Source organism: Gardnerella sp. c23Ub_4 (genome assembly GCF_055804115.1).
Genome location: NZ_JANUYO010000002.1, coordinates 114,729 through 172,399, shown reverse-complemented (window position 1 = coordinate 172,399; position 57,671 = coordinate 114,729). Strand labels below are relative to the sequence as shown.

At 46.6% G+C, this 57,671-nt stretch carries 48 protein-coding genes and 1 tRNA gene (1 of these 49 only partly in view); 31 read left to right on the top strand and 18 right to left on the bottom strand.

Annotation, left to right across the window (positions count from 1 at the left end):
- The 4 genes from fni to NYP67_RS05320 all read left to right on the top strand — a co-directional run.
- Positions 1-403: the 3' end of a type 2 isopentenyl-diphosphate Delta-isomerase gene (gene fni, locus NYP67_RS05335; protein WP_415697457.1), read on the top strand. The gene continues 2,063 nt to the left of window position 1, outside the view; 403 of the gene's 2,466 nt are visible here — the last part of the coding sequence; the start codon falls outside the window, past its left edge; the stop codon is at positions 401-403.
- A 142-nt stretch (positions 404-545) separates the two neighbouring features.
- Positions 546-740: a 50S ribosomal protein L28 gene (rpmB, locus tag NYP67_RS05330; protein WP_004128912.1), complete on the top strand. Its 195-nt coding sequence runs from the start codon at positions 546-548 to the stop codon at positions 738-740.
- Positions 741-836: 96 nt separating this feature from the next.
- Positions 837-3,281: an ATP-dependent DNA helicase RecG gene (locus NYP67_RS05325; RefSeq protein ID WP_473411267.1), complete on the top strand. Its 2,445-nt coding sequence runs from the start codon at positions 837-839 to the stop codon at positions 3,279-3,281.
- Positions 3,282-3,389: 108 nt separating this feature from the next.
- Positions 3,390-4,538: a PfkB family carbohydrate kinase gene (locus NYP67_RS05320; RefSeq protein WP_020757721.1), complete on the top strand. Its 1,149-nt coding sequence runs from the start codon at positions 3,390-3,392 to the stop codon at positions 4,536-4,538.
- A gap of 86 nt (positions 4,539-4,624) precedes the next feature.
- Here the strand turns inward: NYP67_RS05320 and uriT are convergent, their stop codons facing one another.
- Positions 4,625-6,046 carry a uridine transporter UriT gene (gene uriT, locus NYP67_RS05315; RefSeq protein WP_004131836.1) on the bottom strand — a complete coding sequence of 474 codons (1,422 nt, stop codon included), beginning with the start codon at positions 6,044-6,046 and terminating at the stop codon, positions 4,625-4,627.
- A gap of 125 nt (positions 6,047-6,171) precedes the next feature.
- Complete coding sequence (gene uriH / locus NYP67_RS05310; protein WP_004131838.1) at positions 6,172-7,119, bottom strand: uridine-preferring nucleoside hydrolase UriH; 948 nt, start codon at positions 7,117-7,119, stop codon at positions 6,172-6,174.
- Positions 7,120-7,361: 242 nt separating this feature from the next.
- On the opposite strand from uriH, the gene rsmD reads away from it, so the two are divergent.
- Positions 7,362-7,943 carry a 16S rRNA (guanine(966)-N(2))-methyltransferase RsmD gene (gene rsmD / locus NYP67_RS05305; protein WP_102704729.1) on the top strand — a complete coding sequence of 194 codons (582 nt, stop codon included), beginning with the start codon at positions 7,362-7,364 and terminating at the stop codon, positions 7,941-7,943.
- A gap of 408 nt (positions 7,944-8,351) precedes the next feature.
- Here rsmD and trmD read toward each other — a convergent pair whose 3' ends face one another.
- From trmD to cysS, 7 genes are all read right to left on the bottom strand, one after another.
- A complete protein-coding gene (gene trmD, locus NYP67_RS05300) occupies positions 8,352-9,221 on the bottom strand; it encodes a tRNA (guanosine(37)-N1)-methyltransferase TrmD (protein ID WP_060785663.1) in 870 nt (289 codons plus the stop codon).
- A 31-nt stretch (positions 9,222-9,252) separates the two neighbouring features.
- On the bottom strand, positions 9,253-9,849 hold the full coding sequence (gene rimM / locus NYP67_RS05295; RefSeq protein ID WP_081090801.1) for a ribosome maturation factor RimM: 597 nt from the start codon (positions 9,847-9,849) through the stop codon (positions 9,253-9,255).
- The gene (locus NYP67_RS05290; protein ID WP_004131855.1) at positions 9,846-10,079 is read right to left on the bottom strand and encodes an RNA-binding protein; all 234 of its coding nucleotides are present in this window, start codon (positions 10,077-10,079) and stop codon (positions 9,846-9,848) included. Before NYP67_RS05290 ends, rimM begins: the two co-directional genes overlap by 4 nt.
- A gap of 2 nt (positions 10,080-10,081) precedes the next feature.
- Positions 10,082-10,543, bottom strand: coding sequence for a 30S ribosomal protein S16 (gene rpsP / locus NYP67_RS05285; RefSeq protein WP_004113466.1), 462 nt, complete (start codon positions 10,541-10,543; stop codon positions 10,082-10,084).
- Positions 10,544-11,064: 521 nt separating this feature from the next.
- Positions 11,065-12,126 (bottom strand): endonuclease/exonuclease/phosphatase family protein, encoded by a 1,062-nt coding sequence (locus NYP67_RS05280; protein ID WP_060785664.1) that lies wholly within the window; start codon positions 12,124-12,126, stop codon positions 11,065-11,067.
- Positions 12,127-12,148: 22 nt separating this feature from the next.
- Positions 12,149-13,852, bottom strand: coding sequence for a signal recognition particle protein (gene ffh, locus NYP67_RS05275; protein ID WP_060785665.1), 1,704 nt, complete (start codon positions 13,850-13,852; stop codon positions 12,149-12,151).
- Positions 13,853-13,957: 105 nt separating this feature from the next.
- On the bottom strand, positions 13,958-15,646 hold the full coding sequence (cysS, locus tag NYP67_RS05270; RefSeq protein ID WP_060785666.1) for a cysteine--tRNA ligase: 1,689 nt from the start codon (positions 15,644-15,646) through the stop codon (positions 13,958-13,960).
- Between the two features lie 366 nt (positions 15,647-16,012).
- On the opposite strand from cysS, the gene NYP67_RS05265 reads away from it, so the two are divergent.
- Entirely contained in the window at positions 16,013-17,422 is a 1,410-nt protein-coding gene (locus NYP67_RS05265; protein WP_060785667.1) for a nicotinate phosphoribosyltransferase, read from the top strand.
- Positions 17,423-17,471: 49 nt separating this feature from the next.
- Here NYP67_RS05265 and NYP67_RS05260 read toward each other — a convergent pair whose 3' ends face one another.
- Positions 17,472-17,819, bottom strand: coding sequence for a DUF3039 domain-containing protein (locus tag NYP67_RS05260; protein ID WP_472781557.1), 348 nt, complete (start codon positions 17,817-17,819; stop codon positions 17,472-17,474).
- 562 nt (positions 17,820-18,381) lie between these two features.
- Here NYP67_RS05260 and coaD point away from each other — a divergent pair.
- From coaD to NYP67_RS05230, 6 genes are all read left to right on the top strand, one after another.
- On the top strand, positions 18,382-18,936 hold the full coding sequence (coaD, locus tag NYP67_RS05255) for a pantetheine-phosphate adenylyltransferase (protein WP_020973209.1): 555 nt from the start codon (positions 18,382-18,384) through the stop codon (positions 18,934-18,936).
- 156 nt (positions 18,937-19,092) lie between these two features.
- Positions 19,093-20,124, top strand: coding sequence for a hypothetical protein (locus NYP67_RS05250; RefSeq protein ID WP_472781556.1), 1,032 nt, complete (start codon positions 19,093-19,095; stop codon positions 20,122-20,124).
- 1 nt (position 20,125) lies between these two features.
- The gene (locus NYP67_RS05245; protein WP_472781555.1) at positions 20,126-20,767 is read left to right on the top strand and encodes a YceD family protein; all 642 of its coding nucleotides are present in this window, start codon (positions 20,126-20,128) and stop codon (positions 20,765-20,767) included.
- A 346-nt stretch (positions 20,768-21,113) separates the two neighbouring features.
- Entirely contained in the window at positions 21,114-21,308 is a 195-nt protein-coding gene (gene rpmF, locus NYP67_RS05240) for a 50S ribosomal protein L32 (RefSeq protein ID WP_004113441.1), read from the top strand.
- Between the two features lie 202 nt (positions 21,309-21,510).
- Positions 21,511-22,407, top strand: coding sequence for a ribonuclease III (gene rnc, locus NYP67_RS05235; protein WP_004131876.1), 897 nt, complete (start codon positions 21,511-21,513; stop codon positions 22,405-22,407).
- 42 nt (positions 22,408-22,449) lie between these two features.
- Entirely contained in the window at positions 22,450-23,562 is a 1,113-nt protein-coding gene (locus NYP67_RS05230) for a tyrosine recombinase XerC (RefSeq protein ID WP_473411266.1), read from the top strand.
- Positions 23,563-23,598: 36 nt separating this feature from the next.
- Here NYP67_RS05230 and NYP67_RS05225 read toward each other — a convergent pair whose 3' ends face one another.
- Positions 23,599-23,862: a type II toxin-antitoxin system RelB/DinJ family antitoxin gene (locus NYP67_RS05225; RefSeq protein WP_004113434.1), complete on the bottom strand. Its 264-nt coding sequence runs from the start codon at positions 23,860-23,862 to the stop codon at positions 23,599-23,601.
- A 175-nt stretch (positions 23,863-24,037) separates the two neighbouring features.
- On the opposite strand from NYP67_RS05225, the gene sufB reads away from it, so the two are divergent.
- The 9 genes from sufB to NYP67_RS05180 all read left to right on the top strand — a co-directional run bounded on the left by sufB (position 24,038) and on the right by NYP67_RS05180 (position 34,756).
- A complete protein-coding gene (gene sufB / locus NYP67_RS05220; protein ID WP_115794154.1) occupies positions 24,038-25,627 on the top strand; it encodes a Fe-S cluster assembly protein SufB in 1,590 nt (529 codons plus the stop codon).
- Positions 25,627-26,943 carry a Fe-S cluster assembly protein SufD gene (gene sufD / locus NYP67_RS05215; protein WP_432759892.1) on the top strand — a complete coding sequence of 439 codons (1,317 nt, stop codon included), beginning with the start codon at positions 25,627-25,629 and terminating at the stop codon, positions 26,941-26,943. Before sufB ends, sufD begins: the two co-directional genes overlap by 1 nt.
- A gap of 11 nt (positions 26,944-26,954) precedes the next feature.
- Positions 26,955-27,731, top strand: a complete 777-nt coding sequence (gene sufC / locus NYP67_RS05210) for a Fe-S cluster assembly ATPase SufC (RefSeq protein ID WP_248901335.1) — start codon at positions 26,955-26,957, stop codon at positions 27,729-27,731.
- A gap of 366 nt (positions 27,732-28,097) precedes the next feature.
- Positions 28,098-30,023: a translational GTPase TypA gene (gene typA, locus NYP67_RS05205; protein ID WP_004574694.1), complete on the top strand. Its 1,926-nt coding sequence runs from the start codon at positions 28,098-28,100 to the stop codon at positions 30,021-30,023.
- A gap of 43 nt (positions 30,024-30,066) precedes the next feature.
- Entirely contained in the window at positions 30,067-30,501 is a 435-nt protein-coding gene (locus NYP67_RS05200; RefSeq protein ID WP_004131887.1) for a hypothetical protein, read from the top strand.
- Positions 30,502-30,635: 134 nt separating this feature from the next.
- Positions 30,636-31,700, top strand: coding sequence for a prephenate dehydratase (locus NYP67_RS05195; RefSeq protein ID WP_115794158.1), 1,065 nt, complete (start codon positions 30,636-30,638; stop codon positions 31,698-31,700).
- Entirely contained in the window at positions 31,694-32,746 is a 1,053-nt protein-coding gene (locus NYP67_RS05190) for a prephenate dehydrogenase (protein WP_473411265.1), read from the top strand. The genes NYP67_RS05195 and NYP67_RS05190 overlap by 7 nt, the downstream gene beginning before the upstream one ends.
- Positions 32,747-32,770: 24 nt before the next feature.
- Positions 32,771-33,853, top strand: a complete 1,083-nt coding sequence (locus NYP67_RS05185; RefSeq protein WP_473411264.1) for a site-specific tyrosine recombinase — start codon at positions 32,771-32,773, stop codon at positions 33,851-33,853.
- A gap of 63 nt (positions 33,854-33,916) precedes the next feature.
- Positions 33,917-34,756 carry a ParA family protein gene (locus NYP67_RS05180; protein WP_415680753.1) on the top strand — a complete coding sequence of 280 codons (840 nt, stop codon included), beginning with the start codon at positions 33,917-33,919 and terminating at the stop codon, positions 34,754-34,756.
- 250 nt (positions 34,757-35,006) lie between these two features.
- On the opposite strand, the gene NYP67_RS05175 is transcribed toward NYP67_RS05180, so the two are convergent.
- The 3 genes from NYP67_RS05175 to NYP67_RS05165 form a co-directional block, all read right to left on the bottom strand.
- A complete protein-coding gene (locus NYP67_RS05175; RefSeq protein WP_032842986.1) occupies positions 35,007-35,285 on the bottom strand; it encodes a DUF6725 family protein in 279 nt (92 codons plus the stop codon).
- 95 nt (positions 35,286-35,380) lie between these two features.
- Positions 35,381-35,644 carry a Txe/YoeB family addiction module toxin gene (locus tag NYP67_RS05170; protein WP_004121095.1) on the bottom strand — a complete coding sequence of 88 codons (264 nt, stop codon included), beginning with the start codon at positions 35,642-35,644 and terminating at the stop codon, positions 35,381-35,383.
- Between the two features lie 22 nt (positions 35,645-35,666).
- Complete coding sequence (locus NYP67_RS05165) at positions 35,667-35,942, bottom strand: type II toxin-antitoxin system RelB/DinJ family antitoxin (RefSeq protein WP_415695030.1); 276 nt, start codon at positions 35,940-35,942, stop codon at positions 35,667-35,669.
- A gap of 368 nt (positions 35,943-36,310) precedes the next feature.
- On the opposite strand from NYP67_RS05165, the gene NYP67_RS05160 reads away from it, so the two are divergent.
- The 10 genes from NYP67_RS05160 (at position 36,311) to NYP67_RS05115 (ending at position 51,893) form a co-directional block, all read left to right on the top strand.
- A complete protein-coding gene (locus NYP67_RS05160) occupies positions 36,311-37,333 on the top strand; it encodes an ORF6N domain-containing protein (RefSeq protein ID WP_415695032.1) in 1,023 nt (340 codons plus the stop codon).
- A gap of 836 nt (positions 37,334-38,169) precedes the next feature.
- On the top strand, positions 38,170-44,544 hold the full coding sequence (locus NYP67_RS05155) for a hypothetical protein (protein ID WP_473411263.1): 6,375 nt from the start codon (positions 38,170-38,172) through the stop codon (positions 44,542-44,544).
- A 255-nt stretch (positions 44,545-44,799) separates the two neighbouring features.
- Positions 44,800-46,551, top strand: coding sequence for a SpaH/EbpB family LPXTG-anchored major pilin (locus tag NYP67_RS05150; RefSeq protein WP_473411262.1), 1,752 nt, complete (start codon positions 44,800-44,802; stop codon positions 46,549-46,551).
- Positions 46,552-46,748: 197 nt separating this feature from the next.
- Positions 46,749-47,822 (top strand): class C sortase, encoded by a 1,074-nt coding sequence (locus NYP67_RS05145; RefSeq protein WP_473411261.1) that lies wholly within the window; start codon positions 46,749-46,751, stop codon positions 47,820-47,822.
- 227 nt (positions 47,823-48,049) lie between these two features.
- Positions 48,050-48,787 carry an Abi family protein gene (locus tag NYP67_RS05140; protein WP_415693841.1) on the top strand — a complete coding sequence of 246 codons (738 nt, stop codon included), beginning with the start codon at positions 48,050-48,052 and terminating at the stop codon, positions 48,785-48,787.
- A gap of 182 nt (positions 48,788-48,969) precedes the next feature.
- Positions 48,970-49,794, top strand: a complete 825-nt coding sequence (locus NYP67_RS05135; RefSeq protein ID WP_415691491.1) for a GTP pyrophosphokinase — start codon at positions 48,970-48,972, stop codon at positions 49,792-49,794.
- A 130-nt stretch (positions 49,795-49,924) separates the two neighbouring features.
- On the top strand, positions 49,925-50,686 hold the full coding sequence (locus tag NYP67_RS05130; protein ID WP_473411260.1) for a Bax inhibitor-1/YccA family protein: 762 nt from the start codon (positions 49,925-49,927) through the stop codon (positions 50,684-50,686).
- A gap of 87 nt (positions 50,687-50,773) precedes the next feature.
- A tRNA-Ser gene (locus tag NYP67_RS05125) sits at positions 50,774-50,858 on the top strand.
- 73 nt (positions 50,859-50,931) lie between these two features.
- Positions 50,932-51,444, top strand: a complete 513-nt coding sequence (locus NYP67_RS05120) for a Panacea domain-containing protein (RefSeq protein WP_004131913.1) — start codon at positions 50,932-50,934, stop codon at positions 51,442-51,444.
- Positions 51,441-51,893, top strand: a complete 453-nt coding sequence (locus tag NYP67_RS05115) for a Fic family protein (protein WP_004574676.1) — start codon at positions 51,441-51,443, stop codon at positions 51,891-51,893. The genes NYP67_RS05120 and NYP67_RS05115 overlap by 4 nt, the downstream gene beginning before the upstream one ends.
- A gap of 371 nt (positions 51,894-52,264) precedes the next feature.
- Here NYP67_RS05115 and NYP67_RS05110 read toward each other — a convergent pair whose 3' ends face one another.
- The 4 genes from NYP67_RS05110 to NYP67_RS05095 all read right to left on the bottom strand — a co-directional run bounded on the left by NYP67_RS05110 (position 52,265) and on the right by NYP67_RS05095 (position 57,446).
- Positions 52,265-53,644, bottom strand: a complete 1,380-nt coding sequence (locus NYP67_RS05110; RefSeq protein ID WP_473411259.1) for a hydroxymethylglutaryl-CoA synthase — start codon at positions 53,642-53,644, stop codon at positions 52,265-52,267.
- 122 nt (positions 53,645-53,766) lie between these two features.
- Positions 53,767-55,092, bottom strand: coding sequence for a hydroxymethylglutaryl-CoA reductase, degradative (locus NYP67_RS05105; protein ID WP_115761575.1), 1,326 nt, complete (start codon positions 55,090-55,092; stop codon positions 53,767-53,769).
- Between the two features lie 259 nt (positions 55,093-55,351).
- Positions 55,352-56,644 carry a thiolase family protein gene (locus NYP67_RS05100; RefSeq protein ID WP_101896506.1) on the bottom strand — a complete coding sequence of 431 codons (1,293 nt, stop codon included), beginning with the start codon at positions 56,642-56,644 and terminating at the stop codon, positions 55,352-55,354.
- Between the two features lie 217 nt (positions 56,645-56,861).
- Positions 56,862-57,446 (bottom strand): xanthine phosphoribosyltransferase, encoded by a 585-nt coding sequence (locus NYP67_RS05095; protein ID WP_032840027.1) that lies wholly within the window; start codon positions 57,444-57,446, stop codon positions 56,862-56,864.
- Positions 57,447-57,671: the final 225 nt, after the last annotated feature.

The following is a 57,671-nucleotide window of genomic DNA, read 5'->3' as shown; positions in this document are numbered from 1 at the left end:
GCGTGGGCGTGGGCGCGGCTACGAGTTCCTTGATTCTTGGGGGCTTACCACTGTTGAGTCGTTACTAGACATAGCGCAATGCGATAAGATTTTGCACGATTCTTGCGATTCTTGCGATGGTGCGGTTGCTGGCAGTTGTGCGCAAATGCAAGTGTTTGCAAGCGGAGGAGTGCGTACGCCGCTTGATGTTGTGCGCGCGCTGAAGCTTGGGGCGAGTGCAGTTGGAGTTGCTGGCGAGTTCTTGCATACGCTAACTTGCGGTGGACAGGATGCGCTTGTTGAGCAGATTGAGGATTGGAAGACGCAGATTCGCGCGATTATGGCGTTGCTTGGATGTAAGAATGTTGCGGATTTGCGCCAAAATTCGCGCATCTTGATTGATGGCAAGCCGTGCGCGCTGTAATGTCTGGCGTAGTGATATACTTGTGTAGTTGTGCGTTCAGGCATGCTTATTTGTTTATGCGATTTAGCGTCGGTTAGTCGCGTTTGGATTTGCATGGATGAGCGACGCAAGACTTGCAAGTCAAAGAAAATAGGAGTCCATTATGGCAGCTCGTTGCGCATTATGTGGCAAGGGACCGCAGACCGGTTTCAGTGTTTCACATTCGCACATTCGCAATAAGCGCACCTTCCGCCCGAACCTTCAGCCAGTTCGCACCACCATTGATGGCGAAAATGTTCGCCTTCGTGTGTGCGTAAAATGCATTAAGGCAGGCAAGGTTCAGCGTGTTGAAGCGTGAATCGCGTGTTAAATGTAAGGCCCTGAGCAGTGCTCGGGGCTTTTTCTATTTCCCTATTTTTCGCTTAAATCGTAGCGCAACGATTATAATCGAAGTATGGCAGCACGCATAACACTAAACACAGCAATATCGTCAATCGTAAGCAACAAGCGCCGCGTGTCTGCCTTAAAATCGCTAGGTGTAGTCACAGTAAAAGACGCGCTAACGTACTACCCGTTTAGAGTCACAAATCCGCTAAAACGCGCGCATTTAAGCCAAATTTTGCCAGGTCAAGAAGTGGCATTTTGCGCGATTATACAGTCCATAAACATAGTACAAATGAATGCGCGAAGAGGGTACCGCCTAGACGTAAACGTTTCGCAAGATGCCTCGCGCGCTCAAATCGTCTATTTTTCAAAAAGCAAGCAATACGCTCAATGGGTTAGCAGCCGCATGAGCGTTGGTCAAACCGTTGTTGTGGGCGGCACGAGCGGCGCGTTTAATGGCGTTTTGCAATTTACGCATCCGCAAGTTATAAGCGTTTTAGCGGCGCGTAGCGATGATGAAAAGTCGAGCAATGATGAGAAATCTAGCAACGATGAGAGATCCAGCGCGTCTGTCGATTTTGTTGCACAAAGTGTTGAAGAAGCGTTTGAAAAGTTATGCGCTCCTCGTCCGATTTACCACGCAAATTCGCGAATTTCTAACGACCATATTCACGAGACGATTTTAGGATTATTGCAACTTTTTAAGAGTTGCGATAGTGGCGATTTTGCGCCTGAATCCTTGCCTGAATCTTTGTCTGAATCCCTTCCTGAATCCCTGCCAGACATTCTTCCGCAATCCGTAATCGTAAGTAAAAATCTTATGCACCGTGCGGATGCGTTTGAATCAATCCACAATCCGCAAAACAAAGAGGACTTTGCGCGCGCAATCAACACAATGCGTTTTGAAGAAGCGTTTATATCTCAAATCGCTGTTTTGCAATCGCGCGAGAATTCGCGTCTAGGCTCTGCTTATAAATGCAACAATGGCGATTTAAGGCAGCAGTTTGAAGAAAGTTTGCCATTTGCGTTGACGGAAGGCCAAAAAAACGTTATTAGCGAGATTACGGAAGATATGCAAGGCGCGCAGGGCGAATCGCAAGCAACCGACGAATCGCCAGCAGCCGCAGAGTCCCCATTAAAACCAATGCGTCGCCTTTTGCAAGGAGAAGTCGGCTCTGGTAAAACGGTTGTTGCAATGAGCGCAATGCTTCAAGCTGTTGGTTCGGGCCATCAAGCGGTTCTTGTTGCGCCAACTCAAGTGCTGGCTCATCAACACGCCGAAAACTTGCGCAAAATGATTGCGCGCGCACACATAAACGTTGAAATTACGCTTGTAACAGGCGGAATGAAGCTGGCGGATCGAAGAAGCGCCCTGGCAAAAGTGGCAAGCGGCGAGCCTGCGATTATAGTGGCCACTCATGCCGCATTTTCCGCCAGTTTTAAGCCCACAAACCTTGCGCTGGCTATAATCGACGAGCAACACAGATTTGGCGTTGAGCAGCGCGACTCGCTTATACGCAAAATGAGCAATAATGCGGATGTTCATCTTCTTGTTATGACAGCTACGCCGATTCCACGATCTGCTGCGATGACTTGGTTTGGCGATTTAGACGCGTCTTACTTAACGGAGCTTCCAGGCGGCCGCAAGCCGATTCGCACGTTTGTTATAAACGAGTTGGATTTTGCAAAAATGGCAGCTATGTTTAGCCACATTCGCTCCAGGATTGACGCAGGGGAGCGCGCGTACGTTGTTTGTGCGCGAATAGATGATGACGATAATGGCGATGTTGATAATGGCGATAGTGGCGATTCGCATTATGGTGCGGCTGCTGGCGATTTTGGCGCATACGGATCTAATCCACTAAACGATTCGCAAGTTAACACGCAAGCGCAAACCGATATTCAAGTTCACACAGTATCGCAAATTTCAACTCGTCTTAAAAACCTCTCTCAATTTAGTGGCGTCAAATTTGCTGAGCTTACAGGCCGCACAAGTGACGACGAAAAGCGCAAAATTATGAGCGACTTTGAAAGCGGAAAAGTGCAAATCTTGGTTTCTACAACTGTAATCGAAGTTGGTGTAGACGTTGCAAAAGCAAGTTGCATAGTGATTTTTAACGCAGAGCGATTCGGGCTTGCGCAGCTTCATCAACTTAGGGGACGAGTGGGGCGCTCTGGTACGCAATCATGGGCTTTTCTGGTATCTGCAGCTCAAGACAACGAGTTGGCGGCAGCGCGTTTGCAAGTTGTAGAAGAATCGCTAGATGGCTTTGTAATCGCGCAAAAAGACTTGGAGCTTAGAAACGTTGGAGATGTTTTAGGAGACAGTCAGTCTGGCGGAAAATCAAGCTTAAAGCTGCTACGAGTTGTTAAAGACGCGCATATTATTGCAGACGCAAGGCAGTGCGCAACTTCGATTCTTGCAAGCGACCCGACTTTGCAAAATCACACTCAACTCGCTGGAGCTGTTTTAGACTTTACTCGCGGAAGCAGCACGGCAATTTTGAGCAATTAGAAGAAAATCGAGAAGAAAATCGCACAATTTTTTACAATTTACGTGCGAAAAAGACAATTTTTGAATATTCTAGAGATATAAGGTAAAAACGCGAGAGACGAGGCAAAGATGACTGAACGCGAACAACAAATATTGTCGTGGATTCAGCAGAATCCTATGATTAGTCAGCAAGAGCTTGCAGACTTAGCGGGCATTACAAGATCTGGTGTAGCTGCACACATTTCTAATCTGATTCGCAAAGGATACCTTAGAGGCAAAGGCTACATTGTTACGCCGCCAAGCTACGTGACTGTAATTGGCGGAATAAGCATGGACGTTTTGGGAATCGCGTGCGGAGATCTTATGGACTACACGTCGAACGCTGCAAAAGTGCGCTACGCGCTTGGCGGAGTTGGGCGAAATATCGCAGTTGCTTTAGAGAGGATGAACACGCGCGCAAGTCTGGTCTCTGTGTACGGAGGCGACCATAATGGCGAGTTGTTCAAAATCGACGCATCTGTAAACGGACTAGATATAGGCTACTCAAAGCAGCTGCCAGACGCAATGACAGCGTCTTACATGTACGTTGGAGACGCTTCGGGGCAAAGGCTTTTGGCACTAGACGATATGAGCATCTACGATTACATGACGCCAGACTTTTTGCGTGAAAGAATATCAATCATAGAAAACGCAGACATTGTTGCGCTCGACACAAACATTTCGCAAAAGTCATTTGAATGGGTGTGCGATAACTACCATAAGCCGATTATGGTGCGCGCAATAACGGATGCAAAAGCTACGAGAATACTTTCGCGCTTAAATTGCATTGATACTCTTGTTTTAGACACTGCAGAATCGCAAGCGCTTACTGGAATTTGCGCTGTAGACGAAAGGTCAGCTGTGCAATGCGCAAAGGCGCTGCTTAAGCGCGGAGTTAAGCGCGTGTTTGTTAATTCTGGGCGAGAAGGCGTTGCGTATGGAATACTTGGGGAAGGCATTGCGTTTTATCCTGTGCCTTTGCGGCGCGTTCAAAGAATGATTGTTTCTAGAGGAAATGGATCCGAAGGTGCTAAGGCTGTTGGCAATGACAACGGTTCTAGCGATACTGCGACTGCAGCTTTGATTTACGCGCGATACAACCACTTTGATAATTCCAAGACGGGGCGATTTGCGGTTGCTGCTGCTGCTCTTAATATGGAGTCTGTTGAAGCGGTGCACGAGGCGATGACGCCAGAGCTTGTTGAGGAGCGTATGCAAAGCATTCATGAGCGCGCTTGAATACTGCCTGGCAAATATAAAAAAGACCGCAGCTAAAAACTGCGGTCTTAGTTTATTCTGCTATTTTCTTGTGATTGATTAGTAAATCACTCGCAATCTTCTGGCTTAGGGATTAAGAACGAGCATGCAAACGCGAGCGCAAGTAGCACGATTCCAGCAATCATCGAAGCAACGTAGCCAGTGGTGGCTCCAGCGTTCTGCGCAAAATTGGTCATAACAGCGTAAAGAATCGCAAAGCTCAATCCTGCACCAAGGTTAAACGCTCCAGCATTCATACCAGGCAAATATCCAGGATTATCCTTAGGCGAAAGCACAATTCCAAGGCCATTAAGCATAATGTTTGCAACACCTGCGTAGCTAATTCCAAGCCACAAGGAAAGCACTACGAGTCCCCAAACAGAAGGCATCTCGGAAACATACATTCCAAATACAACGCCAAGAACGCTTACGAGGATTCCAGCGCGCAAAACGAGTCGGTAGCCAAACTTTGCAGCAAGCATGCCAGCAACAGGGCCAAACACAAAGCCAATGATTGCGTATGGCGTAAGAGTTGCAAAGCTCACAACACTTGCGCTCATTGCAGCACCAGACTTAGCATCTTGTGCAAGCTGTGGAACAACGCCATTCATGATTGCAAAAACGCCCGTCATTGTAAGAAGCGTGCAAGAAAGCAAGCCCCAAGTGCGGCGTTGGCTCATATATTTTGTAGAAACAAGCGGAGCGGAGTTTTTGCCCTCTACGTTCCAGAAGATTACAAAGAAAACGATTGCAAGAACTACAAGAACTGCAACAAGCGTCAAGTTGGCGCCAGCAAGCTTGCCGATTTCGTTAATCGCAAGATATGCAGCCAAGAACGCGATGCCAAGCGTTACAACGCCAACCCAATCCATCTTAGGAGTGTCTTGAGCGTGCGATTCTTCAGTCTGGAATATAACCAAAAGAACTGCAATTACGCCGATTACAGCCATAGTCCAAAATACGGATCTAAAGCCAAAGTTGCCTGCGAGCCAGCCGCCTGCAAGTGCGTCCACGCCTGCAATTCCGCCGTTTACAGACGTTAAAATTGCCATCAACTTTGCGTAGCGCTTTTCTTCGCTAACGCGCACGCGCAGCATAATCAAGCACATTGGCACAACAGGACCGCTTGCGCCTTGAAGGATTCGGCCAATCATAAGAACCGTAACATTTGGTGCAATGGCGCTAATAACGCATCCTAAAATGGTTGAAACCAGAATGCCTGTAAGTACTTTTTTGCGACCAACAATGTCTGCCAAGCGAGGTAGGAATAGCGAAAACAGCGCTGCCGCCGTAAAGAACACGGTTTGTGTTAGCGCGATTTGCGTATCCGTTGTTTTAAGCTCGTGCGTCATAGTGGCGAGTGCTGGGGAGAGCATGGATGCGTTTAGCTGGAACGCAAAAATGGCCACTAGAAGTGCGGTCATAAGTGCTACGATTGAGCGCCCGCCCTTGTCTAACATGTGTGGAGCTGGAGATGAAACCTCAGTCATAATAACTCCTATATATTTGTTTGGTTATTAGGGATCTTCTCTTGTTAGGGATTTTCTCTATTATCTTTTATTTATTTGTTTGATGTCTATTGTTTGACTTATTTGGTTTATTTGACTTATTTGGTTTATTTGATTCCATCGATTCGCTTTAGAGCGTCGATAATCAAATCCCAGAACTTGTTAAAGTCAAGCTTAGTGGCCACTTGCGTATGGCATTCGCTGGCTGATGGCTCTGGTCCGCGCAAATCTGCAACCGTCATTCCAAGTGTTAAATCGCCTTTAATTTCAACGTCTAGAGGGCATCTGCGAGTTTGTACAACACTGTGGTCAATCAAGTACGCAACCGTGCAAGGATCGTGCACAGGTGGGTCAATAAAATCTTGATTGTTTTGGTATGTTTTGCGGAAGAAGTCCATCAAACCGCTTGCAAACGCAGAAAGAGGTGTGCCGATTGCGTCGATTTTAGCTTGTACTTGCGGCGTGCAAAGTGCTTGGTGCGTTAAATCAAGACCAACCATTGTAATAGGCCAATCTTCATTAAACACAACGTGAGCGGCTTCAGGATCTACCTTAATGTTAAATTCTGCGACCGCGCTCCAATTGCCAACGTGGTAGCCGCCGCCCATAAGCACAACTTCCTTAACGCGGCTAACGATTCGCGGCTCCATTCGCGCAGCCATTGCAATGTTTGTAAGTGGGCCAGTTGGAACAAGTGTAATCGTGCCTGGCTCGCTGTTCATAATCGTGTTGATAATCCAGTTTACTGCGTGGCCTTCGTCTAATGGGCGAGTTGGCTTTGGAAGCGTTACTCCGTCTAGGCCAGTTTCGCCATGAATGGATGCAGCCACTTCTAGCGGGCGAATCATTGGACGATCGCATCCTGCGTGAACTGGAATGTTTGTTGCGTGAGCCATTTCTAGCGTTGCTCGCGCGTTGTATGTTACTTTTTCGAGGCTTTGATTACCGCCGACTGTTGTTACGCCAATCAAATCAATGTTTGGGTTGCCAAGCGCTAGAAGAATTGCCATCGCGTCGTCGTGGCCAGGGTCGCAATCTAAAATGATTGAAGTCATTGCTGCTCCTTAGTTGTTTAGTTATATGTCAGTTGTATTTGGGATTTAGATATTTTATGCTTAGGCTTTTTAGCAAACTTCATTGTTTAGCGTAGTTTTGGATAAATCGCCAGAAACCAGTGCTAAGCAACATTTGTTGATGTTAATAAACAAATGACCAATACAATTTTAACAAGGATAAAATTTGACACAAGTAAAAAAGATACATAAGTCAAAATAAATTAAAATGATATGCTTAAAATATGCACGTAATTGCAGGAAGATTTAAGGGCACGCCATTATGCGCCGCAAAGTCATGCACAAGACCAACAACAGACCGCACAAAAGAGGCGATTTTTTCTAGACTCGACTCGTGGGGAGTGTGCGGGGGAGCGCGCGTACTCGACTTATTCGCTGGAACCGCGGCTCTAGGTATTGAGGCGATTTCTAGAGGCGCAAACGAGCTTGTGTGCGTGGAGGCGAACGCGGCTGCAGCAGCGTTAATTGCAAAAACAATTAAAGTGCTAGAAAACCAAAGCGCGTGGAGCGAAGATTTAAGCGCGCGCGTAAATAAAAAGCGCGCGGAGCAGTTTGTGCAAGACTACAGTGGCGATGCTTTTGATTTGGTGTTTGTGGATCCGCCGTATGCGTTGGAGACGGCGCAAGTTGAGCTTTTGATTGAAAACATGGTTAAAAACGGCGTTGTAAGTGATGCGGCAGACACGTTGATTGTTTTGGAGCGTAGCGCACGCAGTGTTGCGCCTAAGATTTGTGCGGGGTGGGAGATTTTCGACACGCGAAACTATGGCGAAACTGCCGTTATGTTTATTCAAACCTCGCATTGATGGCTTTGTTTGCGTTTAGAGCGTGACCAAGTGAGGTAGAGATTCAAGATTTTTCTTGTAGTGCGTTTGTATTAAAAAACACCAAAATCAAGTACAATCGCACTACAGTTTTGTTTGTTTGTGTAGTGCGATTGTATGACGACACGCCGTAAACTCGGTACAATCGCACTACATGGCAGGTCCTGTCGTTCGCGCGTTACAGCGCGCTCACGTCTTCGCCTCCGTAGAAGCACACCGTGCTTCTACGCTAAGCGGCTCAGCGCGCCAAATTGCCTTCTCGCGCTACGCTCTAAGCTCGAAGGCAGGTTGGCGCGCCTGCGAGGATAGAAATACTCAAACCTCGCGCAACGTTAAGTGGGAAATTGCACAACAACAACCAATAGGGAGCCGTTCTATCGATAGCTAGATTTATAGGCGTTTTGGCGAATCGCCAGAAACCTCCCACCCAAGGCTAATCAGCGTTTTTCTATCTTGCTTACTAAGCGACTTGCAATCAAGTTTTTCAATCAAATCTGGTCTAATTTGACTTGTGCGCTCCAACGCATCATCTCTACGGAATCGATCCACTTTAGCGTGGTCGCCAGAAGTTAGAATCGCAGGCACACTAAGGCCGCGCCAAGTTGTTGGTCGCGTGTACTGGTGATGCTCAAGAATCGCGTCCGCGCCCGTGTACGACTCTTCCACAATCGACTCAGGGTTACCCATAAAGCCTGGAATCAAGCGCGTAATGGCCTCTACCATAACGCTAACAGCAACTTCGCCGCCGTTAAGAACGTAGTCGCCAATAGAGTACTCGCGCACATCTAAGCCGCGCGATTTGTAGTATTCTGGGATTCGCGCGTCGTAGCCTTCGTAGCGGCCGCATCCAAACACAAGTCGCTTTGCGTTTGCTAATTGCGTTGCGTCTTTTTGCGAAAACAGTGGTGCAGAAGGATTTGGGAAGATTAGAATTGTACCGTTATCAACGCTATTGTTTGCGATGCAGTTATTGTCGTCGCAGACATTGCAGACATCGCAGCCGTCGCCGCTGTTATCTGCGATATTATTGCCACTAAAAAGCAGCTCATCAAGGCACTCCGACCACACTTCGGGCTTCATCACCATTCCAGCGCCGCCCCCAACTGGCGTATCGTCAACAGATTGATGAACGTCGTGTGTCCATCTTCTAAGATTGTACGCGTTAATTTTAAGCAAGCCATTATCTTGCGCTTTACCGAGCAAACTCAGATCAAGCATGCGAAAATATTCAGGGAATACGGAGATTATGTCGATTTGCATTTTTATAAGCCTTAAGCTTAAATCCTGCGCATTAAAGCCCAGGGATTAAGCCGCCTGGAGGGTCTAAAGTTAAATATTCGTTTTTAAGATTTACTTCTGGAACAAGCGCTTGAACAAAAGGAACTAGCGCAATTTTATCATCGCCAACTGGCTCCAAAAGGCGGATTTTAAGCAGCGACTGCGCGCCGTCCACAACGTCTACGACTTTGCCGATTTCGCGAGGAGCAACACCAAGTGAATTATTCTTACAAATGCGCGCGCTAAGGCCTACTAAATCCTTAATATACCAGGCGTTTTCTTGCTCTAACTCTTCCGCGCTTTGAGCCTTAGTGTAAAGCTCCAAGCCGTTTAATGCCTCTGCATCATTACGATTTAGACTCTGTTCAAAAAGCAGAATCCAGCGGTTTTTGAAAGTGCGAGAAGCTTCAATTGTAAACTCGCGCTTGCCGTCTTGAGTGTAAAGCACATTGCCTGGTTCAAAGCGATTATAAGGCTCGTCTGTAAAGATTTGAACCGTAACTTCGCCTTTTAATCCTTGCGCTTTTCCAATACGACAAACCCTCAGTAGGGTGTTTGAACCTTGCTGAGGGTTGTCAAAAAGTTGGTTTTTAGCCACGTTCAATCTCACTTACGTACGTCCATAATGTCTACGCGCACATTGCGACGGCTTAGAGCCTGAACAACAATACGAATAGCATTAGCGGTACGACCGTTTCTTCCAATAACGCGACCGATGTCTTCTGGATTTACGCGCACGCGCAAAAGTTCGCCGCGAGCGTTTGAATGAGAACGCACGGATACGTCATCTGGAAAATCCACAATGTTCTTAATGAGATGTTCCACAGCTTGAGCCAGCATAATTACTCAGCCTTTTCCTCGGCTTCAGCATCTGCTGCTGGAGCTTCTTCGGCTTCGTTCTTAGCGGCTTCTGCAGCAGCCTGAGCCTTTGCAGCGGCTTCGGACTTAGCAGCCTTAAGCTTCTGAGCTTCGGCTTCTACAGCTTCAACGCGAGCCTGAGCGTCTGGGCCAGCTTCGCTAGTCTTCAAAGTGCCTTCTGCACCTTCAAGACCCTTGAACTTCTGCCAATCGCCAGTAATCTTTAGCAGCTTCAACACTGGTTCGGTTGGCTGTGCGCCAACGCCAAGCCAGTACTGTGCGCGATCAGACTTAATCTGAATCAAAGATGGCTGCTTGTTTGGATCGTAGATGCCGATCTCTTCGATGGACTTGCCGTTACGCTTGTTGCGCGAATCAGAAATCACAACGCGATAGAAGGCGTAGAACTTCTTGCCCAATCTCTTAAGACGAATCTTGGTTGCCAAAATGGCTCTCCTTATAACTAGAGTCGTAGAATTTCGCTCGGGTGTGGGGCACTCCTTGCGAGTTCCACTGTTCCTCGCGTGGTCGATAAGAGGGCTTCGATTCACGCGAATAACTTTTCTATTATGACTGATTGCGTGGACTAAGCATTTTGCCAAGAATGTTGGTCAAACTGGCGTGTTGAGCTACAAATTCGGGCTAAGACGTGGGCGTCTTTTCCTTGCTTGCTATTTGCGCGACTTCATATTTGGTGTGTAGGAGGGCTGGGTGTTTCTGCGTTCGCGCGGATTAGCCGCGCTCACGTCTTCGCCGCGCAGAAGCAGTGCTTCTGCTTTGAGCGGCTCAGCGAATCGAGGTGACTTCTCGCGCATTATGCAGCTCGAAGTCGTCGATTCGCCGCGAAAAATCTCGAATCTCTACCTTACTTAGTGGGGTATTGTATGCAAAGAGCATTGTTATTCGGGCGAATAAGCGGGGAGCTAGAGGGGAGCTAGAGGGGAGCTAGAGGGGAGCTAGAGGGGAGCTAGAGGGGGATTGAAACGCAAACGATTAGCGCAAAGTGGTCGCTGCCGTCCACGCGAATTGTGCTTTGCTCTGTGGCTTTAGCGCTGCAGCCTGTTGATTTTACTAGCACATGGTCAAGCGCAAGATTTGGCCATTTTTGCCACGTTGGCCAAGTCTTTAGTCGCTTGCCGATTTGCATTGATGCGTCTAAAAAGCCTGATTTTAGTAGCGTTCTAAAGCTTGGGTGGTCTGGGGTGGAGTTTAAGTCTCCTCCTATTATTGTGACTTTTTTGTATCCGCTTTTATTATGATTTTCGCCGATTTTTGCAAGCGCCATTATTCCGCTGCACCAAGCCGCGCATCCGCGCATAGGCGATTTTGGATGCGCTGAGGCGAATGTTATTAGAAGATTTTCCGCGCGCGAATCGCCAGAAACCGCCGTAACAATTGGCACGTTTGCTGCATCAATCTTAATCGACTTACCAAAAGATTTAACATTGCTTAGTCGCGTATAAATCGCGTTAAATCCGCCATTTTCGTGGTTGTTTGTATTTCCCAATTGAACATGCGCAAAATCGCGTTTAATCCCAAGTTTTTCAAGGTTTTTTACAAGTTTTTTGCTTACTTCTTGCAAAAGAATCGTATCGATTTTATGCGTTTTTGCTAGCTTTATTATTTGACTTGCGTTTGCGCGGCCATATCTGCAATTAAGCGTCATAACGCGGATTTCTAGTGATTTTTCCTGCGATCTTGTCTGCGATTTTTCCTGCGTTTGTTCCCGCAATCGTCTTGAAAAATAGGGCGAATACGATTTCAAAGAGATTACGAACAACACAATATATGCAACGCACAAAAATACGTAAGATTTATAAAATCCATTTTGCGAGCGCGTTGCAATTGCACTTACAATGCTGGCGATTAGCCCAAACCCTGCGCAAAACGGCGCAATCGGAAGCAGCGCAATAACATAGGGCAGTGGTTTTAGCCCGTCTGCTCCAGCTGGCAGCCACCTAAGCAACTGCCAAGCTAAAAGCAAAACAAGCGCAACAAGTAAAATCGCAAGTAAAATCGAGTAAATCATCTACTGATTATCTGTTATTAGCTTATCTGCCGAAAAGTCCTGCGAGTCCGCCGCCCAAATTAGGCGGCAAATCAGGCATTCCGCCAGCAAAATCACCTTCGCCACTCATAAGATTTTGAAGATTTTCTGGCAAATTATTAGGCAAATCCTGCTTCTTCTTCATAAAGGCAGACTCGCCAGCGTCATCGCCATTATTTGAATTATTTGCAGAAGAATTTCCAGACAAGCGGTCTCTAAGCGCGCGCTCCTCGGCCTCGCGGCGCATAGGATTGCCAGACTTTCCGCCCTTCTTCTTGCTCTTTTTGTCTTTACGCTTAGACTTTCCAGCGCCGCCGCCAAACCCAGGCATTCCGCCCATTCCTGGCATTCCTGCGCCGCCGCCATTGCTCATGCGCTTCATCATCTTAGCTGCCTGCTCAAAGCGTTGCAAAAGCGCGTTCACTGCGGAAACCGAAACGCCTGCGCCAGCTGCAATACGCGCGCGCCTAGAACCATCAATAATCTTTGTGTCTTTGCGCTCTTTAGGCGTCATCGAGCGAATAATCGCCTCTGTGCGGTCTATCTCGCGGTCGTCAAACTGCTCAAGCTCTTGCCTGTGCGCTGCCATTCCAGGCATCATGCCAAGAATCTTCTTCATAGAACCAAGCTTTTTAACCTGTTGAAGCTGATCCAAAAAGTCGTCTAGTCCAAAAGTTCCTTCAGATATTTTTGCAGCCGCTTTTCTAGACTCTTCCTCGTCAAACTGCTTTTGCGCATTCTCAATAAGCGTTAGAATATCGCCCATGTCGAGGATTCTGGAGGCCATTCTATCTGGGTGGAAAATCTCAAAATCCTTCAAACCTTCGCCAGTAGAAGCAAACAAAATCGGCTTGCCTGTAACGCTTGCAACAGATAGTGCAGCGCCGCCTCGCGCATCGCCATCTAACTTAGAAAGCACAACGCCTGTAAAGTCAACACCCTCGTTAAAAGCTTGAGCTGTGCGAACAGCGTCTTGACCAATCATGGCGTCTATAACAAACAGAATTTCTTGCGGATTAACAGCATCGCGAATTTCTCGCGCTTGATGCATAAGAGCATCGTCCACGCCAAGGCGACCAGCGGTATCAATAATAACCGTGTCGTACATTTTTGCGCGCGCGTAGTCAATGGAATCTCGCGCAACTTTAACAGGATCCCCAGTGGCTAAACCAGCCGAAACAACTTCGCTGCCGCCATCACTTTGCACACCTCGCTCTGGCGCAAAAATCGCCACGCCTGCGCGCTCGGCAACAACCTCAAGCTGCGTAACGGCGTTAGGGCGTTGCAAATCCGCCGCAACAAGCAAAGGTGTATGCCCAGAATCTTTAAGCCAGTAGCCCAATTTTCCTGCAAGCGTTGTTTTACCAGCGCCTTGCAAGCCAGCAAGCATGATTACGGTTGGGGGGTATTTTGCAAAATTCAGCGGACGCTCAACGCCTGCGCCCAAAACGTTTGTAAGCTCGTCGTTTACAATTCGCACAACCTGTTGAGCAGGATTTAGCGCGCTAGAAACCTCTTCGCCTAGTGCGCGCTCGCGGATTTTAGCGGTAAAAGATCGCACAACGTCTAGAGCCACGTCTGCGTCTAAAAGCGCGCGGCGGATTTCGCGAATCGTGCCGTCGATGTCGGAATCGGATAATTTGCCTTTTCTGCGCAAGTGCTTGAATGCGCCAGAAAGTCTTTCTGTTAACGAACTAAATGCTGCCATAATTGCTCTATTCTATCTGCTGTTGTTAACGTTGCGTGATTACTGCTATTTTGGTTGCGTTTATTAACGTTGCGTTTATTAACGTTGCGTTTTCTGTACTTACGCTTACTTCAAATGCCACGAAGATCCTTGAACCGCATCTTCAATCACAATTCCCGCGTTATTTAGCGCGTAGCGAATCGCATCCGCTGTCGCAAAATTCCTCATCTCTCTGGCATTCGCTCTAGCTTGAAGCAGCGAGTTGATTAAAGCGTTCAAAGCAGTGCGCTTCTTGCTGATACTGCCGCTGCCGCTGCTACTGACGCCCTTGCTGCCATTTGCGCCTTCTGCAGAAGATTTCGCATTAGAAGCCCAAGGTTCTGCATAAATGTCTAATCCGAGTGTGTCTAGCATGGCGCGCACTTGCAAAACCTCGTTATATAGCAGTTCTTGAATGATTTCGATTTGTGATTGCGCCTCATTTTGCGATATTTTATGCGCTTTCGCAGCGTTTTGCATTTGTGTATAGTAGTCAAGAAATGCATTTCCTTGTCGAATTGCTGTAAATATTGCTGCGTTTGCGCCGGAAACGTTAATATCGTCGTTCATTGCGCGCGTAAAGTCTTCCGGAAGCTTGTCCGCGTTTACGCTTACTACCGCTTCTCGTGTCGGCTGCGCTTTAATTACGCGTCCGGCTCGCTCAAGGAAGTTGCTTATGCGATTGTAAGCAGCTTTTGCTTCTACCAAAGCTTGATCCGACCACTCCAACATTGCGCGATACTGCACAGCTCCCAGCGCGTAACGCACAACCCAAGCCGAATTATTCGCCAAAACTGTTGGCACGGAAAGCCCATTTCCCAACGATTTGCTCATCTTCTCGCCTTTGGCTGTAACCCACGCGGAATGCATCCACACGTTTGCGCTTTCCCAGCCGGCGGCACGCGTTTGTGCCATCTCGTTTTCGTGATGCGGGAATCGCAAATCCAATCCGCCGCCGTGAATGTCAAAATCGTCGCCAAGATAACGGTGGCTCATAGCAGAGCACTCAATATGCCAACCTGGGCGCCCCTCGCCAAAAGGTGTTTTCCAGCGCGCGTCCGGCTGATCGAAATCGCAAGGAGCTTTCCAAAGCGCAAAATCCCTAGGATCGTGCTTGTCTGGGGAAGCGTCGGCCGGGTCGGTCGGGTTGTAAATATCGTTGCCGGCTGAGTCTACGCTTGGGCCTTTTGTATCCGCAATTGAGGACGCTTCGTCGCAACTGTTTACATCACGATTTTGATTTTGGTGCGTAAGCTCGCCGTAATGCTCCCAACTTGGCACGTCAAAATAAACGTTGCCAGTAGGATTTCCCGAATCGTCTTTAATAACGTAAGCGTGACCGCGCTCAATCAAACGCTCAATCAGCTCAACCATATCCGTAATATGACCGGTAGCTCGCGGCTCAACCGTCGGCGGCAAAACGCCTAAAGTGTTATAAGCTTCACTAAATTCGCGCTCGTAAAAGTAGGCGCGCTCCCACCAAGTTTGGCCGGCTTCACTAGCTTTTTTCATGATTTTGTCGTCAATATCTGTGACATTGCGCACAAAAGTAACGTTGTAGCCTAAACGTAGCAGCCAGCGGCGGATTACGTCGAAGGCGATTGCTGCGCGAATATGACCTATGTGCGGCGAGCTTTGCACAGTTGCTCCACACACGTACATTCCAACGTGGCCAGGAGTAACGGTTGTAAACTCGCTAGTGCTGTGAGTTGCCGTGTTGTATAAGCGCAATCGCGCGGCTGCTGCTGTAAGAGTTCTGTTCGTATTTTCAAGCATAATCTCAATTATAATAGCTCACGCTCACGTCTTCGCCGCACGTAAAGTCCAGTGGACTTTACGTTTAAGCGGCTCAGGCAGGTCGTCGCGCTTGCTTTTGTTTCCAAAATCGGCCGAAATGTAAACAAATGCGGGCAAAAAGAAACAAACGCAGGAAATCGCTCGCGCGCTACGCTTTGAGCACGCCGTAACTCGCGAGCGATTTGCAGAGAATGTTGCTCAAATCGGCGTGTTGAGCAACAAAATGCGTAGATAGGCATAGGACTATGATTGCAAGCAGATAGAAATCGCAAGCGCTGCTACGGAAAAATGGCCACTAACCGCCCGCCGAATGCACGCCACTAAAATCGCAAGAAAGGATTGAAAATGATTGATTCTTTTGATTTCGCAAAGTCTGAAGTAAAGTCTGACGTAAAATCCTACGCAAACTCTTCCGTACTCATGACCGATATGTACGAGTACACAATGCTAGACGCAGCGCTAAAAGACGGCACAGCAGACCGCAAATGCGTTTTTGAGATTTTTACGAGGCATCTTCCGCAAGGTCGCCGCTACGGAGTGGTAGCAGGCACAGGCAGAATTTTAGAGGAGCTAGCGCGATTCCACTTTAGTGACGAGGACTTGCGATTTTTGCAAGACCGAAAAATCGTAAGCAAAGACACCATTAAATGGCTAGAAAACTACCATTTTAGCGGCAAAATCCGCGGTTATAGGGAAGGCGAAATGTTTTTCCCAGATTCTCCGATTTTGCAAGTTGAAGGAACTTTTGGCGAGTGCACATTGCTAGAAACACTGCTGCTTTCCGTGCTTAACTACGATTGCGCAGTGGCAAGCGCCGCCGCACGCATGGTTTCCGCATCTGCTGGAAGGCCGTGCATGGACATGGGCGGCAGGCGCACAAACGAGTGGTCGGCGGTGGCTGCCTCGCGAGCGGCGGTAATCGGCGGTTTTAAGGGAACTGCAAACCTGCTTGCGGCAAAGCTTTACGGGCTTAAGGCGATTGGAACGGCTGCGCATTGCTTTACTCTTGTGCATGATTCGGAGCGCGCAGCCTTTGAGTCGCAGATTGCCGCGCTTGGCAAAGGCACAACGTTGCTTGTAGACACGTACAACGTGGAGGAGGCTGTTAAAACCGCCGTGCAAGTTGCTGGCGCGGATCTTGGCGGCGTGCGCATTGATTCGGGAGATTTGTGTGTTATGGCTCGTCGCGTGCGCGCGCAGCTCGATGCGTTGGGCGCTAAAAACACTAAAATCACGGTTACTAACGATTTGGATGAGTATGCGCTTGCGTCTTTGCAAAACGCGCCAGTCGATTCCTACGGCATTGGCACAATGCTTGTTACGGGTTCGGGCGCGCCTACTTGCGCAATGGTTTATAAGCTTACAGAGCGCGAGGGCGCGGATGGCGTTATGCAACCTGTTGCTAAGAAGTCTAAGAATAAGGCGACTGTTCCAGGGCGTAAACTTGCGTATCGTTCCTACGATTTTAGTGGCGGCGCGAATGGTGGTGCTGCTGGCAATGGCGTGGCTGACTGCGAACACGTAATTTCTGGTTCGGAGAGCGCACTCGCGACTTTTAAGCCGCAAGATTCTTGGGAAGATTTGCTAGTTGACTACGTGCAAAATGGCGAATTTAATACGGAGTTTATGGGGCATGACGCGATTATGCGAGCACAAGATTATTGTGCCAAAGCGCTTAGCAGACTTCCGATTTCTGCTCAAAGTCTTATGCGTGGCGACCCTGCGATTCCTACAGAAATCAGCGTTTTAGGCTAGTTTGAGTTAGCTTAGACTAGTTTCTAAATCAGCTTTAATTTGAGTTGCTCTAAAAGCCCAGATTGTTCATCTCTTCGTAGATTTTTTTGCACTCTGGGCAAACAGGGTAATCGTTTGCTTCACGTTTTGGAATCCACACTTTTCCGCACAGCGCCACAACAGGGCGGCCAGTCAAGCGCGATTCGATTACGCGATCTTTGGAAACGTAGTGTGCAAAGCGGTCTGCGTCGCCGCCATCGTCCATTTTTGCGGATTCGTCTACTTCTGGCTTTTCGAGCACGCTTGTGCTTGTGCTAGACCCAGAATCTGGGAGGCTTTGCGAATCGTCTTCCATAACAGCGTTCAAATCAGCAGCGTTTAAGCTATCGCCATATTTTGAATCATTTGAAAACGTCATTGCATCCCTTTCGTACAAATCCTTTTCACATAAATCATGTTTGCATAAATCGTGTTGCATAAATCGTGTTTTGTTGCTTGCGATTTATGTTTATACAAGCATAATTCATAATCGCAACAAATATTGCGCGAGCGGCATTCTCTGTTTGCTGTTGCGCGAGGTTTGAGTATTTCTCTCCTCGCAAGTGACGCGCACTTTTGCGTATAGCTTATGAACGTTAATATTCTAAGGTTTTAGGTTTTAGTACTGCGCTATTTATTGCTCGTAGAGAAATACATCAAACCTTCTGAATATCTAGAACAATTGCGTGGCTTTTATCGCCGAGATTCTCGATTTTTCTTGCTCTCTCGGCGAGTCACCATCTAGCGACGCTGAGGCTCGCTTCGATAGCTGCGAAAAATCTCGAATCTCTACTTCGCTTGGCATCACCGCGCGCGAACGATTCGACGCACTTTGTACCATATTTGACCTGAATCACGTACAAAATGCGGGAATGGGTCATGTTGTTCGCGCGGTCAAAGCGCGTGCCAGATTCGTGCCAGACACGTGGTAACCTAAATATATGACTATAGCTGTTTGCCCAGGCTCCTACGATCCCGTTACAGCCGGACACTTAGACGTGATACAACGTTGTACGCATCTTTTTAACGAAGTGCATGTTTTAGTGGCGGTTAATGCGGCCAAAACGCCCATGTTTTCCGAGTCGGAGCGCGTGGATATTATTCGCAAAGCGTTGGAAGACTTAAAAGACGATTCGCCAATCGGCAAGTTTGCGCCACCTTTGCGCGGTGCTGCTAAATCGCCAGCGTGTAAAATAGTTGTTTCTTCTACAGATGGTCTTATTACAGATTATTGCAAAAAAGTCGGAGCAACCGTAATCGTTAAGGGATTGCGCCAAAATGGCGACTACGAGGCGGAGCTTGGAATGGCGCTGGTTAATCGCAAGCTGGCTGGCATTGAAACCATGTTTTTGCCAGCGGATCCTATTTTGGAGCATGTTTCTAGCTCTGTTGTAAAAGATGTGGCTCGTCATGGTGGCGATGTTTCGGGAATGGTGCCAAATAATGTGATTCCACTTTTGCAAAGCGTTTTTTCTAAAACAAATGCAATATCGTAATCATAAAATTAGCGAAATATTATAATGGCAAGTTAAATATCACCGAAATAAGTACAATATTACTAAAATAAATACGTATTAAATAAATACGTACTAAAATACGTACAATAAGATTGTTAAGAGATAAGAGAGCAGCTACTTAGCGAAGGAGCGAAAATGAGCGAAAACGAAGACGACACAATGGAAAGCCAAGTATCGGCAAATCGCAGCCAAAAGTTGCCATTAAATCCAGTGATTGCAAACAACGACGATTCGCCTAGTGCTGCTTTTGAAGCTTACGATGCTGTGCCTGCGGCAAGTAAGGCTAATGATGATGCTAGTGACGCTGCTAGCGACTCAGCGGCTGCTGGCGACTCTGTGGTTGCTGGCGATGAGGCTGCCAATTCTGCGGTTGCTGGCGATGAGGCTGCCAATTCTGCGGTTGCTGGCGATGAGGCTGCCAATTCTGCGGTTGCTGGCGATAATGCGCAAAACTTGTTCCCAATGCCAGATTTGCGCGAGCGAGAAGACGGCGGCGCAATAGCGTTTGACGACGAAGAAGAAAACGTGTTTAAGGCAGCGGATCCGCAAACCGTTAGTGAGGAAGTGCGCACAAAGTCGCGTGAAGAGTTCACTACTGTGTACGACATAATCGACACGATGGAAACGGCGTTAAATAGCGCAAAGGGAGTGCTTTTTGCTGCTGGAATGGCAAAGGTGGATCGCGAAGAGTTTGGCGATTATTTGTCTAGGCTAAAAGACATGCTGCCTGTTCAGCTGGAGCGCGCTAGTGCGTTAATGCGAGAGGCAGAGAGGCGTTTGCGAACGGCTCAAGCTCAAGCAAATTCTGTTGTAAGTTCGGCTCAAAGTCAGGCTGCGCAAATGGTTGAGGAAGCTCAGGAGCGAGCCAGATTCTTGGCAGGTCAAGAAAATGTTGTTGCGATTGCAAAGAATCAAGCGCGCGAGATTGTAAACAATGCGCAAGCAAAGGCCGAAAAGCTTACTCGCGGTGCGGATCAGTACAGCGCCACGGTTATGGAAGGCTTAAAGCAGCAATTAGATAAGCTTGAGCAAGACGTTCAAGCAGGTCAGCGCGTTTTGGAAGAGCGTAGACGCGCAGCTGCACATGTGCAAAATCAGGCTGCGAGTAAGATAGATGAAGAATTTAACAGCGAAAGCAGTGAAAGAAGCGACGACGAAAGGAATTAAAATGACATCGCATCCCTCCCAGTCTTTGTGGGCGGTACCAGTTGCGCAAATGGCAGCGCGTGCAGGAAGTAGCATGCAATTGCATCGCGCGTTCCCAGCGCCAGAGGGCATTGGAGACAGCGTTATTGGCGTGCAGCCAGGGAGCGATGTTACAGTAGACGGCAATTTTGATTCCGTTGTGGACGGGCTTATGTTCCAGGGCACGATTACGGCGCGAGTACATGCAGAGTGCTCGCGATGCTTGATGCCGTTGCATAGGGATTGGCCTGTTGATGTGTGCGCGTTTTTTGCGCGCGTGGAAAGCGGCAAAGGCGGCAAGAGCGCAAATGGCGGCGCGCGTTCTAATAACTCTAATGATGATTTAGAAGATGCTGATATTTGGGACGAAGGCGACGATTCTGGAAATGTGTATCCGCTGGTTGGTGGCGGCGATTTTGCCGACATTGAGGCGCTGATTCGAGACACAATGGTTAGCGAGTTGCCACTTAAGCCTTTGTGCGAGCCAGATTGCAAGGGTCTCTGCACTCAGTGCGGAGAGAATCTGAATGAGCATCCAGAGCATCATCACGACGTTACGGATATTCGTTTTGCAGCGCTTGAAGGTCTTAAGGAAAAGCTTGAAAAATCGCAAAATCGCGACTGATTTGCGCTCCGACCTGCATGAATGCTTTGATCGCGTGCGCGACGACCTGCCTTTCCGCTTTTTGTACCAAATTTGGCGTAAATTACGTACAAACTCCGGAAAAACCCTCCGCTTTTTGTACCAAAATCGACATAAATTACGTACAAAACCCGTCAAACAACTCCGCATTTTGTACCATATTTGACCATAATTACGTACAAAATGCGGAAATATCGCTCGCGCGGTCAAAGCGCATGCGCGAGGCAAATCTAACAAATTTGTAGTGCGATTCTGAATAATGTATGGCGCTTGCTGTAATATACAGAACGCTTAAGCTCAATCGGTTGAACGAAATAGAGGAAAGATTATGGCACTGCCAAAGTACAAGACCTCGCGCGCTAATACTCATTCGCGTCGCGCCAATTGGAAGGCTTCTGCCGTGCAGACTATTACCTGCCCGAACTGCGGTTCGCCAGCGTTGTCTCACATGGCTTGCCCAACCTGCGGTAACTTCCGCGGTCGCGTGTATCGCGAAGCAATTCGCTCTGCGCACACCAAGTAGGTTGTATTTTAAGAGAACCCTGCCATCGACGGGTGGCAGGGTTTTTGTTTTTTTTTCTAGTTTTTGTTGTTTCCCGAAAATGTACGTGATTTAGGTCAAATTTTGCACAAAGTCGGGAAAAGTTGACGGGTTTTGTTGTTTTGCACGCTGATTATAGCAACAAAGTCGGGAAGCATATAGCGCAAATCAACGACTTCAACGCATGCGCTATAATGTTGAAAATATGAGTGGGAACAATACAAAAGATCACTATGACGTTCAAAGTGACGTCAAAAATGACGTTCAAAATAGCGCGTACAAGGACCTAAATCATCCAGAAAATGCCAGAACTGGCGGCATTGGCGTTGCGCGCACTCAAGATGGCCACACGCAGAATGGTGACCCCACTCAGGAGCTTTTGCGCGCGCTCGGCACTACGATTTCGCCAGATTTGCTTGTTGAGGCTCTCACTCATCGATCTTTTTCGCACGAGCATCCAGGCACTAAAAACTACGAGCGCCTAGAGTTTTTGGGAGACGCTGTTTTGGAGCTTGTCTCTACGGAAACGCTGTTTTCTGCTCACCCAGATATGACGGAAGGCCAGTTGGCTAAGCTCCGCGCTAAGGCTGTTTCGGAGTGGGCTTTGAGCGCTGTTGCGCGGGATAAGTTGCATGTTGGGCCGTATATTCTTTTGGGTCATGGCGAGATGGAGCATGGCGGCGCTCAAAAAGACTCGATTTTGTGTGATATTGTTGAGGCGCTTATTGGCGCAACTTTTGTTGAGCATGGCATTGACGAGGCGCGCGCTGTAGTGCATCGCTTGATTGACGACACTTTGGCGGAGGTTCTTACAGAAGGCCCTGCGTTGGATTGGAAGACTTCGCTTACGGTTTTGGCGCACGAGATGGGGCTTGACGAGCCGCAATATAGGATGTCGGTTTCTGGCCCAGATTATGCGCCTGTGTTCCATGCGCGTGCGGTTTTGGCGCACGAAAGTGGTGATGAGCTGCTCGGCGAGGCGGATGGTTCTAGCAAGCGCAAGGCTCAGCTTGCGGCTGCAGATAAAGCTTGGCATGTGTTGGATAGAAGGCGTAAGTCGAGCGGAGAAAGCGGTAATTAGGTCTTTCTGATTGCTGTTATATAGGCGATTCGAGGCGGTTCTATGGCTAGCAGTCGTAATAATAATGATTTATTATTTGACGATGATTTGGTATCGTCAACGGAAGCTTGCGACTTTTGCGACTTACGCTACCACTGTGCGCGCTACGTTGACTATTTGCGCGCAAACAAAGGCCTTGGAAGCGCCACCTTGCGCGCGTATAGCGCTGATGTTTTGCAATGCTTAGAGTGGTGCAATCGCAATGGTTTTTGCGATTTGCGCGCGGTTTCTACGAGTGTTTTGCGCCAATGGATGTATTGGCTTAACAAGAATCACGCGCGTTCGAGTTTGGCGCGCAAAGTGGTAGCTGTGCGCGGCTTTTTTGCGTGGGCTACGCACGTTGGTTTGGTTAGCGCGAATCCTGCGCAAATTCTTGCAACTCCTAAGATTGCTAATGAGCTTCCTACTGTTTTAGACGAAGCGCAAGCGCAAAAGTTGCTTGATTGTGTGGATAATTGCGCGGATAACTTTGCGCAGGATTCAACTGAGCAGGATTCAACTCCGCAAAATTGCACGCAAAAAAAGCCGCGCGCGCAAAAGTCGCAAGCTTCCGAGCGTAAAGAAAATACGCCACAAAAATCGCCCAAAAAATCCCCTCAAGAACATGCAATCGCCCTTAGAAACGCTGCGATTCTAGAGCTTTTATACGCAACGGGCATGCGCGTGGGGGAGCTTGCAAGCATTAATGTGCAAGATATGGATTTTGAAAATCACACTGTAAAAGTTACAGGTAAAGGAAATAAGCAGCGCGTTGTGCCTTTTGGCGTTCCTGCTGCAAACGCTTGCAAAGAGTGGATTGAGCATGGTAGAAGTGCGCTGCTGGAAAAGCACGCAGAAACCTCGCAAGCGCTGTTTTTGGGCGCGCGAGCAAAGCGCATTGATCAGCGCATTGTTAGGAGTATTGTTCATGCAGCTGCAGCGGCTGCAAACGTGCCAGATGTTGCACCGCACGCGCTGCGCCACAGTGCTGCAACGCATATGCTCAACGGTGGAGCGGACCTTCGCGAGGTTCAAGAGCTTTTGGGGCATTCGTCGCTTAACACAACGCAGCGCTACACGCACGTTTCTATTCAAGCTCTTAAGCAGCGCTACTCGCAAGCCTTCCCGCGTGCGTGATTTTTGTTCCACCCCCACGCTTCATCTGTCCACGCTTTAATCATCTAGCGGAACCTCGTGTATAGTGCCGCCTGTTTCTTCCATGTGTGCTATGGATTTTTTAAGACGACTTATATTCTCTGGATTGTAAAACGGATCTGCTGAAACTTCGAATGGTATTCTGTGCTCTCTTCCAACTTTCTTAGCAAATATTGTGAATGCTGCACTCATTGAAAGCCCTAGTTCTCGGCAAACATTTTCCATAAGTCGTTTATCGTCTGCATTTAGCTTGAAATTAATGTTCACTGTATTTGTTGTCATCTAAATTACCACCTTTCTAAATAAGATTTTAATAAAAATGCAATAAAAAATAAAGTATTTTTCTTTGTGTTTGATTGATATATGGAGAAAATGAAAAGATGTGATTTGAATCACGTAATGCCGCCGCGTGGCTAAATGTATAATCGACTTATAAGCTTGATAGGAGGGTAAAACAGTGGTTGATGATTCAAATAAGCCTGAATCAAGCGCATTGACGAATAGCGTATCGACGAATAAGAATGTAGCGAATCAAAACGAATCCAGCGCCGCAAAGGTAAGCGCCGCCGAATCCAGCGCGGCAGACGTTGAAATGAGCCAGTATGTGGCAGATCGCGCTCGCGTAAATGAGGATAAAATCCGCCAAGACGAGCAAATCGTTGCCGAATTTGGCGAATACAATTACGGCTGGCATGATTCGGATGCTGCAGGCGAGGCCGCGAAAAAGGGCATTGACGAGTCGGTTGTTCGCGCAATTTCTGCCGATAAACATGAGCCAGAATGGATGCTAAATCTTCGTTTGCAAGGATACCGCGCGTTTTTGCAAAAGCCGATGCCAGATTGGGGTGTGGATTTAAGCGGTTTTGACGCAGACGATTTCAAGTACTACGTGCGCCCAGTTCACGATCAAGCGAAAACTTGGGATGATTTGCCAGAAGACATTCGCAAAACTTACGATAGGCTTGGCATTCCAGAAGCGGAGAAAAAGCGCTTAGTTTCAGGCGTTGCAGCGCAGTACGAGTCGGAAGTTATTTACAATTCGATTCGCGAGGACTTAGCAGCTCAAGGCGTTATTTTTGTTGACACAGATACAGCAGTTCAAAAGTATCCAGAGCTTGTAAAAAAGTATTTTGCAACTGTGATTCCAGTTGACGACAACAAGTTTGCGGCTCTTAACACAGCGGCTTGGAGTGGCGGCTCGTTTGTGTACGTGCCAAAAGGCGTGCATGTGGATATTCCGCTGCAGGCTTACTTCCGCATTAACACGCCGAACATGGGTCAGTTTGAGCGAACTTTGATTATTGCAGACGAAGGCTCGTACGTGCACTACGTTGAAGGTTGCACAGCTCCGATTTATTCCACGGATTCGCTCCACGCTGCAAACGTTGAAATCGTTGTAGAAAAACATGCGCGCGTGCGCTACACAACCGTGCAAAACTGGTCAAATAACGTGTACAACTTGGTAACTCAGCGAGCCTACGTGCGCGAAGGTGGCACAATGGAGTGGGTTGATGGAAACATTGGCTCCAAGGCTACTATGAAGTATCCTGCATGCATTCTCGCCGAGCCGTACGCAAAAGCAGAAACCATGTCTTTGAGCTTTGCGGGCCGCGGCCAATACCAAGATACGGGTGCGAAGATGATTCATTTGGCTCCGCACACGAGTTCTACGATTGTTGCTAAGTCGATTTCGCGCGGAGGCGGTCGCTCTGCTTACCGCGGTCTTGTGAAGATTGTTAAGGGCGCTAGCGGCTCCAGCTCTTCGGTTGTGTGCGATGCTTTGCTTGTTGACGATTTTTCTAGATCCGACACTTATCCGCATGTTGACGTGCGCGAAGATAACGTTTCGATGGCTCACGAGGCAACTGTTTCCAAGGTTTCCGAGGATCAGCTTTTCTACTTGATGAGCCGAGGGCTGGAAGAAAAAGAGGCCATGGGAATGATTGTGCGCGGCTTTGTGGAGCCGATTAGTCGCCAGCTGCCGATGGAGTATGCTCTGGAGCTTAATCGTCTTGTGGAATTGCAAATGGAAGGATCCGTGGGGTGATGAAGATGACGAGCGATAATTTGAGCGATAATTTAGGCAACAAAATGACGGAAAAAGAAATTAATATTCCTGTAGCAGACCCTAACGATCCTTATGCTGTTCCTGCTGCAATGCCTTCTAGTGCAGATAAATCCGTTCGCTCTTTTAACGTGGAAGACTTTGCGATTCCAACGCGAAAGCAGGAAGATTGGCGATACACGCCAGTTGAGCGAATCTCTGAGTTTTTTGAAAGCTTTGAGCCGTCTAATAACGTTACAGTAGCGCTAAAAGGCGTTGATGGTGATTCGCACGCAAAGCTGCAAATTTTGCCGAAAAGTGAGGCTCCGCACACCGAAATGAAGCCCTCGGATCGCGTGGCTGCTGTTGCGTGGAATTCTGCAAAGTCGGCGTACGTTTTGCATGTTTGTGGCGAAGTTACAAAGCCAGTAATATTGCAAATTCACGGAAACAACTTGCAATCGCTAGACGCTTTGCACTTAGTGATTGAAGCAGATTCCAGCACAAACGCAGATATTATTGTGGAGCACACGGGAGTTGCAAAGCTTGCCGAAGGCGTGGAAATCATTCTTGGAGATAACGCGCACGTTTCTACAACTTTCATTCAAGAGTGGGATTCGGGCAGCAAACACGTTGGAAATCATAGGATTCACGTGGGCGCGGGCGCTTCACTTCGTCACACAATGGTCACGCTTGGCGGAGACGTTGTGCGAATTCGCATGGATCAGGATTTTGGCGGCGAAAAGGGCGATTTGAATATGCTTGGCATGTATTTTGTGGACCCAGGCGAGCACGTTGAGCATCGCACGATGGTTGTGCACAATCACCCAGAATGCAAGTCGCGAGTAGTGTATAAGGGCGCGCTGTACGGCAAAGGAGCGCATTCTACATGGGTTGGAAACGCGCTTATTAAGCCAGAAGCTCCTGGCACTGATTCGTACGAGTTGAACCGAAACTTGGTGTTAACTCCTGGCGCAATTGCTGATTCGGAGCCGAATTTGGAAATCGAAAACGGCAATATTATTGGCGCAGGTCACGCAAGTTCTGTAGGCAGATTCGACGACGAGGAGCTGTTTTACTTGCAATCTCGCGGAGTGAGCGAAGCAGATGCTAGAAAACTTGTTGTGCGCGGATTCTTTAACGAACTTATTGAGGAGATTGGCGTGCCGCAAATCGTAGATCATTTGATGGCTGCGATTGAGAGGCGTTTAGCTAAGACGGAAGATCCAGTAAAGACGGAAGATTGCGCGAGTGAGGAAAAATCGCCAGCAACCGAAAAGTCGCAAGCAACCGACGAATCGAAATATGCGGAAGAATAGGAGATAGAAATATGTCAACTTTAGAAATTAAGGATTTGTACGCGTCTGTAGAAACAAAAGAAGGCAAGAAGCAAATCTTAAAAGGCGTAAATCTTACAGTTAATTCTGGCGAAACGCACGCGATTATGGGTCCGAATGGCTCTGGAAAGTCTACTCTCGCATACACTTTGGCAGGTCACCCAAAGTACGAAGTGGATTCGGGCCAGGTGCTTTTAGACGGCGAAGACATTTTGAAGATGACTCCAGATGAGCGCGCAAAAGCTGGGCTGTTCCTTGCGATGCAATACCCGGTAGAGGTACCAGGCGTTTCGATGACGAACTTTTTGCGCACAGCAAAAACAGAAGTGAGAGGCGAGGCTCCGACTTTGCGCTCGTGGGTTAAAGAACTTAACGAAGCAATGAAGCGCTTAAGAATGGACCCAAAGTTTGCGTCTCGCTCTGTAAACGAGGGATTTTCGGGCGGCGAGAAAAAGCGCGCGGAAGTTTTGCAACTAGAGATTCTAAAGCCAAAGTTTGCGATTTTAGACGAGACGGATTCTGGTCTAGATGTGGATGCTTTGCGAATTGTTTCGGAAGGCGTAAATCGTGCTAAAGAAAGCACTGGTTTAGGCATTATGATGGTTACGCATTACACGCGAATCCTTAAGTATATTAAGCCAGATATTGTGCACGTTTTTGCGCAAGGCCACTTTGTAAAAACAGCAGGACCAGAGCTTGCAGACGAGTTGGAAGAAGAAGGATACGACAAGTATTTGCCAGAAGGTGCCAGCGAGTCTGCGATTGCATGAATCGACCTGCATGGGCGCTTTGACTGAGCTTGAAATTGCATAACGCATTTCAAGCTCCTTCAAAGCGTGATTTGGCTCAAATGTAAAGTCCAGTGGACTTTACATGCCAAATCAGCCGAGCGGCTACTAATAGCCGCGAGGAATAGCGTAGCGCGCGAATGCACTTCGATTCACTGAGCTTGCTTAAGGTTGAAAGCACGGTGTGCTTTCAACGCAAGCGAATACGTTAGCGCGCTTAGACCGCGCTAACGATGCAAAACGATGTTTAGAGCTACAAAATGCGTCAACATCTCTCGTGTAATGGCGTGTCTAAAGCCGCGAGTAAACTCGTTTAGGTTTGGCTAAATCAAATGGAAGAGGTTTGTAATGACTGTTCGCGGTGATATTAGAAATGTGGCAATCGTAGCGCACGTTGATCATGGTAAAACAACGCTCGTAAATGCCATGCTTCAGCAGTCGCACGTATTCTCTGAGCGAGAAGAAGTGCCAGACCGCGTAATGGACTCCAACGACCTTGAGCGCGAAAAGGGCATCACCATTCTTGCCAAGAACACGGCCGTGCAATACACTGGCCCGCTCGCAGAAAAGTACGGTCATCCAGAGGGAATCACAATCAACGTAATCGATACCCCAGGTCACGCCGACTTTGGTGGCGAGGTAGAGCGCGGCATTTCCATGGTTGATGGAGTTGTGCTGCTTGTTGACGCTTCCGAAGGCCCACTTCCACAAACTCGATTCGTTCTACGCAAGGCTCTTGAGGCAAAGTTGCCAGTGATTTTGTGCGTTAACAAAACGGATCGTCCAGATGCGCGTATTGACGAGGTTGTGAGCGAAGCTACCGATTTGCTTCTAGGTCTTGCACAAGACGTTGTTGAAGAAGGAATCGACCTAGATATTGATTCGCTTCTTGATTTGCCTGTTATTTATTGCGCTGCAAAAGCTGGCTATGCATCCTTGAATCAGCCAGAAAACGGCGGCTTGCCAGATAACGATAATTTGGAGCCTCTTTTTGACTCCATTATCTCCAACATTCCAGCACCAGAGTACGAGGAAGGTGCACCTCTTCAGGCGCACGTTGCAAACATTGATTCTTCCGACTTCCTTGGCCGCTTGGGCTTAGTGCGAATCTACAATGGCATTTTGGAAAAGGGTAAGACTTACGGGCTTTCTCGCGTAGACGGCTCGATTGAAAACTTCCGTGTTTCCGAGCTTTTGCGCACTCAAGGCTTGGAGCGCACTCCTGTTGCATCTGCAGGACCTGGAGATATTGTTGCAGTTGCAGGCGTTAACGACATTATGATTGGTGAGACGATTGTGGATCAGAACGATCCAAAGCCTCTTCCATTGATTCACGTTGACGACCCAGCTATCTCCATGACTTTCGGCATTAACGATTCGCCGCTTGCTGGCACAGAAGGCAAGGATCACAAGCTTACAGCGCGCATGATTAAAGATAGGCTTGATCGCGAGCTTATTGGTAACGTGTCTATTAAGGTTCTTCCAACAGACCGCCCAGATGCTTGGGAAGTTCAGGGTCGTGGCGAGTTGGCATTGGCAGTTTTGGCGGAGCAAATGCGTCGCGAAGGCTATGAGCTTACAGTTGGCCGCCCTCAAGTTGTTACTAAGACAATTGATGGCCAAATTAACGAGCCTATGGAAAACACTACGATTGATGTTCCAGAAGAATACATGGGTACTGTTACGCAGCTTATGGCGGATCGCAAGGGACGCATGGATTCTATGAGCAATCACGGATCTGGCTGGATTCGCTTGCAATTTACTGTTCCTTCTCGCGGTCTTATTGGCTTCCGCACGGCTCTTCTTTCTGCAACTCGCGGAACGGGAATCGCAAGCTCTATTTCTGCAGGCTACGCGCCTTGGGCTGGTCAGATTGTAACTCGCCAGAATGGCTCCATGGTTTGCGATCGTAAGGGTGTTGCAACGCCTTACGCTATGCAGCGTTTGCAAGCGCGTGGCGTGTTCTTTGTAGATCCGCAAAGCCCTGTGTACGAAGGTCAAATCGTTGGTATTAACAACAAGCCAGACGAGTTGGATGTTAACATTACGCTTGCTAAGCATATGACTAACATGCGTTCTTCTACAGCAGATGTGCTTGAGACTTTGACTCCACCAATTAAGATGAGTTTGGAAGAGTCGCTTGACTTTGCTAACGAAGATGAGTGCGTGGAAGTTACACCTGAGTCGATTCGCGTGCGCAAGATTATTTTGAGCCGTGATGAATGGTATAAGTGGCGCGCTAAGCAGCGTAGGCAGAACAACAACGCTGCGTGATTGCTGCGTAAATTTAGCGTGATTTCTTAAAATATTCCTTAAAATGATGTTTAACATAAAGTCGCATTCCGTGCTATTTGCTAGCAAGTGTGCGGCTTTATGCGTTTTGGCGGCATTTTGCGCGGTTTTGGGCACGTTTGCGCACCGAATGGGCGCTATGTACGGCTTTCCGTACGGTCTTGTAATCGCGCTTTTGCTTGTTACTTTGAGCGCGTGTTTTGCTCGCATGCTTTGTGGCATGTTTGGCTTTATTTTGCATGCAATCGTGTGTTGTTCGGTTGTGTGGATGATTGCGCTTGGATGGTTTAGAGTTTTTGGCGCATTTCGCGGCGTGCTAGTTGCCATTGGCTTTGGCGTGGATAATCTTCCGTGGATTGCACAAAATGCTGGATATTTTTGGCTTTATGGCGTGATTATTGCTCACGCAGTTTTGCTTTGTATGCCTAATAAATTCTTTGTTGTTTCTGATGCTAAATAGTGGCACTAAATAAGTGGTAGTGGCGCTAAATAGTGGTGCCAAATCAGTGTAAGGTAGTCTTACTTATAGTCTTAGAGTAGTCTTATTTACAGTAGTCTTAGTCTTATAGTCTTAAAGTAGTTTGAGGAATAGTCATGAATAGCAATATAGTCATGAATAGCAATAAGAACAGCAGTAGTGACCGCAAATTATGCTATTTAGGGCCTGAAGGTTCTTTTACTCATCAAGCTGCTTTAAAAGTTAAAGAACAATGTAAATCGTTAGATACTTTGCGTCTTATTCCAACTGCGTGTGAGAATATTCGTAATATTGCTAGCAAAATTGAAGATTGCTACGATTTGGGTATTATTGCGTGGGAAAACAATATTGAAGGCGTAGTAATACCTAATTTAGATTTATTAATTGATGCAAAAAATATGGTTGGCATTGCTCGTTTGGGCGTTGATATAAGTTTTGATGCTGTTGTTTGCCAGTCGGATTCAATCGATAACTGTTCGACTATTGTTGCTCATCCTCACGCGTTGGCGCAATGTCGTAAGTTTGCTCAAAAGCATGGATTGAAAGAAAAAACCGCGTCTTCAAATGCTGCTGCTTGTAGGGATTTAGTTAATGGCGAAGTTGCCTTGTGCCCTAAAATTTGTGCTGATTTATACAATAGGCAAATTGTGAGTGAAGGCGTTGAAGATTTTTCTGGCGCGCGCACTGAGTTTTTAGTGTTAGCTCCTAGAGATGAGGCTTTAAGTTTTGTTAGTATGCATCGCGAATGCTATTCATCTTTTTCTTCGATTATTGCTTTTATTCCGCGTTGTACAGGTGCTGGAGTGCTAGCAAATTTGCTTGACGTTGTGCGCGATCATGGTCTTAATATGACTTCTTTTATGTCTAGGCCGATTAAAGGTCAAGATGGTTTATATAGTTTTATTGCCACTGTTGATGCTGCTCCTTGGGATTCTACGTGCAAAGCTATGATTCAAGAGGTTGTTGAACATGGTGATTGGGTGCGAGTTTTAGCGGTGTATCCTTCTAATAATCGCAATAATCCGATTATGAATGATTGGATGCTGCCTAATGGCGGAGTGTGTATTGATGCTGTAGGCGAGGCTTCGGTTGAGGCTTCATCTGGTGCTTCGGGTGATGCTTCAGTTGATGCTTTGCGCACTTTGAACGTAATGCATGCAGAAAGAGAATTATTATGGTAGAAGATGCTGAATTTTCTCAAAAATTTTCTGTTGGTATTGTAGGACTTGGACTTATTGGCGGATCAATCGCAAAGCGTTTGGCTGCGACTGGCTCCTGCAAAGTGTACGCGTATAATCGCCATCAAACAATGTATAAAGAGGCGAGAGCGCTTGGAATCACTTGCGTTGAAAGCGTTGCGGATCTTGCGCGCATGCAGCCAAATGTTTTGATTTTGTGCAATTCGCTTGCATCTATGCCAGAAGTTCTTGGCGAGATTTCGCGCGGAATCAACAAGCAGCGCACTACTTTGACGGATGTTGGCAGCGTTAAAGGGCTTGTGCGAGAGCAGGTTAAGGCTGCAGGTCTTGGCGATTGTTACATTGGCGCACATCCTATGGCTGGAAGCGAGTTTACGGGTTGGCAGGCTTCGAGCGCGGAGTTGCTGCGCGGTGCGCTTTGGGCAGTTAGCGTTGATGAGAGCAGCGATTTTTGGCGATTTTTGGCGGTTTTGCGCGTGATTGTTAATCTGTGTGGAAACCGCGCGCTTGTGTTGAACGATTCTATACACGATGCTTCTGCGGCGCTGATTTCACACATGCCGCACGTTGTTTCTACAGCGCTTGCGAATGTTTTGTGTGAAAACGAGAATCGCAATGTTGCGTTGCAAATGTCGGCTGGTTCTTGGAGAGATATGACGCGAGTGGCGCTTACAGACCCGAATCGCACGCGTGCGATGGTTGTGGAAAATCGGCGAAATGTGGCGGATTTGCTGGGTAGCGTTATTGCGGAGTTGAGTTTTGCTAAGAAGATGCTTGAGGAGAGCGATGAGTGCGATGAGCGCGCGTTTTTTGCTAAGGCTGATTCTTGGCGCGAATACAAGTATAAAGAGCGCGCGGTTGCTTGCGATGAGTCAGATGGCTATTTGCGCGAGCTTCGATTTGCGCTTGATTGCCCAGGTGATTGGCAAAGTCAGCTGATTCAAAGCGCGCAAAGTGGCGAGCAGATTGTTGGCGTGGCGTTTAGCGATTCTGTGGTTACTTGCGATTTGCGCAACTCGAACTGGTAGATTCGAGCGGCATATAATTATCATATGACCGAATCGCATCAGCCGAGCACTAATCAATCGCAACAATCGCATGCAAATCAATCGCAACAATCGCCATTTTCCTCAAAAATCCAGCAATTTCTAAACCACATAAGCGTGGAGCGCGGGCTTTCTCCAAAAACCGTTGAAGCTTACGAGTCGGATCTTACAAAATACACGAACTGGCTGCGCGAAGCCCGAAAAATCAACGATGTTAGCAAAATCACGCAACTAGATATTGAAGAATACGTGCGCGCAATGTCATCACAAGCAATGTCATCACAAGCAATGGCAGCGCAAAGGTTAGGCCCTCGCACGATTGCGCGGCGAATCGCAAGCATCCACGAGTGGAACAAATTCATGCTTTCCAACGCGCAAATCGCAAGCGACCCTTCTGCAGAAGTCAAAGCGCCTAAGCAGTCGGAGCATCTTCCAGACGTGCTCAGCATTAGCGAAGTTGAGCGCGTAATCGATGCGGCTGGCGGCTTTGGTAGCACAGATGCCGTCTCGCTGCGAGACCGTGCGCTCGTGGAATTTTTGTACGCTACGGGCGCGCGCGTTAGCGAAGCGGTTGGCTTAAAATTTGAGGATATTGATTTAGCGGAATCGGTTGTGCGGCTTAGCGGAAAAGGGCAAAAGCAGAGACTTGTGCCGATTGGAAAGTGTGCGGTTCGTGCGTTGCGCGATTATTTAGATAAAGCTAGGCCGATTCTTGCAAGTCGCGCGCAAAAGTCGGAAGCTTCCGCAGAGTCGCAACTCAAGTCGCAAGTAAACTCATCATCAAACGCATCATCAAAATCCGCAAATTCTCACATGATTTTCCTCAACAAACGCGGCAAATCGCTGTCTCGCCAATCCGCGTGGGAGGCGATTTCGCATGCTGGCAAGATGGCAAAAATCGGCAAAGAATTGCACCCGCACACGCTTCGTCACTCCTTTGCAACGCATTTGATTTCGGGCGGCGCCGACGTTCGTACAGTTCAGGAGCTGCTTGGCCATGCGTCCGTTACAACAACGCAGATCTACACGCATATAAGTCCAGACGCGCTTATGGAGGCGTATGTTATGAGCCATCCGCGCGCAAGATAGGTGTGATATTCGCCGCCGCATCGCGCAAACCCACTGAACATACCTTTTGATAGACTGGAGCGTATGCCTACTGATTTACTTGGACGCGAATATGAGACTTTCCGCGCGCCCGATGCGCTTACAACGCACGGTCCTGCGCGCATTATTGCTATGTGTAACCAGAAGGGTGGCGTTGGTAAAACTACCAGCTCCATCAATATCGCTGGTGCGCTGAGTCAATACGGTAGGCGCGTTTTAATTGTTGACTTCGATCCGCAAGGCGCTGCAACGGTGGGGCTTGGGATTAATGCGAACGCGCTTGATAACACTGTTTACACGGCGCTTTTTGATTCTTCTGTAGACGTGCACGATGTGATTCGTAGCACTGCCACAGAAAACATTGATGTTATGCCCGCAAACATCGATCTTTCGGCTGCAGAGGTGCAGCTTGTTACCGAGGTTGGTCGCGAGCAGATTTTGGCTGGCGTGTTGCGCAAAGTTCGTAACGAATACGACGTTATTATTATTGACTGCCAGCCTTCGCTTGGCTTGCTCACTGTAAATGCGCTTACGGCGGCGGATGGTGTGATTATTCCTGTTGCTGCGGAGTTCTTTGCGCTTAGAGGCGTGGCGCTGCTTATGCAGTCGATTGAAAAAGTGCAGCACAGAATTAACCCAGATTTGCAAGTGTTTGGCGTGCTCGTTACCATGTTTACGCGCACTTTGCACAGCGAAGAGGTTTTGCAAAGGATTTACGAGGCTTTCCAGGGGCGCGTGTTGCATTCTGTTATTTCGCGTTCGATTAAGCTGCCAGATTCCACTGTTGCGGCGGTTCCGATTACGATTTTTGCTCCTGAGCATAAGACTGCTAAGGAGTATCGCGAGGTTGCGCGCGAGCTGATTTCCAACGGCGTGGTTGCGTGATACGACCTGCCTTTTCGCTTAGAGCGTAGCGCGAAAAGGCAATTCGGAGCGCTGAGCCGCTCAAGGCAGAAGCACTGCTTCTGCGCGGCGAAGACGTTAGCGCGCTTAGACCGCGCTAACGACATGACCTGCCTTTCCGCACTTTGTACCAAAATCAACCTAAATCACGTACAAAATGCGGAGTTATGTAGTGCGTTTGTATTAAAAAACGCTGAAATTCAGTACAATCGCACTACATGCCTTGCGCATATTAGCTGCGATGTTTGCGCTCGGGTACTGGCTTTAATCGCACGATTGTACGCGCGTCGAGGAACATTTCTTGCTCGGGTCTGCTTCCGTTTGCTGCCGCGTCGCGCATAAGATGCAATGTTTCGCCGTCCCAGCTGATTACGTGACCAATCGCGTCGTGGTATTCGATTTTTTGCGTGCTGGCGTCGTCTGTTTGAGCACAGCCATTGTTTGCTTGCGTGCTGCCAGCGTTTTGTAATCTTTCGCCGCCGCCTAATTGCGCGATTTTGTACGTTCGCACAACAATTCGCGCGCCAACTGGTATAAACTCTGGCAGAATCTGCCGCCTAATTAAGCTGCTCGTAGTATTGCCTCCGCGTTGTTTGTGTTTTTGCGTTATTTATCGTCGTAGTGGCCTTTGCATGCATAAATTATAATCGTGTCATCTGTAAACGAGTATACGATTCTATCTTTATCGCTTACTCGTCTACTCCAACAACCAGAATAGTTTCCTTTAAGTGGTTCGGGTTTACCTTTTCCATCGATTGGATTCCGCATAATCTCTTTAATAATATTGTTAAGCTTTTTACGAGTTTTATTATCGCTTTCCCAATAGAGATAGTCGCTCCAAGCGTCTGGAGTCCAAGCAATTTTTCTCATTGTTTGAATCCTAAGGTTTAATCTAATCCATGATTAAATTGTGCTCTTCGAGCTTTATGGTGCCATTTTTAACGCCATCAATCTGCGATTTCAAATATGCCTGATTTGACGGCGAGTAAAATGGGTCTAGCGAAAAATCTAACGGTATTCTCTTTTCGCGACCAATCGTTTTGATAAACACGTTCAGCGCGGCGCTCATAGAGATTCCGAGTTCTTTGCAAACTCGTTCTGCGTTGAGTTTGTCTTCTTTCTTTGTGCGAAAGTTTACGTTTACCACGTCTGTTGTTGCTGTAGTCATCTTGGTTCCTACTCTTATGCTTTTGTGGGGAGTTTTGTACTTTTGCATAAATATATACGACAATTATATATGATGTAACGTAAATGTCATTAATAATGCAAGCAATTGTTGATGATTTTCAGTAACACGCAAACGACCTTTCCGCTTTTGGTTGTTGATTTTGCCGATTTGAGCAACATTTTCGGTAAATCCTCTTGTTTTGTAGAATTATATTTATGCGCTGATGCATGCTAGTTTTGCTAGTTGTTAGATGTTTTGTGGCTTGCGATTGATTTTGTAATTTTGCTTGTGATTTATGGGTTTTGTGTCAGAAGTGTAGTTTTTGTTGCACGGCGCTAGGTTTTACGCACATTTTTAGGAGTGATCTTATGGTAGATGTGAATAAAAATTTAACGATTGCGGAATCTAAAAACGCGTCTGTTGGAATGATAATAGACGCTAAAGCGATAAAAGAAAAAATTTATAACATTCGCAATCAAAAAGTCATGCTTGATGTGGATTTAGCTGAAATATACGGATACAGTACAAGAGCGTTCAATCAACAAGTAAAAAATAACATAGAAAAGTTTGATAACGACTTTATGTTTAAGCTAAGCAAATCCGAGTTGGAATATTTGCAATCAAATTTTTTGACCGCAAATATTAGTTCTAAAAGCAGGTCACTTCCATATGCTTTTACTGAGCAAGGTATTTATATGCTTATGACAGTGTTAAGAGGCGAACTTGCCACAATGCAGTCGAAAGCGCTTATTAGAACCTTTAAGCAAATGAAGGATTATATTGTTGAAAATAAGGATTTTATTGGCGCGAACGAGTTAGCGCATCTTGCGATTCAAACAAACCAGAATACTAAAGATATAGCGGAAATAAAATCTCAAATGGCAACGAAGGAAGATTTTAATAAGGTAATGGATAATTTTATTAATCCAGATTCGTATAAACATTTTCTTCTTATGGGCGGTAACAAAATAGAAGCGGATCTTGCGTATTGCAAAATATATAAGTCAGCTAAGAAAAGCATTTATGTTGTAGATAATTATATTGGTCTTAAAACGTTGGAATTATTACGCTTTGCTGGGGAAGGTGTTGAAATTGTAGTTTTTAGTGATAATGCTAGGAATAAGAATATGCTTACGGAAAGCATGTTGAGCGATTTTGTAAGCGATTATCCTAGTGTTGATTTGAAGTTTAAGACTGCTGGTAGGAAGTATCACGATAGGTATGTAGTTATAGATTATGGGACGGATGATGAGGCTGTTTATATTTGTGGCGCTTCGTCGAAAGATGCTGGCGGTAAAATCTCGACTATTACGCGGATAGAGTCTTTGAATTTGCGCTTGTATCATGCGATGTTTGATGAGTTGTTAAAGAATCCTGAGTTAGAGTTTTAGGGTTTTATAATGTTCTAGTGTTTTGCTCCAAATGTGCGCTACGACCTGTCTTCGCGCTTTGATGTAGTGTGTTTGCGCTCCGACCTACCTTTGCGCTTAAAGCGTAGCGCGCGAACGGCACGACCTACCTGAGTGCTTTGCTCAAAATTCGTTATATTTGTCTCAGCGGTGAGGCATTTGTAACACTTTTTGCCAAAATTCGTTATATTTGCATCATTGATGAGACAAATATAACGCAAGCAGAGCGCTGTCTAGAGCTACAAAGTGCGGAAGGTTGTTCCGCATTTTGTACGTGATTTGGGTTGAATTTGGTACAAAGTGCGGGAAATCGCTAGCGCTGATTAGCCGCGATGCTTGCGCGCTTGTGGTTCGCGCGCACCCAAACCACAAGATGTTGTGGTTTTTGCGACACGCGGGTCACAAAAAACACTTCACTTACTACATAAAAGTATTCGGTTATTATCTAGTATTCAATAGATTTTTTTGCAAAAGTCAATCATTATAAAAACTTTTACGCACTCCGCAATTTGTAGAGGTTTTAACTTGCAATTCGTTCTGGGGGGGGGGGGTATATTTGCTAAATGCTTTTGCTTGAGTACTTTAGTAAAGCTGCGCGTTCTGCTGCTTTATTGTTGTGCTCACATGTGGAATTGCATTAAGCGTTGTGTAAATGTTGCGATTGCTAAATGCTAGTTCATGTATTTGAATGCTCTTAGTACTTCTGTACTGGATACGTGTAGTATTCTGCCCAATTTTGGGATTCATGTAAAAGCAGGGTGTTGCTTATGCAATGGCCGAAATTGCCAAAATGGCTAGGATGTACAAACTAGCCAAAAATGACAATCGAAGGTGAGTCGATTATGTTACCTGCAAAGTTTGCTCGTTTCACATCTCGCGTGTGCCGTATTGCGCAGAAGGTTTTTTCTGTGAGCGATACTGACAATGCGAATAGCGTGGCAGATGCGCCTGCTGGTTCTGACTCTACCTATTCAACGCGCCCAGATTCCGATTACCACAGTGCGCCAATTTATTCGTACTCAAATATGCAAGTAAATTCTTCATCATCTTCTTCCTCATATTCTTCATCATCTGAGAATGATTCATTAGGCTCATACGTAGGTAAAACAGCAAGAAAATCGCATATCTTGCAAAACTCGATTCTCGCAATAATTGTCACCTTTGCCACCATAGTAACCATGCTCATAGTGCCGCCGGTAAAAGAAGCAAATGCAACTCAGGCTTGGTGGGATTACGCTGGCAATGGCTACTTTACTGATGGCAACTTCTGGGTTGGCGATGCTGTTCGTGATATCTCTATTACCTATCCGAATATCGAATATAATCAGTGGGATAGTGATTATGGCAAAAGCGGAACTAAGATCAGCTGGGATATTGTTTTCAACCAGGAGTCCATTGGGTTTGCTTCTGCTTCGTTGAAACAACTTCCTCACGGCAATCAGCCTAAGGATGGTGCGTCTTGGGAAGGTAGACCGCTTTTTATTGTTTTTCTTCCAAAGGGTCTTAGGGATGGGGATGAAAATCATAAGAGTTCTGTTTACATTACACGAACGAAAACAGTGCGTACTTTTGACAATGGATTACATAAATTTGTATTTTCAAATGAAGTAAAACATAATCATCAACGTCCTGCAGAATTTGCTACAGGTAGGAATTACTCTTACGCTGATGGCGATGACGATTTTCAGACTGTTTGGAATGCAACTTTTGGCAAATATGGCGATAACGCTACTTGCGGCGAATTTAAGAATCAATATGGTTTTTGTGAAATTCGTAAATGGCGAGGTAGTCCGCATAATCCAAATGATTCCAGCAATAAGTTTGGTCGCGTGCTAGCCGATTGGGGACAGGCTGATACCACTTATGGATATAAGTGGCACATAGAGGCTTTCGTTGAGGATGGTGTTAATCCGGAAACATTGCCTATTATCGCTGGTTGGAATTCAAATGGTACTCTTGGCAGTTGGGGAAGTGGTACACGTAACAAGTGGGCTGCTATGGGTCCATTTGATACTGATGGTGATGGTATTCCTGATTACATTGAGCATCAAGTAAAAATGAATACGACAAATGGTGATGAGATTTCATACCCTCAATACAATAATTCAGATGATAAAAAGTATGGGCAAGATAATATTCCTATTACTACATATCATCGTCCTGTTACAATGAAACCGTTTGCAAAAACCGGTGAGTGGGAAGGTAATTCTTCGGAGGGCAGTTTTGAATACGATGGTGGTACGACTACTAATTTGCCTACCAATCTTGGAATAAAATATGAACTTACTAACAAAATTCCTAAAGGTGTAAAAGTAGTTAATTCTCCATCTAATATGCCTGAGGGTTCTGTGTATATTGATAGCAGAACTGGTCATGTAACTTATAATCCTAGAAAAGAAGATAAGGGCAAAGTTCTTGAATTTGGGACAAAAATTACTTATCCTAATCCTTCTAGATACCCGTATAACTGTAAGTATTATGATCGTGGCTCTTTCGTTACGGAGCAGCACCCAACTAAAATAAAGATCGTTTCACAGGCGTCCTTGTACAACCCTGTTTATACTCCAGTTGATTTGACAGAAAAAACCGGTGATGATCAGAGATATGTTACGCCGATTGTTTACACTGCCAAACCACAAAGTGTTAAGGACGCAAGCAAGAAACACTCGGATATTGTTCAAGTTGGACCTCTTCCGTCAGATGCTACTTTTGAACTGCAACAGTATACGAAAAAATCTGGTAGGAATACTCTAAAGAGCGATTCAGTTCTTGGTTGGTCGCGCATAGAATCTCAAGATAAAAATAATGGGCAAGTACGTTTTTATTCAAACAAATGGAGGGATCCTGGAGATTCTGGGAAGTACCGTACTCCTGTAGTAGTTCACTATGCGGATGGTTCTAGTTCTACTGATGACGATGCAGGTAATGCTGATGCAAATGGAGATTTTAATAAGAGCGTAGTGTATGCTTCGGTTAATCTTAAGCGTCCAAATCCTAAAGATTCTGAGCTGAAGTTGAATATTCATAACGGTTATGCAGGATCTAATTTAGGAGATAATGGTTCTGTCACTATTACTGTTAACGATCCACTCAAACCAAGTATTTGGATTGATTCGTGGGCTCAGTATCAAATTGGTCAAATATCGTTAAAGTCACTCTGTTGGAAGGAAACAACGCAAAAAGGTGGGAAAGTAGAAAAGTCAGACTATACCTTTAGTGACCTGTCCAAGGAGTATAACGATAATACTTTTAATGGTTTGACTTTTAAGCAGACTGAAAAATGGCCTCACGCTGATGATAAGGAGCAGGAATCTTGCTTCACTAATGGAACGTGCAATAATTCAAAGTTGTATGATGGTGACGCTTTTACTATTGAACGTTCGCGTGGTGAGATTTCTGGCATGCCTAATAAGGGCGGTAAGTACGTTTGCCGCGTGTTTGCTTTGAGAGATGGAAGCCAAGCAAAAACTGATTTTGATAATGCTGCCAAAGCAAAAAAACATGACTTTACTCTGAATAATAATACTAGAAAATACGACTGGCAGTCTAAGACAGTAACTTTTGTTGCGCATTCTTTGGCTCACAAATATAATCCTCAATACGATAAGGTATATGTGCAGGCTGGTGGTAAGTCTAAAGAATCGGCTGCTCCAGTAAGCCATTCTGGTGCTAACGGCGTGAAAGCTAATGACAAGAGTCAACAGGAGCTTGTGCAGAATGGTACTAGGTTGCCAAAAGGCACTTGGTTTGAGCTAAAAGAGTATCCTAAGGATAGTAAACATGTTCTTACATGGTATAAATTTGTCAATAAGCAAAGTAACAAGAAATCAGGCAAGGATGAGCCTGAAGATAGTACTACTGACGCTAGATATGGCAAAGTTACTTTTTCTCCAGAAAAAACTGTAACGCTTGGTGAATATTTTGCTCCTGTAATTGTGCATTATCCAGATGGTTCCACTTCTGAAGATCCGGATTCTGGTAATCTTGGCAAGCCTGTGTATGCGCCTGTAGAGGTAACTAGTCAACCAATCCAAAAAAATGATTTAAAACTCAATGTTTATTCGCAATATGGCGGAAGACGAATTGAAGACAATGATAACAATGGTATGCGTTTCCGTAAAGATGAAGTGTTAGGCGACGCTACTGGTAACACTAAGCCAATGTTCTTTGACTCATGGTCAAGTGCTAAGCAAGGAAAAATTTATCAGCGCATGCTTTGCTATAAAAAGAATCCACAAACTGGTAAACCTGAAAGCTATGAGATTGATGGTATTAATGGTCTGACACTTGCCGGTCGAAAAGGTAATACTACAAGCGGTGAATTTATTGATAAACAACCATCACAATGGACAAGAGCTACTGAAAAGAATAAGGATGAATGTACGGTTCATGGTAAAAACTGCAACCGTAACCTTTACTTATACGGTGATGAGCATGATACCGTAGAGCGCACTTGGGGTTGGTTACATGGCAAGGTTAAGGAAAATGGCGACTTTGTATGCACTGTGTACGCTATTAAAGACCTTGAGGGTAAAAATGGTAAGAAGGGTGGTTTACAAACTAAGTTTAATAGTGCTGTAGAAGGTTTTGTAAAGAATCCGGGTAATCGCAAGTTTGAAGATGTTATTAAATCAGTCTTAACAGATAAGCCGGGTAGTGAAGATAGTCCTCAAGAAGCCACTCAAAGGCATATCGATTGGGATTCGGTAACCTTCCCAATTCATGTGCATAGTGATGCTCACTACTACAACCCAGAGTATAAGACTATTAGCATGGAGGCTGGTACCAAAAAAGCCACTGAGGTGCCTAAGAGCAAGAAGACTGCCAACGATGCTAATACGTCGCAAGACGATGTGCGTGAAGGTGATCTACCGGACGGAACTTGGTTTAAGTTTAAGAAACCTTTAAGCTACACATTCTTTGAGGATGATCAAGATAATAAAGCTGACTCTGGTGATTCAGCTAAGAATGGCACGGGTCAGTTTGGCAAGGTGACGTTCCGACCGCACAAGTGGTTCCCTGTTGGTTCTGACAAAGTGCAGGTTATTGTGTACTATCCGGACGGTTCTACTTCTGAAGATCCGGATTCTGGTAATCTTGGTAAACCTATTTATGCGAAGGTAGACATTACGCGATCGCATGATGAGGATGCTGGTAATTTACGGCTGAATGTTGGCGATCGTGAAGGTAGCGGCGATTGGAATGATACTACAATCAAACTCACTAAGGGCGAGGAACTTGGTACTTCTAAAAAGACGACCCGTTGGCTTGATTCATGGTCCAAGTATAAGCCTGGAAAAATCAATTTGCGCACAATTTGCAATAAGATTAATTCAGACGGCACTAAGTCTCACTACCAGTCGGGCGGTATTGCTGGTATTAAGATGCAAGATGTAAAGATTTGGAATCATACTGAAGATGCGTCAGCGCAGAAAGCTTGCGAGAAGGATGCAAGTCAGTGCCATCCTGATAGGCAGCTATACGACGATTACATTGCAAATGGTAACTCAAAAGATACCACTGAGCGTACTCGTGGGTGGATTAAAGGCAAGGCTAACGAATCCGGCGACTACGAATGCGTAGCTTACGCGATTAAAGCAAAACAGTTTAAGACAGACAATAACGATTTGCTTGCTAGATTCGATGCAGCTGTTGGTGCACTTAACAAAGATGCAAGTAAGAATAACACTGATCCTTTGAAAGACTTCAAGTGGAAGCTTGATGGTAATAACGGCAACAAAAACGCGGTTAAAGGTGTTGACTACGAGTATCGCGCAATACCAATCCACATTCACAACGACAACCACTACTACAACCCGAAGTATGTTGATGTGAGCGTTACGGCTGGTCAAAAGGTTGAGAATGCTGTGCCGCAAAGCGTTAGGAGGGCTAACGGTGCGGATAAATACCAGGATGCTGTGAAGGCTGGTGCGCTTCCGGACGGAACTTGGTTTGAGTTTAAGGATGCCGCAAAAGGCTTTGAGGTAAATGCTGACGGCACTGCTGGAAACAAGGTGTCTTTAGACTGGTCGTATTGGGCTTCTAATAACGCTGCCGATAAAACTGGTGAGCAAAGCAATAAGCCTGACAATCCTTCCAAGCAAAAGAATGGCAAGCACAATGCCAAGGATGACGGCACTCTCTACGGCAAAGTGACCTTCCATCCAGATCAATCTGTTGCCCCTAAAGCGTACTTGAAAGAGATTGTCATCCATTACCCGGATGGCTCCACTTCGGACGACCCGGATTCTGGAAACAACGGTAAGCCTGTGTATGCGAAAGTTACGGTTGGAGGTCTCAGTGGAGCTGACAAGGATCTTAAGATGACATTGCTAAGATCCCAAGACGCTGATCCTGTTCATGACACGCTTGGTGGTGCTAATTCTCTTACCGTTATGAGCGGAACGAGCCTTATTAAGAATCCGTATGTGCTCGCGTGGAGCTTGAAAGATCGTAGCAATATTTCATTGCGCATGATGTGCACTAAGCAAGGCGAGCAAAAGTGGAGTAGCGGGCTTGACGATACGCTCAATATGCACCTTAATCAGAATTATGGCGAAAGTGTAAAGCCGTGGGCTTTTGCAAGTGCTGAGCAGCGAAAGTCTTGCAGTCAAGATAGTAAGAACTGCATGGCTAACTTGCTGTATGGTTTTACGAAGAATGGGAAGCAGGACAGCATAGAAAGCGCTGTGTCTCGCAGTGAAGACGATATTGCTGGCGTACCTCAGAAGGCTGGAAATTACACGTGCGCTGTGTTTGCGTTGAAGTCGAATGCACTGACGGTGTTTAATAACACTGTTAAGGGAAGTCTTATTGAAGGTAACAAGTATTCGTCTACAAATATGCAAACAAATCAGCTTGCCGGCGTAACCGTTGGAAAAGACTGGAACAGAATTGCTGTTAATGTGACCGTGATCGATCCGCCTAAATTCGCGCTGCCAAAGACGGGTGGGGAAGATCGCGTGAATTGGAACATGCTGATGAGCGTTGTGTGCGTGCTTGGCACGGGCGCTATGGCGGCTGGATTCTTCCTTGACCAGACCAAGTGGGGGCGCGCGATGCTGGAGGCGTTGCTGCGTAAGGCGTTGTTGCGCGAGACACTGATGCGCAATGTGAAAATTAAAGCTTTTATCCGCAAAACTGCCAAAAAGCTTCGCGCTTTAAGGCGACGTAGCGAAAGGTGGCGATGCTGATGAAAATTTTCTGCAGCTTAAAAACTGCAGTGTCAACGTTCCATATGTCGGCAATGGCGTTACGTAGTTGCGTTACATAGTAACGACAATTATGCCGAAGCATGGTTCGGATTTAATCTTGCTGCGCGCGGCGCAAATCGTAGCCGCCGACAGAGTTCATGCGGCTTTGCGATGACTCCGCCGACCGTGCGCAACACAAAACATAACACATATCTCTCAAAGTGTTCGCAAGAACAAAACAAACAAGGAGAAAATATGAATAAGATAACAAAGCAGTGCGTGGCCGCGGTGGCCTCGCTCGCGATGGCTGGCACGCTGTGCGTTGCTGGCGCCGTGGTTGCTGGCAGCTCCGCTTGGGCTGATCAGACTCCAGAAAAGGCTCCATGGGATACGACTCTTGAATCCAACAAAAAGGGTTCCATCAACATTATCAAGTGGAAGTATGCACTGAATGCTCAAGGCAACCAGGAAAAGGCAGAAAAAGTTCCTGGAGCAGAATTCACTGTTACTAAGGTTAAGAAGTTTAATAGCAGTGATACTGCTGAATTAAACCTTAAGAGCTACGACGACTGGATGAAGGTTGCCGCTAAGGTTTCAGCTTTGAACACAAATCCAAATGATACTAATTTGGTTCTTGGCACTCCTAAAAAGGTTTCAACTGCTGATAAGACTGAAAGCGGTAAAGTCAAAGGCGAAGCAAAGTTCTCTGACCTTGAGATCGGTCTTTACAAGGTTGAAGAAACCAAGACACCAGCTGGCTATGCTGGTCTTTCTAGCCCATTCTTCATGACGATTCCAGAAGTCACTAGCGCAGATGGCAAAACTAACACCTACAAGTATGATGTACAAGTAGAGCCAAAGAACAAGCTAACTGATATTAAGAAGAAGGTTGACACCACTGGCACTGTTGGTGCTGGTGATGAGGTTCCATACACCATTACAACCGATGTTACTACAACAACCACAAACACTCCTGATAAATACACAAAGGATGATTTGCAAGGCTTTGCTGTGTGGGATGATGCGTTGATTAGTGCGTATTCTGATGTGACTGCTAATCTCAGTAATGAAAACGCTAAGGCTTTGGTTAAGGAAGTCAAGATTGGTACGACTGATATTATTAATAGTACTAGTAAAACTAATTACAATGTTAGTGTTGAACAGAATTCCACTACTAATGCAAAGGGTCCAGAAAGTGGACGTGCTCGCATTAAGGTAACGTTTACCGAGGATGGCCTTACTGCCATTGCTGACGCCATCAAGACTGCTTATACCAATAACAAGGCTCAGCTTCCACAGTTAACTGTTAAGTTTACGTTTAAGATTGCTCCAGATGCACCTACTGGTGACTTCTACAACAAGTATGGTTTCCAGCCAGGCCATGGCGCGGGTGGTAAGACTCCAGACCCAGTTAATCCTCCAGATAATAATCCAGATACAAAGGTAACTCTTGTTAAGTTCCAGATTAAGAAGGTTAACGGAGTAAAAGAGGATGAAGCTCTTTCTGGTGCTAAGTTCGCGGTCTTTGCTAAGAAGTCTGATGCTGATACTTGCGCAGCAGATAAGAATCGTTCTGCTGCTAACTGCAAGGACAAGGCTACTAAGGGCTATACAACAGGTACCACTGTTGCTGATGGTCTTGATGGTGCAACAAACGGCACTACTGACGGCACTGGTTTGACTGGTGCTTTTGAAGTTAAGGTTGGAGATGTATATGTTGTGGAAACTCAGGCTCCAACTGGCTTTGTTCTTTCTCCAAAGGTAGAGAAAGTTACTGTTCAACAATCTGGAACTGAATATAACGCTACCAATACGACCTTCACCTACACCTTCAAGGATCTTCCAAACGGCGGTCCTGATGGAAGCGGCAAGAACTGGTTTAACCTTCCAGCAACTGGTGCTGCAGGCGTGATTATCTTTGCGCTTATTGGCCTCGGTCTTGTTGGCTCTGGTATGTTCGTATTCCTTAAGAATCGCAAGAAGGAAGAAGAGCAGCAGGCTGCGTGATTTGCTTAGTTTAATCAGCAAATCATAAGTGATTGAGTCTATAAGATTAAATCCATAAACGATTGAGTCTAGGGCAAAAACCCTAGACTCAATCCTATGTGGACTGTTTAGCTAGAAAAGTGCAAAATCTCATTGCGTTTGTAGCAAAATCAAACCAAATATTATCTTTCATTCAATAGCTTGAGCTTGGAGGAGTTATGAAGCTAGCCGATATTAGCAATTTGTGCCGCTCATTGCGTGCGCGCGCTGTTGCGGAAGAATCGCAAGCAGCCGAAGAGCAAACATTACGTTCAATCTCAAGCCAAAATATAAACAAAAAAATAAACCAAAATACACTTAAAACTAAAAAAACAACTAAAAAAATAACTAAAAAGAAAAGCGCGCTGATGCGCATTCTAGAGCCGATTGCTCTGGTTCTTGCAGGCATTCTGTGCTTTAGCTACCCTGTGTGCTCAACGCTGTGGAACAATCACGTTTCTAAGGAGATTTCCACTGCGTACGATAAGTACAACCACGACCAGGCTGGCGACGTGCGGCGCGCGCACATTCGCGATGCAAAGCGCTACAACGCAGCGCGCAAAGACATGCTTACGCGAGACCCGTACGGCGGCGATGGCCAGGAAAGCATAACTAACACGCCTGCGTACAAGCGCTATCTTAAAACGCTCGAGGAGCCGATGGGCATTATCGGCATCGTAAAAATTCCGAAGATTGGCGTAAAGCTGCCGATTTACCACGGCACGCTGCAAGATACGCTGGCGCGAGGCGCTGGTCACTTGTACGGCACGGATTTGCCAGTGGGCGGCAAGGGGCGGCACACCGTGATCACCGCGCACACGGGCTTGCCGAACGCAACCATGTTCGACTCGCTAACCGAGCTTAAAAAGGGCGACTACTTTTATCTAGACGTGCAAGGCGAGACCTTGCGATACAAGGTGTTTCGCATAAACGTGGTGGATCCGCACGATATAAGCTTGCTGCAGCGCGAGCCTGGGCGCGATTTGGCAACGCTGCTTACTTGCACGCCGTACGGAATTAACTCGCATAGGCTGCTGGTTACGGGGTACCGCGTGCTGCCAGACCCTGTTGCGGCGCCAGAGGACCATGTGCAGTGGCCGCTTTGGATGACGCTGTTTGTTATAGCGATGATTTTCTCGGCGGCGATTCTTTCCATGATGATTACGGCGGCGGCTGGTAAGAAGCGGCGCAAGTGGGATGTTCGCGGCAAGCACATACTATGGGTTGGGCGCGGCGTGGTTAAACTGCACTAGCGCTTTTCCCGAATTTGTAGCTTTTGAGTTGCAGAATGTGAATAAAGCAACTGAGCTCTTGTCCAAAATGAACAAGAGCTCAATGAAATCACGTGTAGGAGCAACCTACACAGGTACGTCAATTCTATCACACTCTATAACGATTTGTATTTTTGCAATCATTTTGCGCAACTCATTTTGTGATTGTATTTCTGCGTTAAATATCAAACTAGATGTACAATGTCTTAATGGCTGTTAATACATCTTTTATATCTCTTCAAGAAGCGCAACAATTCTGCGGCGTTGCACGATTTGAACGTTATATGCGCGATGCGAATAATGATGTGAGCACAGCCATGCTTATATGCAAATCAAATCATGAATTAGCAGGAATATTACACGAGCAGATCGGATACGTGGAAATATGCGTGCGTAATTCAATTGATTTAGAGCTTCGCAAACTTGCATTGCAAGAAAAGCAAAATGAAGCATGGACTAATCCTCTATATACGCCAGATTTAGTTAAAGACTTAATAAAAAATCAAATCAATGAAGCAAAAAAAATCGCAGTTCACGCTCATGCTGGTAGCAGTGTAACTCATGATGACATTTTATCTAAACTAATGTGGGGAACGTGGGTAAAACTTATTGGATCTTCTGAAACAACAAAAAACAATCTCATACAGCAAAAACTTTGGCAAATATCTATATGTAACGCATTTCCATTTGTGAATGATTCCAAGAGCAATAAAAAATATGATGAGGATAGGAAGACAATAGCAAAAAATCTTATTTATATTAAAGAGATTAGGAATAAAGCAGCTCATTTTGATAATCTATACAACATAGCTAAAGGAAAGAGAAATCTTACAAACGCATTATTTACGCTACTTCATTCAGTTAATAAATCATTTACGAATGGCTGGATTGATTCTGCGAAAATACGTAAAGCTGCTAATAAGTATTTAGAACTAATAGATGGTTGAGTAAAACTTCCCGTGTTTGTAGCTCTACATGTGGTTTTGAGCTACAAGAGGGCGCGGCGACATACCTTCGCGCGCAAAGTGATGCTAGCGCTATTTCTCGATTTTGTTGCTTTTTCCTGCGTTTGTTTACGTTTTGGCCTATTTGGTAAACAAATGCAAAATTGCGAGTAAAATAAAAAGACGTGATACTTGATCGTCATAATCGTTTAAATTTGGCTGAACTTTACGCAAGCTTACAAGGGGCTGGCGATGGTGGGGCGCCAGACGCCGCTGCGACAAATGCGCCAGTCGCGGAAAAGTCGCAAGCGACCGCCGACGAAAAGTCCGCGCAAAAATCATCTATAAAAAGCGAAACGCCGCATCTTCCGCCCGATCAAATGGACGAATTCGTAAACATGATGCAGGTGTACGAAGGCGCGATGTACGAAATCAGCACCAAGCTGGAGATTTTGGACGGCGAGTTTCAGGTGCGATTTTCGCACAACCCCGTGCACCACATGGAGCGGCGACTAAAATCCGTGCACTCGATTTTTGAGAAGCTGCGCCGCAGAAACCTAAGCATATCAACGCGTTCGATTCGCGACAACCTGTTCGACGTGGCTGGAATCCGCGTGATTTGCAACTATCGCGACGACGTGTATGCGGTTGCGCAATACCTTTCCAAGCAAACGGATATTCAGGTGCTGCAGGTTAAGGACTACATTAAAAACCCAAAGCCGAATGGATACCGCAGCTTGCATGTGATTTACGCTGTGCCAGTGTTTTTGTCGTCGGGCGCGCATTACACGCCGGTGGAGGTGCAATTCCGCACAATTGCAATGGATTATTGGGCGAGCTTGGAGCATGCGTTGCGTTATAAGGCGGATTTGCCGGATGCAAAGTTGGCGGAGCATTCCAAGACGCTGCTTGAGTGTGCGCAGAATTTGCAGGCCATTGAGGCGCAAATGCAGGGGATTCATCGCGATATTAATGGTGCGCCGCGCGTGGAGGATGCGCCTGAGTCGTAACAATCTAATACGCGACGACCTGCCTTCGCTCTTAGAGCGCGTGAACGCTATTTCCGCTTTTTGTAGCACGACACGCATAGTCGTACAAATGTACTATAATTAGATACTTAATAAGAATTTAGGAGGATATATGGGAGATTTTGGAAATTTTAATGGCAATTATGCTGGCGATTTTGCGCAAAACCCAACAATTGTAGACTCGCAAGCTACTTATGTGCGCGAGCATGCTGAGCGCGTGAGCGTGCGTCGAGTTTACGCAGAAATGACCGTTGGACTAATCGTCACAACGCTTGTTGCAATGTTTACACAAAGTACGGGTGCGCTTTACTCTTACTTGTATGCTACGGGTAGGTTTGGTTTCTTCGGCATTATTATTGCGCAAGTGGTGCTTGCTGTTGTGCTTGGAATGCGCGTTATGAAAATGAGTGTTGTGGCAGCCCGCGCGCTTTTTTATGCGTATGCGGCACTGACAGGCTTTACACTTAGCACGATCTTTACTGTGTTTAGCCTAGGCTCTATTGCAATGGTTTTGGCTTTAACGTCTGGATTCTTCCTGTGCCTTACAATGCTTGCGCTTACTACAAAAGTGAATATGCTTAAGGCTGGCCCGATTCTTATGGTGGCTTTGTTGGTGTTGTGCGTGAGCCAGGTAATTCTTATGTTTGTTGCTCCAAGCGCTGGAACTATGCGATTTATTGCTGCGATTGCGGTGTTGATTTTTGCAGGTCTTACGGCTTACGATGCGCAGAAGACTCGTGCGATTTTTGAAGCGTATGCTAATCAGCCAGAAATGATTAAGCGCGTTTCGATTATTTGCGCATTTAATCTTTATTTGGACTTCATCAACATGTTTGTGTACTTGCTAGAGTTACTGGGGAATAGACGCGACTAGGTGCGGAGCCTGCGCGTTTTTTCCTAGGGATTATGGTAAAATATACGCTTGTGTGCTTTGCGTGCTTATAGTGCGACTAGCACACATGGATGGGTGTCCGAGCGGTCTAAGGAGACGGTCTTGAAAACCGTTGTAGGGAAACCTACCGCGAGTTCGAATCTCGCCTCATCCGCCTTTAGAATTCTATTAAAAGTTAAGTGTTAGCGACTTTTTACATACTTGTATATGTTGAAAGGAGATTGAACATGAAAGCATTAGATATAGCAGCAATCTTCATTGAAAAGCATGGCAAGACGTTAACATTAACCAATCTCGCTTTAAACAAGCTCGTATATTTTGCGCAAGTTGAGGCTTTACGTAATAATCCTAGTCAACCTTTATTTACTGATGAGATTCAAGCGTGGGAATATGGTCCTGTAGAACCTAGTGTATATAACGCGTTTAAGCAATTTGGTCGCAATCGCATTACTCATGCGCCTAATCATGAAACAAGTCAGTATGCTTCGCAGATTGTAGAGTCTGTTGTTGAAAAATATGGTTGGATGAGCGCGTTCGATTTAGTAAACTATGCGCATCGCCTTGGTGGCGCATGGCATAACGTATACGATTCTGCACAGAAAAAACCGATTTTAGTTAACGATATTCTTCAATCATCTGATATAGCTTCGTATCCTACTATGCAAAATACGTTTATCAGTGCTGTAGATGCTGTGAAAAAACAGTATCCTAATACTTTACGTATTCTTGGTGATGCATGAGCAAGTATGATACTCTCGTTTGGAATGATGAGCAGATTATTGCTTTTGCTGGAATAGTGTGTTCTGTTCAGCGAGATATTGTTGACAATGGTCAAGGACTTTCTACTACTAAGCAAGAAGTTCAGGGCAGTGTTGAAAATGTTTTGTATTCTACATTTGCGATCATTTTCGATAAATCTCCAGCTGAGCGACATGATTATATGGATATTTTTGACCAGATCGCAGATTTTGCTACTCATCTATCTAAAGATCACATTTTTCCTGATGCTAATAAGCGCACAACGGTGTTAACTTGTGTGGCTTTGCTTAGGAATAATGGAATTCTGCTTGATATTGAGGACAGCCTAAACCCATTCGATAATGTGTTATATCAGTGGATTCAAAGTGTTGTTGAAGGCAAGATTGATCGTTCTATCTTGGCTGAACAATTACGATTGCGTGCATTGTAGCTCTATACTTATGTGTTGTCGTGTTTTCGCGACGACCTGCCTTTTTTGCTTAGAGCGTAGCGCGAAAGGCGCTTTGACTGAGCTTGAAATTGCATAACGCATTTCAAGCTCAGTCAAAGCGTGATTTGGCTCAAGCATAAAGTCCAGTGGACTTTATGTGCCAAATCAGCCGAGCGGCTACTAATAGCCGCGAGGAATAGCGTAGCGCGCGAATGCACTTCGATTCGCTGAGCCGCTCAAAACAGAAGCACTGCTTCTGCGCTGCGAAGACGTGAGCGCAGCTAATCTGCGCGAACGATGATCTGCCTTGCGCTACTTATGTAGTGCGTTTGTATTAAAAAACGCTGAAATTCGGTACAATCACACTACAACTAGATAGAAAGATAGTTGCGCTCTTGAGATTTGATGGAGTCAAGCACGAATCGCGCGCCACTTCGATTCTCTTGGCTGCTGGCAAAATCTTGCGGAGAATAAGGCGCCGCGCTGTTAAACATTTCCTCGTATTGCGAAACACTTAATTGCGTGCGATTGTTTAATGTTTTTATGTGCTGATTGGAAAACAGCGCGCTTCGCCATCCTGGAACAAGTGTTGCGTTAAAGAATTCTGCTACAGCGCCTGAACCGTAAGAGAATAAGCCGATTTTTTGACCTGGGAGTAGGGGAGACAGGCGCGTCGGCGATTCGTTTGAGTGCGTTGCGGAGTATAAGTCGCAAGCAACCGCAGACGAATCGCAAGCAGACTCTGAAGAATCACCAGCAGACTCTGATGAATCGCAAGAATTCCTAAAATAATCGTAATCAAGTAAAGAAATTAAGCCTAAATAGAGTGAACCAGTGTAAATATTACCGATTCGGCGACTGTATTGTGTGCTGTCTTGGTATCGCGCAAGAAGACGTTCGCGAGTATCGCTTGTAATAGACACGTCATCACATGCGTGCGACACGCCCGAATTTGCCTCAAAACCAGCTCGAAGCGCCTTAAGTCCCATTTTTGTGTACGGAAGATGGAAGCAAATCGCCTCAAAATCGTTGAAATTGCAGGCGTTTTCCGCACTGTATTTCTGCCACACATCGCAGAACATGCGAATGTATTGCTCGGTTGAAAACTTTCCGCGCGCCAAAGCCGTGCTTTGATATACAGGGCGCCAAAAATCCTGGATTTCCGCCGATTTTACAACGCTGTCATCGTTGATTTGCAACACGCGCGGATTCTCGCTTACAAGCATCGCCACAGCACCAGCGCCTTGAGTCACCTCGCCAGGAGTGCCAACGCCGTAGCGCGCAATGTCTGCAGCAATCACCAAAACTTGCGCGCCAGGATGTGCCAGAACGTAGTCACGAGCCATCATAAGTGCAGCAGTTCCGCCATAACACGCCTCTTTTACTTCCACGCAACGCACCCACTCGCTAAGGTTTAGCAGTTTGTGAATGTAGAGCGCGCTGGATTTGCTGGCGTCGACGCCGCTTTCTGTGCCAACGATCACCATTTTGAGGCGGTTGCTATCGATGTATGGCATCAGCGGCAGGGCAGCTTGAGCGCCAAGCGTTACTATATCTTGATGATTTGGCGGCACCGCTTGCTGGCTTTGGCCTATGCCGATTGTGAATTTGTTTGGGTCGATTCCGCGCGCAATCGCAAGGTCGCGCATGCTTAGGTAGCAATTTGGGGTTGCGAAAGTTATGCGGTCGATGCCGACTTTTGGCGGAATTTGGGGCGTGTTGCCTGGCGTGGTTTGTGAAGTATTGCTCATGATTTCCTATTTTTTTTTAATTGCGATTTTTTAAGTGTAATTTTAGTTGTGTAAATTTTACGGCGCGGAAGCTTCCGACTTTTCCGCGGAAAAATGGCCATTAACCGCGCGTTTTTGCGGTTTTACGTGTTCCTGTGCTTGCGCAAATCATCAAGAATTATTCTTGCAGAATTCGTGTTCAAATCGGAAGAATTTTCGTTTAGAAGCGCGTGAACAACCTTTTGAATTTCGTCCCCGCGCGCTCCGCATGATATGGCGATGTTTGCGGCCTGAAGGCGCATGTGACCAGCTTGGATTCCTGGACCCGCGAGTGCGCGAAGGGCAGCAAGGTTTTGAACGAGTCCGACGGCTGCTAGAACGTTGCGAAAATCGTTGGCGTTATTGACTTTAGCAAGGTGCAGCGCGATTTTTGACATTGGGAGTGAGGCGATTGCGCCGCCCACTGTGCCGATTTGCAGCGGGATTTCGATGCGGCCGTAAAGGATTTGGTCGTTACTTTGCAAGGTCCACGTTGAAAGAGGCATGTAGCGGCCAGATTTTGCGGCCCATTCGTGCGCGGCGGCTTGCAATGCGCGCGTGTCGTTGCCCGATGCGAGTGCTGCAGCCACTATTCCGTTTAGGATTCCTTTATTGTGTGTTGCAGCGCGCTCCGCGTCTACGGCGGCCAGGGAGCTTAAGGCGGCGATGCGGCGCGCAAGGCGCATGCCGTCGGCATCTCCAGCCGCGGCAGTTTTTGCGCTAGACACCAGCGCTTCTACGTGTATGCGCACTTCGGCGACTGTTGCCGCGCGGCTGGAGTTGGCAAGAATTGCCACCAGCGCCTTGCGCCCAACCCAGCTCTCAAGCTGGGTTTTAACAGCTTCGCCAATGGTGTTTGCAATGTTTGCGCCCATTGCATCGCACGCGTTTATGTCTAGTGTTAGTTTGGCGAAGCCTGTTAACGCCGCCGCCTGCGCGCGTTCTAATCCGCCGCCGCGTTGGTATATTGATGGGTGCGCGGAGCGCGCAACCTCACTAATTGCCGTGCGTTTTGACTCGTCGCGCATTATGCTGTCTAGTGTTTTGGCTACGCTTCCGTCCACGTCTTCAAAAACGATTTGCGCGCGCGTAACGTAATGCTCGCTGCGCGCAACAACGCCGTTTTCTAGGCTTTTTGACGCGATTTTTGCACCGTTGCATGCAGCCGCGATTACGGACGGCTCTTCCGTAGCCATCAGAACGTTTCGCATAACGCCGTTTACTTTTAGGCCGCGCACAACGCCTACTGGCAGGCTGAATCGCCCGATTTGGTTTTCGATCATGCTGTTCGCAACGCTTGCAGGAATGTTTGCTTCGCTACTTTGCGCGAGCTGTTCGAGCAGAAGTTGCGCGCAATCGCAGCTAAGCGCGCCTTCTGATTCCAGTGTTTTTATGCGCTGTTCTACGCTTAATTCTCGAAAAGCTGCCATGTTTCTCCATTTTTTGCGCTATTTTTACGATTTTCATTTTTACGATTTTTCACTTTTGCAATGTTGCTTTGACGCTATTGACGCTATTGACGCTATTCAAGTCGCCAGTAACCGCCACATTCGTCGCCAGCAACCGTGCGATTCGCGACACTCTGCACGCATAGTTGCGACTTACTTCGTGCGTGTCGCAACACGCATCCTTCAGTCGTCACAACGCCAGTCACAACGCTTCGCACGCATCACATTGCTGCTACTACTTCTACTTTCGCATCCTAACTTGCATGCTCACTCCGATTCCGCCTCCCACGCACAGCGCCGCAACGCCGTTTTGCATGTGATTGTCTTTAAGTGCGTAAAGAAGTGTTGTTAAAATCCTGGCTCCGCTAGCTCCCAAAGGATGCCCGAGCGCAATCGCGCCGCCTCTTACGTTCAGCTTGCTTTCGCTTATGTTCAGCTGCTGGCACACGGCTATGCTTTGCGCAGCAAACGCTTCGTTAATCTCAAAAAGGTCAATGTTTTCAACGGTGTAGCCCGTGTTTTTTAGCATGCGCTCCATAACGTGTTTTGGCGCGTATCCCATAAGATCTGGGCTAATTCCGCCCTCGGCAAATCCCACGATTTCTGCCAAATAGTCGATTCCGTGCGTGATTGCGTAGTCTTTGCTCATTAAGACGAGTGCTGCAGCTCCGTCGTTGATGCCGCTTGCGTTTCCAGCGGTTACAGTAGGAGAGTGTTTTTCGCCAAAATCCGCCTCGCTCATTCCATCAGCTTCGCGACTGCCAGAATCCGCCTCACTCAAACCACAGTTCGCTCCACTCATTCCACAAGTTTCGCGCGTTCCAAAATCCGCCTCAAACAACGTTTTAAGCTTAGCCAATTTCTCCATAGATGTGTTTGCGCGCGGATGCTCATCGCGGCTAATAATAGTTCCGTCCGCAAGCTGTACAGGCGCAATCTCCGCATCAAAATCGCCGTTATTTTGCGCAAAAACGGCTTTCTTGTGGGATTTTAGTGCAAAAGCGTCTTGCTGCTCGCGCGTTATGCCAAACTTCGCAGCCACGTTTTCCGCGGTAACTCCCATTTCTTTGCCAGTAAAAGCATCACAAAGTCCGTCTTTTTTCAGGCCATCAACCAGCGCGCTGTTTCCGTAGCGAAGTCCACCAAATCGCACGTTTTGCGCGTAAAACGGCACGTTGCTCATGCTTTCCGTGCCACCAGCAACTACGACTTGCGCATCTCCCATGCAAATCGCAGCTTGTGCAAGGCGAATGGCTTTAAGACCAGACCCACAAACTTCGTTGATTGTCATTGCGCAACTTGACTCATCAAGTCCCGATCTAAGCGCGATTTGACGCGCAACGTTTTGACCGCTACCTGCTTGAAGTACGTTTCCAAAAATCGCTTGATCTACGGATTTTGGGCTGATTCCTGCGCGTTCAATGGCGGCTTTTGCTGCGATTGTGCCTAACTCAACAGATGTGAGAGACTTCAACGCGCCTCCGAATTTTCCTATTGGTGTGCGCGCTGCGCTTACAATCACAACATCACTCATACGTTTAGCCGCCAATCAGTTGAAAACTAGCCGATTAAAGCCATATCGATCAAGCTATCTTATTGAAAATTATCAAAAATTGCATGTTGAAAACTAGCACATTTAGTGTGATAGGCTTCAAACACTAACCGAACTACTTTATCGTATTTTTACGCAAAATTGCGATTTGTGAAGAATTATGTTTAATTTTTTCACAATTTGCGCACAATTACATCGACTAGGCTTGGCGGAAGGTGATTGACCCATCGCTAGGATCCATTGCGTCCACAATCGCCAGCGAATCCAAGTCATATCCGGCTTCGCGCAACGCATCTCCGCCGCCTTGGAAGCCTTTTTCAATCGCAATACCAATGCCAGCAACCGTGGCCCCAGCGTGATTGCAAATGTCAATCAACCCTTGTAAAGCCTTGCCATTGGCCAAAAAATCGTCCAAAATCAAAACGTGGTCGTTTGCGCTCAAATATTTTCTAGACACTATCACAGGGAATTCGCGCTGCTTTGTAAACGAGAATACGGTAGATACGTATTGATCGCCATCCAAGTTGATTGATTGCGCTTTCTTTGCAAAAACCACTGGAATGTTGCCAAAATGACGCGCAGCAACGCACGCGATTCCGATTCCCGAAGACTCGATTGTTAGGATTTTGTTGATTTGCGTGTTTTGAAAATGCTGCGCCCACGCGGCTCCCATTGCGTCAAAAAGCGCGCAATCACATTGGTGATTAAGGAATGCGTCGACTTTCAAAACATTTCCTGGCTTAACAATGCCTTCTTTTTGGATGCGTTCTTCCAGTTCTTGCACGATGATTCCTTTCAAATTGCGCAGCATTCCGCGTGTTCGGCGTGTATCTGTATAGCTTACCCCCAGCTTTGACTCACTTTACATGCTACGCTTTAAGCTCGAAGGTATGTCGTATAGCCCGAGTTTGTTTCTCCCCCCCCCCCCGAGTTTGTTTCTTTTTCCCCGCATTTGTTTACCAAATCGACCAAAAAGGGAACAAACCCAGGAATAGCGCGACTAATCGTC

Bases quoted from the DNA above. Each gene is read 5' to 3' on its own strand.
- rpmB (WP_004128912.1), top strand. From the start codon at position 546: ATGGCAGCTCGTTGCGCATTATGTGGCAAGGGACCGCAGACCGGTTTC.
- NYP67_RS05325 (WP_473411267.1), top strand. From the start codon at position 837: ATGGCAGCACGCATAACACTAAACACAGCAATATCGTCAATCGTAAGC.
- NYP67_RS05320 (WP_020757721.1), top strand. From the start codon at position 3,390: ATGACTGAACGCGAACAACAAATATTGTCGTGGATTCAGCAGAATCCT.
- uriT (WP_004131836.1), bottom strand. From the start codon at position 6,046: ATGACTGAGGTTTCATCTCCAGCTCCACACATGTTAGACAAGGGCGGG.
- uriH (WP_004131838.1), bottom strand. From the start codon at position 7,119: ATGACTTCAATCATTTTAGATTGCGACCCTGGCCACGACGACGCGATG.
- rsmD (WP_102704729.1), top strand. From the start codon at position 7,362: ATGCACGTAATTGCAGGAAGATTTAAGGGCACGCCATTATGCGCCGCA.
- trmD (WP_060785663.1), bottom strand. From the start codon at position 9,221: ATGCAAATCGACATAATCTCCGTATTCCCTGAATATTTTCGCATGCTT.
- NYP67_RS05290 (WP_004131855.1), bottom strand. From the start codon at position 10,079: ATGCTGGCTCAAGCTGTGGAACATCTCATTAAGAACATTGTGGATTTT.
- NYP67_RS05280 (WP_060785664.1), bottom strand. From the start codon at position 12,126: ATGATTTACTCGATTTTACTTGCGATTTTACTTGTTGCGCTTGTTTTG.
- ffh (WP_060785665.1), bottom strand. From the start codon at position 13,852: ATGGCAGCATTTAGTTCGTTAACAGAAAGACTTTCTGGCGCATTCAAG.
- cysS (WP_060785666.1), bottom strand. From the start codon at position 15,646: ATGCTTGAAAATACGAACAGAACTCTTACAGCAGCAGCCGCGCGATTG.
- NYP67_RS05265 (WP_060785667.1), top strand. From the start codon at position 16,013: ATGATTGATTCTTTTGATTTCGCAAAGTCTGAAGTAAAGTCTGACGTA.
- NYP67_RS05260 (WP_472781557.1), bottom strand. From the start codon at position 17,819: ATGACGTTTTCAAATGATTCAAAATATGGCGATAGCTTAAACGCTGCT.
- coaD (WP_020973209.1), top strand. From the start codon at position 18,382: ATGACTATAGCTGTTTGCCCAGGCTCCTACGATCCCGTTACAGCCGGA.
- NYP67_RS05250 (WP_472781556.1), top strand. From the start codon at position 19,093: ATGAGCGAAAACGAAGACGACACAATGGAAAGCCAAGTATCGGCAAAT.
- NYP67_RS05245 (WP_472781555.1), top strand. From the start codon at position 20,126: ATGACATCGCATCCCTCCCAGTCTTTGTGGGCGGTACCAGTTGCGCAA.
- rpmF (WP_004113441.1), top strand. From the start codon at position 21,114: ATGGCACTGCCAAAGTACAAGACCTCGCGCGCTAATACTCATTCGCGT.
- rnc (WP_004131876.1), top strand. From the start codon at position 21,511: ATGCGCTATAATGTTGAAAATATGAGTGGGAACAATACAAAAGATCAC.
- NYP67_RS05230 (WP_473411266.1), top strand. From the start codon at position 22,450: ATGGCTAGCAGTCGTAATAATAATGATTTATTATTTGACGATGATTTG.
- NYP67_RS05225 (WP_004113434.1), bottom strand. From the start codon at position 23,862: ATGACAACAAATACAGTGAACATTAATTTCAAGCTAAATGCAGACGAT.
- sufD (WP_432759892.1), top strand. From the start codon at position 25,627: ATGAAGATGACGAGCGATAATTTGAGCGATAATTTAGGCAACAAAATG.
- sufC (WP_248901335.1), top strand. From the start codon at position 26,955: ATGTCAACTTTAGAAATTAAGGATTTGTACGCGTCTGTAGAAACAAAA.
- typA (WP_004574694.1), top strand. From the start codon at position 28,098: ATGACTGTTCGCGGTGATATTAGAAATGTGGCAATCGTAGCGCACGTT.
- NYP67_RS05200 (WP_004131887.1), top strand. From the start codon at position 30,067: ATGATGTTTAACATAAAGTCGCATTCCGTGCTATTTGCTAGCAAGTGT.
- NYP67_RS05195 (WP_115794158.1), top strand. From the start codon at position 30,636: ATGAATAGCAATATAGTCATGAATAGCAATAAGAACAGCAGTAGTGAC.
- NYP67_RS05190 (WP_473411265.1), top strand. From the start codon at position 31,694: ATGGTAGAAGATGCTGAATTTTCTCAAAAATTTTCTGTTGGTATTGTA.
- NYP67_RS05185 (WP_473411264.1), top strand. From the start codon at position 32,771: ATGACCGAATCGCATCAGCCGAGCACTAATCAATCGCAACAATCGCAT.
- NYP67_RS05180 (WP_415680753.1), top strand. From the start codon at position 33,917: ATGCCTACTGATTTACTTGGACGCGAATATGAGACTTTCCGCGCGCCC.
- NYP67_RS05170 (WP_004121095.1), bottom strand. From the start codon at position 35,644: ATGAGAAAAATTGCTTGGACTCCAGACGCTTGGAGCGACTATCTCTAT.
- NYP67_RS05165 (WP_415695030.1), bottom strand. From the start codon at position 35,942: ATGACTACAGCAACAACAGACGTGGTAAACGTAAACTTTCGCACAAAG.
- NYP67_RS05160 (WP_415695032.1), top strand. From the start codon at position 36,311: ATGGTAGATGTGAATAAAAATTTAACGATTGCGGAATCTAAAAACGCG.
- NYP67_RS05155 (WP_473411263.1), top strand. From the start codon at position 38,170: ATGACAATCGAAGGTGAGTCGATTATGTTACCTGCAAAGTTTGCTCGT.
- NYP67_RS05150 (WP_473411262.1), top strand. From the start codon at position 44,800: ATGAATAAGATAACAAAGCAGTGCGTGGCCGCGGTGGCCTCGCTCGCG.
- NYP67_RS05145 (WP_473411261.1), top strand. From the start codon at position 46,749: ATGAAGCTAGCCGATATTAGCAATTTGTGCCGCTCATTGCGTGCGCGC.
- NYP67_RS05140 (WP_415693841.1), top strand. From the start codon at position 48,050: ATGGCTGTTAATACATCTTTTATATCTCTTCAAGAAGCGCAACAATTC.
- NYP67_RS05130 (WP_473411260.1), top strand. From the start codon at position 49,925: ATGGGAGATTTTGGAAATTTTAATGGCAATTATGCTGGCGATTTTGCG.
- NYP67_RS05120 (WP_004131913.1), top strand. From the start codon at position 50,932: ATGAAAGCATTAGATATAGCAGCAATCTTCATTGAAAAGCATGGCAAG.
- NYP67_RS05115 (WP_004574676.1), top strand. From the start codon at position 51,441: ATGAGCAAGTATGATACTCTCGTTTGGAATGATGAGCAGATTATTGCT.
- NYP67_RS05110 (WP_473411259.1), bottom strand. From the start codon at position 53,644: ATGAGCAATACTTCACAAACCACGCCAGGCAACACGCCCCAAATTCCG.
- NYP67_RS05105 (WP_115761575.1), bottom strand. From the start codon at position 55,092: ATGGCAGCTTTTCGAGAATTAAGCGTAGAACAGCGCATAAAAACACTG.
- NYP67_RS05100 (WP_101896506.1), bottom strand. From the start codon at position 56,644: ATGAGTGATGTTGTGATTGTAAGCGCAGCGCGCACACCAATAGGAAAA.